The sequence below is a fragment of the Achromobacter anxifer genome, assembly GCF_903652925.1.
Taxonomy (GTDB): domain Bacteria; phylum Pseudomonadota; class Gammaproteobacteria; order Burkholderiales; family Burkholderiaceae_B; genus Achromobacter; species Achromobacter anxifer.
On the sequence record NZ_CAHLAR010000002.1, the window covers coordinates 556,921 to 612,802 of the forward strand.

The window sequence follows — 55,882 nt, forward strand, 5'->3', positions numbered from 1 at the left end:
ACGCATGACGCGATCGTGCGCGAGGGCATGCTGCAAGGCTATGGCGGGCTGATCCGTTATCCCTACGGCCGCGAGGGTGGCCTGATGAAGCTGGTGGCGCGGGTGACCGAAGGCCGTGACGGCCAGGCGCCGTTCGACGGCGCGATCTACCTGATCGATCCGGTCGATCCATCTTCGATTTTCCCGGAAGCGCTGGCGCTTAAGCGCCAGTGCATCACGCATGGCCGCCCGTTCATTTCGACGCTGGCGGGCGCCATCGAATGGATGGAGGTCGAACGCATCCATGCCGGGCTGGCGCCGGACGTTTCGGCATCGCGCCACTTCAATTTCGAAGGCCAGACCGTGGCCCTGATCGCGCACGATGCACTCAAGGACGAGATGGTGGCGTTCGCCAGCGAGCATTTCGACGTGCTGTCGCGGTTCGCGCGGCGCGTGGCCACCGGCACCACCGGAGGCCGGCTGAACGAGCTGGCCTGGTCGCGCGGCTGGCCCAAGGACACGCCCTGGGTGCACCGCTATCTGAGCGGGCCGCTGGGCGGCGATGCGCAGATCGCTGAGCTGGTGCTGGAGCACCAATGCCAGCGCGTGATCTTCTTCGAAGACCCGCATGTGGCCCGCCAGCACGAGGCCGACATCCAGCTGCTGGAGCGCGCCGTGCGCGTGGTGACCGAATCGGCTACCTGCGCCACCTCGCCGACGGTGGCGCGGCGTTGGGCGCAGGCGGTGGAAAAGCGCGTTATCTGAGTCTGTCCCGGGCGGGCGCGCCGTCAGGCCGGGAGTCCGTGATGATGCGGCTGACCCGGTCGGCCACGGCCGACGCCGCCATCGACAGCGGCAGGACATCAGAGCGGCACAGGAAGACCGGCCGCGCCAGGCGCGGCTTGACGATGCGGTGCAGGACGACTTCGCCGCGCGCAGCCTCCTGGTGCACCGCCGCGTAGGACAGGATGGTGTGCGCGATGCCGGCCTGCGCCAGCTCGATCAGCTGCGGGATGGCGTTGGCCTCGGCAATGACGCGAAACTCGGCGCGTTCGCGCTGCTGGTACTGGTCCAGCAAGCGGCGCAGGCTGTGCTGATTGCCGGGCAGCACCAGGGGCAATCCGCTCAGGGCTTGCAGGTCCATGACCGGCAGCGCGTGTAGCGCGGCCGGGACCGGTTTCCTGCCCGGCCTAGCTGGCGGCGGCGAGACGACCACAAGTTCTTCATCCATCAGGTGCTGGAAGCGCAGATCGACCGAGGCGTCGTCGCTGAAAGTCAGCCCCAGGTCGGCATGACCTGAACTGACGAAGCCCGGTATATAGCCCGTGCTGGACTCGATGATCTTGAGGTAGACGTCCGGCCAATGCTCCAGCGAGAAGCGCAGCAGCGGCACGGTCAGCAGCTTGGCCATGGACATGGACATCGCCAGCGAGACAGTGCCCCGGGGCGCGCTGATGTCCTCGCGCACGTCGGCGCGCGCGGCGTCGATGCGGCCGAGGATCTCGCGCGCATGCGCCAGCATGCGCGAGCCTGCCGCCGTCGGCGTGACGCCGCGGGCGCTGCGATGCAACAGCACCACGCCCAGGTCTTCCTCCAGATTGCGTATCAGCAGGCTCAGCGCGGGCTGGGCCACGTGCAGCGCGGCGGCGGCGCGGCTGATCGAGCCGGTGGAAACCACGGCGACAAAGCACTGCATCGCGCGGATGGACATCGACATGCAAAGGCCTCCTGCAGGCAGGGCCATCACATATTTATTATGGCCCGCATATTTAAACGGTATTTCTAATATATCAAGACGGTTCGCATAATGGGCGCCATCCCTCGAAGAACATTACGGAGACATCATGGTGTTCCACAAAATCCTTGCCGCCTGCGTGGCCGCGGCAGCCTTTGGCAGCCCGGCGCTGGCCGACACCTGGCCCTCCAAGCCCATCACGCTGGTCGTGCCGTTCTCGGCCGGCGGCCCCACGGATTTCATCGCACGCCTGGTGGCGGAACCCCTGGCGCGCGAACTGGGGCAGCAGGTCATCGTGCAGAACAAGCCGGGCGCCAGCGGCAACGTCGGCTACCAGAGCGTGCTGAACGGCCCGGCGGACGGCTATACGCTGATGCACAACACGGTGGCCATGCAGGCCATCAATCCGCTGATGTACCCCAGCGCGAAGATGCATCCGCTGCAGGACTATGTGCCGATCGGCACGACCGGCGCGATGCCCAATCTGCTGGTGGTCAATCCCGAGCGCACTCCCGTCAAGACGCTGGCTGAACTGGTCGAGCGCGGTCGCGGCATGAAGAACGGGCTGAGCTATGCAACCTTCGGGCCGGGCAGTTCGCCGCACGTCTATGGCGCCTCGTTGCAGAAGCTGGCGGGCTTTCAGGCGGTGGGCGTGGCCTACAAGGGCAGCGCCAATGCCGTGACCGACGTGATCGGCGGGCAGGTCGACTTCCTGTTCGACAGCATGTCGACCAGTCTTGGGCAGGTCCAGTCGGGCAGGCTGAAGGCCTTGGCCATCACCTCCGCCCAGCGTTCGCCAATGCTGCCTGACGTGCCCACGCTGAAGGAAGCCGGCTATCCCAGCCTGGATCTCAAATTCTGGTTCTCCCTGCAGGCGCCCGCCGGCACGCCGCCGGAAACGGTGCAGAAGCTGCGCGAGGCCGTGGCGCGCGTGGTCGCCAGCGATGCCTACCGCAAGGCGATGCAGGAGCGCGGCGCGGAGGCCTTCCAGGTTGCTCCCGCGGAATTGGACGGGTTCTTCAAGCGGGAAACCGCCCAATGGACCGAAGCCGCGCAAACCATCGGCCTGAAGAGCGAGCAGTAATCATGTCCACGCAAGCACGCATGACGCCGTTGAAGAACATCACGGTCCTGGATCTGAGCAAGGTGCTGGCCGGGCCGTTGTGCGGCCAGTATCTGGGCGAGCTCGGCGCCCGGGTGATCAAGGTCGAACCCGTGGGCAAGGGCGACGACACGCGTGCCTGGCTGCCGCAGGACGTTGGCCAGTCCGCGACGTTTCTTGCCGTCAACCACAACAAGCGCAGCCTGGCCGTGGACCTGAAGACGCCGGCTGGCCGGGCCGTGGTGCACCGGCTGGCCGAACAGGCGGACGTGGTGCTGCAGGGCTTTGGAGGCAAGACCGCTGCGCGCCTGGGTGTGGACTACGAGACGCTCAGCCGTCTCAATCCCCGCCTGGTGTATTGCGAAATCTCGGGCTATGGCCGCGAGGGGCCGATGGGCGAGGAGCCGGGCTACGACGTCATGCTGCAGGCCTTTAGCGGCATGATCAGCACCATGGGCGAGCCCGGCGGAAATTTCGCGCGGGCCAGCTTTTCGCCGGTGGACCTGGGCACGGGTTCCTTCGCGTTGAGCGGCATCCTGGCCGCGTTGCTGGAACGCAGCCAGACGGGCAAGGGGCAGTACCTGGATGTGTCCCTGCTGGACACGTCGCTCGGCCTGATGTCGTACATGGCGCAGAACTACTGGCGCACCGGCCAGATCCCGCGCCGCATGGGCACGGGCCATCCGGCCATGTGCCCTTACCAGGCATTCCGGGCGGCCGATGGCGACATCATGCTGGGCGTGGGCAACGATGCGCAATGGCAGCGCTTCTGCGCGGTGGCGGGGCTGGAGGAGCACGTGGATGCGCCCCGGTTCGCGACCAACGCCGACCGGGTCCGCAACTTTACCGAGACGGTCGCGCTGGTCCAGGCGCGCATGGAGACGCGCAGCGTGGCGCAATGGCTGGAAGCGCTCAAGCCCGCGGGCATCGCGTGTTCAGCCATCCATACCCTGGACCAGGCGCTGGCGCATCCGCAGGTTGCCGCGCGCGAATTGATCGTCAAAAGCCGGCACAAGGTGCTGGGCGAAGTCCACAACGTCGGCCTGCCGATACGCTTTGGACGGCAGCCGCGCCAGGCCTCGCTGCCCGCGCCCGTGTTGGGCGAGCACACCCGCGAGATCCTGGCCGAGCTGGGCTACGCGCAAGCCGAAGTCGACACACTGCTGGCGTCGGGCAGCGTGCAGGCCCATTCCTGAACATGAGAGGCTACCGATGACATTCCTGCGTTACGAGGTCCGCGACCAGATTGCGGAAATCCATCTATGCCATGCGCCCGTCAATGCGCTGGACGAGGCCATGCTGGACGCGCTGATCGCCGCGCTGGAACGCGCCAATGCCGATTCCAACGTGCGCGCCGTGCTGCTGGCCAGCGATTTGCCTGGACGGTTCTGCGCCGGGCTGGATATGAAAAAGCTGCTGGGCAGCACGCCGGCGCGCATCCACGCGCTGTTGTCCAAGCTGTACATCAAGCTCTACGACACGCAGTTCAATCTGATCAAGCCGTCGATCTCGGTGGTGTCTGGCGCGGTCCGCGGCGGCGGCATGACGGTGGCCATTTCCAGCGACATGGTGGTGGCGGCGGATACCGCCACCTTCGGCTATCCGGAAATCGATGTCGGCGTCCTGCCCGCCATCCACTATGTGCATTTGCCGGGCATCGTGGGCAAGCACCGGGCGTTCGATCTGTTGTTCACCGGACGCACCTTCGATGCGCAAGAGGCGCACGGGCTGGGGCTGGTGGCGCGCGTCGCGCCTGAAGCGGAATTGCTGGAGCAGGCGCGCACGCTGGCGCGGTCGCTGGCGGGCAAGCCGCCGCAAGTCCTGGCGATGGGCCGGCGCGCCTTCGTCTACAGCAATGACAACGAGTATCGGCGCAGGGTGGCGACGGCGGTCGAGGTGTTCTGCAACGCGGCCGCCACGCCCGAGGCCCGCGAGGGCTTGAGCGCCTTCGTGCAGAAGCGCGCGCCGCAGTGGGGCGGGCGGCGCGACGAGCGCCAGGACTAGCGTCGCAGTTCCTGGCCTTATTTGCCCTGGAACCGCGGCGCCCGCTTTTCGCGGAATGCCCGCACGCCTTCGGCGAAATCCTCGCGGGAGGCCGTGTCCAGGAAGCGCGCCGTTTCCTCGGCCAGCTGGGTTTCCAGCGTGGCGTGTTCGGCTGAACGCAACAGGTCCTTGGCGCCGGCAATGCCGTGCGGTGCGTGGCGGGCGATGTCCTGCGCATAGGCTTGCGCCGCGTGCGCGAGTTCTCCGGATCCGGCGGTGCGCGTGACGATGCCCCAGGCCAGCGCGTCCGCGGCGCTGAAGGCGTCGTGGCGCAGCAGCAGGTCCAGCGCCCGCCTGGCGCCCAGCACGCGTGTCAGTCCGTGGGTCATGCCGGCGTCGGGTGTCGCTCCCAGCTTGAGATAGGCCGTCATGAAGCGGGTCTCGGCATCGGCGATGGCCAGGTCGCAGGCCAGCACCAGCGACAGGCCCGCGCCGGCGGCGATGCCGTGGACCTGCGCGAGCCAGACCTTGTCCATGCGCGCGATGCGCGCAATGAAGTCGTTCAACGGCGTGAACAGATCTTGAAGCGTGGCGCGCACCTGGGCCGGCTCGCCCGTGAACATGCTGATGTCGCCGCCCGCGCAGAAAGCCTTGCCGGTCGCGCGCAACAGCACGGCGCGGATTTCATCGCGCGTTTCCAACCATTGCGCGGCGCTCTGCAGGTCGCGCGCCATCGCCACGTCGATGGCGTTGAGGGCGTCGGGGCGGTTCAGGGTGACGGTGGCGATGGCGCCGGAGGTTTCCAGGAACAGCGTCTGGAACACCGGAAGTCCTTGGGTCATGGCGAGTCTCCGTTATCGGGTAAATACCAGCTGTCGATCCAAAAACCGCGATGCTATGGTCTGAACCGAGCGCTTGCTTGGTTTCCTTTTAAGCACGCTTAGCGTAACGCATAGAACGATTTTCCGGCGCTGTACTGGCGTAGGTAAAGACAGGTTCGTTGCATCTCCTGCCTCGCGGGTTCGCCAGACCGACGTCGATAAAAACTTCGCATGTAAAAGCGAGGAGACAAATGGTGGATCAGTCCGACAGCCCTCCCTTGCTGGAGGTGGATGGGGTCACGCTGGCGTTCGGCGGGGTCAAGGCGCTTACCGGAGTGGGCTTTCGCGTGCAGCCCGGCTCCATCACTACGGTCATCGGCCCCAACGGCGCCGGCAAGACCTCGCTGTTCAATACCATTTCAGGCTTCTATCGCCCGGCGTCCGGACAGATCCGGTTCCAGGGCCGCGACATCACGCGCGTAGCCGCGCCCGAACGCGCCAGGCTGGGCCTGGCGCGCAGCTTCCAGAACATCGCCTTGTTCCGCGGCATGACCGTGCTGGACAACATCAAGCTGGGCCGCCACGCGCATCTGCGCACTAATGTGCTGGACGCGCTGCTGTACCTGGGACGGGCGCGGCGTGAAGAGATGGCGCTGCGCGCCGACATCGAGGAACGCATCATCGATTTCCTGGAGATTGACCATATCCGCCACGCGCCCGTGGCGGCGCTCTCCTACGGCCTGCAGAAGCGGGTGGAGCTGGCACGCGCGCTGGCCATGCAGCCCAAGGTGCTGATGCTGGACGAACCGGTGGCCGGCATGAACCGCGAAGAGACCGACGATATGGCGCGCTTCATCCTGGATGCGCGCGCCGAATGGGGCGTGACGGTGCTGATGGTGGAGCACGACATGGGCATGGTCATGGACCTGTCGGACCACGTGGTGGTGCTGAACTTCGGCCAGGTGATCGCCGACGGCACGCCGGCCCAGGTGCAGGCGGACCCGCAGGTCATCCGGGCCTATCTGGGCGCGGGCGACGTCGGCGACCTGCGCCGCCGCCTGCGGGAGGCGGCCTGATGGACGTTCTGTTCTTCCTGGAAGTCACGCTGGCCGGGCTGGGCAGCGGCGGGCTCTACGCGCTGGCGGCGCTGGCCTTCGTCATCGTCTACAAGGCGACCCGCGTGGTGAACATCGCCATCGGCGAATTCCTGATGCTGGGCGCCTATGTGTTCTACGCCTTCGCCACGGGCATGGAATGGCCGATCTGGCTGGCCATCGTGGGGGCGGTGGTGGTGTCGGGCGCGCTGGGCGCGCTGGTCGAGCGGTTGACCATCCGGCCCATGCTGGGGGAGGCTCCGATCTCGGTCTTCATGATCACGGTGGGGCTGGCGTCGATCCTGGTGGGCGTGGTGGAGCTGATCTGGACCGCCGACCAGCGGCGCCTGCCGGAGTTCATGCCGCGCGCGCCGGTGATGATCGGCGAAGCGTTCGTCGCGCCCAAGGTGTTCTATGGCTTCTGGGTGGCGGTGGTGCTGGCGTTGCTGGTGCTGGTGGTGTTCCGCTACTGGCGCGGCGGCGTGGCGCTGCGGGCCACGGCCTCGGACCAGGGCGCGGCCTATGCCATGGGCATCAACGTGCCGCGCGTGTTCTCGCTGGCCTGGGTGGCGGCGGGGGCACTGGCCGCGGTGTCGGGCGTGATCGTGGGGGCGATCGGCGGCATTTCCTCGTCGATGGGCGTGTTCGGCTTGTCGGTGCTGGTGGTGGTGATCGTGGGCGGGCTGGACAGCGTGGCGGGCGCCCTGGTGGGCGGCGTGTTCATCGGCCTGCTGGAAGCCTGGGCCGGCGCCTACATGGGCGGCGAATACAAACTGCTGGCCACCTTCATCGTGCTGGTGGTGGTGCTGATGGTCAGGCCATACGGCCTGTTCGGCACCCGTGAAATCGAGAGGCTCTGACCGATGCGCATCGCGACTGCCAAGCAGACCTATCTTGCGGACGAAGCGCTGTTCGACACCCGCACGCAGAAGGCGTGGCTGGCCCTGCTGGCCGCGTCCCTGGTCATGTTCCCTTTCGTGGCCGACGCTTACTGGCTGTACCTGGCCTGCCTGGTCGCCATCAACGTCGCCAGCGCCACGGGGCTGAACATCCTCACGGGCTACACCGGCCTGGTCAGCCTGGGACAGGCCGCCTTCATGGGCCTGGGGGCTTACACGGTGGCGGTGCTGGAGCAGCGGCTGGGCACGCCCGTCCTGCTGAACCTGGTGGCTGGCGGCCTGGTGGCGATGGCGGGCGGCCTGCTGGTTGGCATACCTTCCTTGCGGGTGAAGGGCCTGTACCTGGCCATCGCCACCATCGCAGCGTCCTTCATTGCGCATTTCATCTTCGCCAATTGGCAATTCACGGGCGGCACGACCGGCCTGCAGGTGCCGCCGGCGCGGGTGCTGGGCGTGGACCTGGACACCTCCTTCAAGATCTATTGGCTGATCGTGCCCGTGACGGCGCTGATGGTGCTGGGGGCGGCCAACCTGTTCCGCACGCGCATCGGGCGCGCCTTCATCGCCATCCGCGACCGCGACATTTCGGCCGAGGTGCTGGGCATACGCCTGCTGCGCTACAAGCTGCTGTCGTTCGGCCTGTCCTCGTTCTATGCGGGCGTGGCGGGCGGCATGTGGGCCTACTTCTTCCGGGTGGTCACGCCCGAGAGCTTCCCGCTGATCATGTCGATCTTCTTCCTGGCCGCCATCATCGTCGGCGGCATGGGCACGATCCTGGGTTCCATCCTGGGCGCCATCTTCATGACCATGGTGCCGGAACTGCTCAAGCTGATCGTAGGCTGGCTGCCCGTGGGCGGCGACGCGCTGCGTCTGATCTCGCCGGTGCGCACCATTGTTTTCGGCCTGCTGATCGTGGGCTTTCTGATCTTCGAGCCGCACGGGCTCGCGGAAATCTGGCGCCGCGTGCGCCGTTACTTCCATCTCTGGCCCTTCCGCACCTAGCCATGGCGGCGGCCACCCATAAGACCCTCAGGAGACTAACCATGAAGCGCATCCGGATCGGCAGCGGTTTATCGAGGTTGTTGGCCCCCCTGGGCCTGGCGGCGGCGTTGGCGGCGGCGCCCGCGGCCCAGGCGGCGGAGGACCTGGTGCTGGGCGGCTCCATCCCCTTGAGCGGGGTGTTCGCCTTCGCGGGGCAGGGCATCCACGCCGGCATCACCGACTACGTGAAGATCATCAATGACCAGGGCGGCGTGAAGGGACGCAAGCTGCGCTACGTGCCCGAGGACACGGCCTACAAGGTCGACGCCTCGGTGGCGGCCTTCAAGAAGATCACCAGCCAGAACAAGGTGAACTTCTATTACGGTGATTCGACCGGTTTTTCCAAGACGATCAACGCCGAGCTGAACCGCACGGGCGACATCCTGATGACCGGCGCGTCCTTCGCCACCGAGCTCAACGATCCCGCCAAATATCCGGCGCAGTTCATGCTGGGCCCCGACTACACGGAGATGTTCGGCATCCTGCTGCGCTACATCGCCAAGGAACAGCCCGGCGCCAAGGTGGCTTTCGTGTATTCGGACACCGAGTTCGGCCGCGATCCCATCGCCAGCTCGCGCGCGGTGGCCGAGAAACTGGGCCTGAAAGTCGCGACCGAGATCATGACGCCGCCGGGCAGCGTGGACGTGTCGACCGAGGTCATCAAGCTGCGCCGCGCCGATCCCGACTACACCATCTTCCACGGCTACGTGCTGGCGCCGATTCCCGAGTTCGTGGGGCAGGGCAAGCGCATGGGCCTGAAGACGCGCTACATGGGCACGTTCTGGACCATGGACAACTCCACCGTGATGCAGATGGGCGAGGATGCCGAAGGCTTCATGGGCGTGATGCCTTACCGCTATTACTACGACACCGCGGCTGACGCGCCGATGCTGAAGAAGATCCGCGAGATGCGCCCGCAGTACCAGAGCACCGGCTACATGCAGGGCTTCCTGGCCGCCATGCTGTTCACCGAAGTCGCCAAGCGCACGCTGGACGCCGGCAAGGAGCTGACCAGCGCCAACATGAAGGCGGCGCTGGACGGCATCAAGGACTTCGACACCGGCGGCCTGATCGGCGTGCCGATCTCCATCAAGGGCAACTCCATCCCGGTGGGCCGGATCTATCGCGCCGACGTGAAGCAGAAGCAGATGGTGCCGGCATCCGACTGGATCGTCCTGAAGTGAGGCAGCCGTGAATCCCGGACATGACGCGCAGGCCGCAACGCCGGCCCCGGCGGTGCTCGATATCAACAATATCGAAGTCGTCTACAACAAGGCGGTGCAGGTGCTGCGCGGCTTGTCCCTGTCGGTGCCCGCCGGCAGCATCGTGGCGCTGTTGGGCAGCAACGGCGCCGGCAAATCCACCACCCTGAAGGCCGTGTCCGGCCTGCTGGACCTGGAGGATGGCGCGCTGGTGCGCGGGCAGATCGTCTTCAACGGCGGCGACACCGCGGGCGCCCGGCCGCAGAACCTGGTACGCGCGGGTCTGGCCCACGTGATGGAAGGGCGGCGGGTGTTCGAGGACCTGACGGTGGAGGAAAACCTGGTGGCCGCGACCTACGCGCTGACCGGCCGGACCGGGGCGAAGGCGGACTTCGACCTGGTCTATGGCTATTTCCCGCGCCTGTTCGAGCGCCGCCGCGGCCTGGCGGGCTACCTGTCTGGCGGCGAACAGCAGATGCTGGCCATCGGACGCGCGCTGATCGCCCAGCCCAGGCTGATGCTGCTGGACGAGCCTTCGCTGGGCCTGTCGCCGATGCTGGTGGAGAACATCTTTTCCATCATCGCGCGCATCAACCATGAACAAGGGGTGTCGATGCTGCTGGTGGAGCAGAACGCCTCGGTGGCGCTGGCGGTGGCGCACTACGGCTACATCATGGAGACCGGCAAGGTAGTGATCGACGGCAGCGCCGAGAAGCTGGCGGCCGATCCGGACGTGCGCGAGTTTTACCTGGGCGTGGGCGGCGCGGGCGAGGCCCGCGGCTTTCGCGACATCAAGCACTACAAGCGCCGCAAGCGCTGGCTGTCATGATGGACAAGCACATGGATATCTCCGGCGCATCCGCGCAGGCGTGGCCAGCCTTGACGCTGCCGCAGATGCTGCGCGAACAGGCCCGGCGCCAGCCCGCGGCCATCGCCATCCGGCAAAAGGATTTCGGCATCTGGAAGCCCATGAGCTGGGCGGAATACTGGAGCCGGGCCTGCCGCGTCGGCCTGGGCCTGCGCGCACTGGGGCTGAGCGCCGGCGGCCGCGTCGCCATCGTGTCCGAGAACCGCGTGGAATGGCTGCTGACCCAGATGGGCGCGGGCGCGGTCGGCGGCGTGGCGGTGGGCGTGTATTCCACCAGCCCGGCCGAGGAAATGGGCTACGTGCTGGAACACGCGGACGTGGAACTGGTGGTGTGCGAGGACCAGGAGCAGACCGACAAAGTGCTGCAGGTGGCCGGCAGGCTGCCGCTCTTGCGCCGCATCGTCATGATGGAGACCAAGGGCCTGCGCTCCTATGCGCCGGCCGAACGCGATCGCATCGTGAGCTATGCCGAGGTCGAGGCCGAGGGCGCGCGGCGCGAGGCGGCCGAGCTTGCGGGGCTGAACGCGGCGCTGGACGGCCAGCGGCTGGAAGACACGGGCCTCATGATCTACACGTCCGGTTCCACCGGCAAGCCCAAGGGCGCGATGCTCAGCTACGGCAATATGCGCGGCGTGGCGCCGGGGATCGCCGATCGCCTGTCTATGGACAGCAATAGCGTGCACCTGTCGTACCTGCCGCTGTGCCATGTGGCCGAGCAGATGCTGTCCACCTTCGTGCCCATCTACCTGGGCGCGCAGGTCAACTTCGGCGAATCGATACGCACGGTGCAGGAAGACCTGCGCGAGGTCGCGCCGACGATATTCCTGGGCGTGCCGCGCATCTGGGAAAAGCTGCACGCCGCCATTTCGATCAAGATGCAGGAAGCGGGGCGTCTGCAGCAATGGCTGTACCGGCGCGCGCTGGCGGCCCGCGCGCCGTTCCTGGAGAAAGCGCCCGCGCAGTACACGCTGCGCGAACGCTGGACGAGCTGGCTGTGGTACTGGCTGGTGCTGCGCGCCCTGCAGAACTTCATCGGCCTGCGGCGCGTGCGGGTGGCGATGACCGGGGCGGCGCCGATTTCGCCCGACGTGGTGCGCTACTTCCGCACCTTGGGCGTGCCGCTGATCGAGGTCTACGGGCTGACGGAGTCGGCGGGCATGATCTTCGGCCAGCATCCGGACCGGGTGAAGGTGGGCACGGTGGGCGAGCCCATCCTGGGGGTGGAATGGCGCATGGGAGAGGCCGGCGAGCTGCTGGTGCGCGGCGACATGGTGTTCCAGGGCTACTACAAGAACCAGGAAGCCACCGCTACCACGGTGCGCGACGGCTGGCTGTACACCGGCGACGTGGTGGCGGAAGAGGCGGGGCGGGTGCGCATCGTGGACCGCTTGAAGGACATCATGATCACGGCGGGCGGCAAGAACCTGACGCCCTCGGAGATCGAAAACGCCGTCAAGGGCAGCCCTTATGTGAAGGAATGCATCGTGATCGCGGACGGCCGGAAGTACGTGTCCGCGCTGATCCAGCTGGAATTCGACACGGTGGGCAAGTGGGCCGAGTCGCGCCGCATCGCGTTCACGCATTTCCGGTCGCTGGCCGAATGCGCGCAGGTGCGCGAACTGGTCCAGCAGGAAGTCGCGCGCGCCAACGCCGGCCTGGCGCCGGTGGCGCAGATCAAGCGCTTCCACTTGCTGACCAAGGAACTGGATCATGACGATGGCGAAGTGACGGCGACCATGAAGGTCAGGCGCGCCAGCATCTACCGCAGCTACGCGGACGAAATCGAAGCGCTCTACGTTGAGGAGACGACGGCATGAACGAAGCCGTGATCGTGGAGGCCGTGCGCACGCCTTTCGGGCGGCGCGGCGGATGGTGGGCGGACACGCGGCCGGACACGCTGCTGGCGCACACGGTGCAGGGTCTGCTGGGGCGCGCGGGCCTGCCGGGCGCAAAGGTCGAGGACCTGATCGCGGGCTGCGTCAGCCAGGCGGGCGAGCAGGGCGCCAACATCGGTCGGCTGGCCGCCATGCTGGCCGGCCTGCCCGAGAGCGTGCCGGGCGTGGCCCTTAACCGGATGTGCGGCTCCAGCCAGCAGGCGGTGCATTTCGGCGCGCAGGCCATCGCCGCGGGCGACATGCGCTACGTGGTGGCGGGCGGGGTCGAAAGCATGAGCCGGGTGCCGATGTTCCTGGACGTGACGCTGGGGCAGAGAGAGTTCCGCGGCTTCGAGGGCTTGAACCCTGCACTGCTGGAACGCTATCCATTGATCCACCAGATCGAAAGCGCGGAGCGGATTGCCGAGAGGTGGCAGTTGTCGCAGGCCGAGATGGACGAATGGGCCAGGGAAAGCCATGCGCGGGCCTGGCGCGCGGCGCAGGCCGGACTGCACGCCGAGCTGCTGCCGGGACCGCGCGCAGATGCCGGACGCGACGAGGGCATACGCGAGACGACGGATCCCGCCCGCATGGCGGCCATGGCGCCGGCAATGCGGCCGCCGGGGCAGGGCGGCGTCACCGCCGCCAACGCCAGCCAGTTGGCGGACGGCGCGTCGGCGGTGCTGCTGGCGGACCGCGACACGGCCCTGGCCGATGGCTTGCGGCCGCGCGCGCGCTTCCTGGCGCGGGTGGTGGTGGGGTCGGATCCGGTGTTGCAGTTGACCGGAGTGATTCCGGCGGCCCGGCAGGCATTGGCGCGCGCCGGGCTGAAGCTGGAAGACCTGGACTGGATCGAAATCAACGAGGCCTTCGCCAGCGTGGTGCTGGCCTGGCAGCGCGAGCTGGGCGCGGACCTGGCGCGGGTCAATCCCTGGGGCGGCGCGATCGCCCACGGCCATCCGCTGGGGGCGACGGGCGCGGGACTGATGGCCAAGATGCTCGCGGGCCTGGAGGCGACCGAAGGCCAGCTGGGCATGCAGCTGATGTGCATCGGCCATGGCATGGCCACGGCGACCATCATCCAGAGGCGGTGATCGCTCATGGAGAAAATCCGGGAAGCCGCGGAAGGACGCGACGAGGGGACGGAATCCGAACGCCGGCGGGAGGTGATCCTGACGGCGGGCCAGCTCTTCTGCAAGCACGGGTACGAACGCACCACCGTGCGCGAGCTGGCGCGGGCCGTGGGCTTGCAGTCCGGCAGTCTGTTCCACCATTTCCGCAGCAAGGAAGAGATCCTGGTGGCGGTGATGAACAATGGCATCCAGGAAGTGATCGACGACGGCGAACGCGCGCTGGCGCGCTACCAGGCGCCGGCGGACCGGCTGGCGGCGCTGTTTCGCGTGCACATGTGGAGCATGCTGCACGGCGCGGGCGGCGATGCCATGAATGCGCTGGTGTACGAGTGGCGCAGCCTGTCCGCGCCCAGCCAGGCGGTGGTCAAGTCGCTGAGCGACCGCTACGAGGCGATGTGGCAGGACGCGGTGGCGGCGGCGGTGGCGGCGGGGCTGCTGCAGGGCGACGCGCGCGTCATCAAGCGCTGCGTGCTGGGCGCGATGAACCTGACGGTGCAGTGGTACAAGCCGGGCGGCCGCTTGCGGCCTGCGGAGTTCATCGACGCGATGTTGCAGGCGTCGCTGCCGTCCTTGCCGGCGGGCGCGGGCAGATGGCCCGAATAGGGCCTGCACGGCCGCCGATGGGAACGAACGAGCCGGGCGTCAGCCCCGGCGCTTGAAGAACGCGCCCACGGCACAGATGACGCCCAGCGCCAGCAGGGAACCGGCCACGGGCAGCAGGAAGTCCACCTGGCCGTGATAGCCGCCGCCCGTGACGCCGCCGGCGACCCCGCCCGCCCACAGCAGGAAGGTCATCACGGAGGCAGCCACCGCGATCGCGGTGGCGATGCACAGCGCGATGAAAACCGGCCGGCGCTGCCGCGCCGCCGGATAGGAGGATGCGGGCTGGGCGTTGCGGGGCTGTTTGATCCAATAGATCAGCCCCGCCACGACCAGCAGCAGCATCATGATCTTGAACATCATGATGCGGACCGCCGTTTAGTCTTCACGGCGCAGGTGCGGGAACAGGATGACGTCGCGGATGCTGGGGCTGTCGGTCAGCAGCATGACCAGGCGGTCGATGCCGATGCCGCAGCCGCCCGTCGGAGGCATGCCGTATTCCAGGGCGCGGATGTAGTCCGCGTCGTAATACATGGCTTCCTCGTCGCCCGCGTCCTTGGCCTCGACCTGCGAACGGAAGCGCTCGGCCTGGTCTTCGGGATCGTTCAGCTCCGAGAAGCCGTTGGCGATTTCGCGGCCGGTCATGAAGAGCTCGAAGCGCTCGGTGATGCCCTCGCGGGTATCGGAGGCGCGCGCCAGCGGCGAGACTTCCACCGGGTAGTCGATGATGTAGGTGGGGTTCCAGAGCTTGGCTTCGGCGGTCTCTTCGAACAGCGCCAGTTGCAGCGCGCCCAGGCCGGCGCGCGACAGCACCGGGCCGTCGGCGTCGGCGCCCAGCTTCTTGAGCTCGGCGCGCACGAAGGCCGGATCGTCGAGCTGCGCCTGGGTGTAGCCGGGCGCGTACTTGAGGATGGCTTCGCAGATGGTCAGGCGGTCGAACGGCTTGCCCAGGTCCAGCTCGCGTTCCTGGTAGGTCAGAACGGCGCTGCCGGTGGCCGAGATGGCGGCCTGGCGGATCAGTTCTTCCGTGAAGTCCATGAGCCAGCGGTAATCCGCGAAGGCCGCATAGAACTCCATCATGGTGAATTCAGGGTTGTGGCGCGGGCTGACGCCCTCGTTGCGGAAGTTGCGGTTGACTTCGAAGACGCGCTCGAAGCCACCCACGATCAGGCGCTTGAGGTAGAGCTCGGGCGCGATGCGCAGGAACATTTCCATGTCCAGCGCGTTGTGGTGCGTGACGAAGGGCTTGGCCGCCGCGCCGCCCGGGATCGGGTGCAGCATGGGGGTTTCCACTTCGAGGAAGCCCGCGTTCAGCATGAACTGGCGGATGCTGCCCACAGCCTTGCTGCGCGCCTCGAACGTGCGGCGCGTGGCGTCCGTCATGATGAGGTCGACGTAGCGCTGGCGGTAGCGCAGTTCCTGGTCGGCCACGCCGTGGAACTTGTCGGGCAGCGGGCGCAGCGACTTGGACAGCAGGCGGGCGTTGGCAGCGTGCACCGACAGCTCGCCCTTGTTGGTCTTGAAGACCGACCCTTCGATCGCGATGATGTCGCCGATGTCCCATTGCTTGAAGGCGGCGTAGCTGTCTTCGCCCAGGGTGCCGCGGTCCAGGTAGATCTGGATGCGGCCGGTGCTGTCCTGCAGCGTGGCGAAGCTGGCCTTGCCCATGACGCGCTTGAGCATCATGCGGCCGGCGACCTTGACGTTGACGGGGTTGGCGGCGAGGGCTTCCTGCTCCTGGCCGTCGTACTTGTCATGCAGGGCCGCGGCGCGGGCGTCGGGGACGAAGTCGTTGGGGTACGCGACCCCGGTTTCGCGCAGTTTGGCCAGCTTGGCGCGCCGTTCGGCGATCAAGCGGTTTTCGTCCTGGGCGGGCGCCGGAGTGGTCGAGTGGTCGGTCATGGTCGGGAGATCAGTCGTAATTGCGGATGTCGTCGATTTCGGTCGTGCCGAAATCTTCGCGATCCAGGTAGGCGAGGATGCGGGAGGCCACGTTGGCGGGCGAGGACAGCTTGCCGGTCGCGTGGAACTCCTGGAACTTGGCCAGCGCCGGGAAGCTTTCCGGATCGCTGGAACGGATGGCGACCTGCATGTCGGTGTCGACGATGCCGGGGGCCAGCGCGACGATGCGCGCGCCGTCGGCGCCTTGCTCCGCCTTGACCACGCGCGAGTACATGTCGAGCGCGGCCTTGGTGGCGCAGTAGACGCCCCAGCCGGCGTTCGGGTTGCGGCCCGCGCCGGAGGAGATGTTGAGCACGCGGCGGTCGGCCTTGAGGTCTTCGACCGCGGCCAGGAAGCGCGCGGTGAGCAGCATGACGGCGCTGACGTTCAGGTTGAAGGCGGCGGTGATGGCCGCGCCGTCGACCAGGGCGTCGGTGCCGGCGATGGGGTGCACCGTGCCGGCGTTGTTGATCAGCAGATAGCGGCTGGCATCGCGCGGCAGCGACGCGCAGATGCGCTGCGCCGCCGTCTCAACGGCGTTCAGGTCCGACAGGTCCACGGACAGCTGTTCCAGCTGCGCGTCCTGCGAACGCGCATAGGCGGCCAGTTCGGGATCTTCACGGCGCGCCAGCGTGATCAGGCGCGTGCCCGGTTTGGCCAGGCCGCGCGCCATGGCGGCGCCGATGCCGCGCGATGCGCCGGTGAGAATTGCGATGGTGTCGGACATTCGTGAACCTCTGGATGCGTTGAGGGGAGTATCGCGAAACTTAGATGCCTTGCTTCAGGCTGGCCTGGATGAAGGGATCCAGGTCGCCATCCAGCACTTTCTGCGTGTTGGAAATTTCAACGTTGGTGCGCAGGTCCTTGATGCGGCTCTGGTCCAGCACGTAGGAGCGGATCTGGTGGCCCCAGCCCACGTCGGTCTTGGAGTCTTCCAGCTTCTGCTGCTCGGCCATGCGGTTGCGCATTTCCAGTTCGTAGAGCTTGGATTTCAGCATCTGCATCGCTTCGGCGCGGTTGCGGTGCTGCGAACGGTCGTTCTGGCACTGCACCACGATGCCGGTGGGCATGTGGGTCAGGCGCACGGCCGAGTCGGTCTTGTTGATGTGTTGGCCGCCCGCGCCGGAAGCGCGGTAGGTGTCCACGCGCAGGTCGGCCGGGTTCACTTCGACTTCGAAGGACTCGTCGACTTCCGGGTAGACGAAGACGCTGGCGAACGAGGTGTGGCGGCCGCCCGAGGAGTCGAACGGGCTCTTGCGGACCAGGCGGTGCACGCCGGTTTCCGTGCGCAGGTAGCCGAAGGCGTACTCGCCTTCGATCTTGATGGTCGCGGACTTCAGGCCGGCCACGTCGCCTTCGGATTCTTCCAGCACTTCGGCCTTAAAGCCCTTGCGCTCGGCGTACTTCAGGTACTGGCGCAGCAGCATGGAGGCCCAGTCCTGCGCTTCCGTGCCGCCGGCGCCGGCCTGGATGTCCAGGAAGCAGTTCAGCGGGTCGGCCGGATTGGAGAACATGCGGCGGAATTCCAGCGCTTCCAGCTTTTCCTGGAAGGCGTTGGCATCCCCTTCCAGGGATTCGAGGGTGGCATCGTCGTCGTCGGAGGCGGCCATCTCGAACAGTTCGTTCGAGTCCGCCAGGCCCGTGCCCAGGGCGGTGAGCGTTTCCACCACGTCTTCCAGGGCTTTCTTTTCACGGCCCAGGTCCTGGGCGTGCTTGGGGTCGTTCCAGACCGCCGGGTCTTCGAGCTCGGCGTTTACGACTTGCAGGCGTTCAGCTTTGGCATCGTAGTCAAAGATACCTCCGTAGAGCCTGTTCGCGCTCCGCGTAATCGGCGAGGCGGGCTGCGAGCTGGTTCTGACGTTCGGCTTCCATGATGATCCTGTCCTGATGACTTTTGTGCGAAACCAAGCATTTTACCGTGCTTGGGCCAAGTGCGCGGCCGCATCGCAGGAAGGGGGACGGATCGGGACGCAGACGTCCCCCCCGGCGCGGACCCGGGCCGTTCAGTTTTTCGTCAAGCGAGGGGTTCTAGGCTGGGGGTAGCGGGCCAACCGTCCCTGATCGGGACGGCCGTACCGCTACGGTACCGGCGCAGCCGGCCTATCCCGACAGAGGAATGGAGACATAGATGGAAAATGCGATGGCCCCCGGGGTTTCGCCGGCGATCCCGGCGTCTGAGGAAGACCGGATCTACCGCAAGGTAGGGTGGCGCCTGGTGCCGCTGCTGGTGGTTTGCTACGTCGTGGCCTACCTGGACCGCGTGAACGTGGGTTTTGCCAAGCTGCAGATGCTGCAGGAGCTGCAGTTCAGCGAAACCGTGTACGGGCTGGGCGCGGGCATCTTCTTCATCGGCTACTTCATCTTCGAGATTCCCAGCAACATCATCCTGCACAAGGTAGGGGCGCGGATCTGGATCGCGCGCATCATGATCACGTGGGGGATCATTTCCGCCTGCATGATGTTCGTGACCAGCGTGCACATGTTCTACATCCTGCGCTTCCTGCTGGGTGCGGCCGAGGCCGGGTTCTTCCCCGGCATCATCCTGTACCTGACCTATTGGTATCCGGCGGCGCGGCGCGGCCGCATCACCACCTTCTTCATGACAGCGGTGCCCATGTCCGGGCTGATCGGCGGCCCGATCTCCGGCTGGATCATGAGCACCTTCCACGGCGACCACGGCCTGTCGGGCTGGCAATGGCTGTTCCTGCTGGAGGGCATTCCTTCCGTGCTGATCGGCGTGCTGGTGCTGATCTACCTGGATGACCGCATCAACAAGGCCAAATGGCTGACCGCTGCCGAAAAAGCCGTGCTGATCCGCAACATCGCGGCCGAGGAACAGCAGAAGGAAGACCCGCCGATCCGCGCCGCGCTGGCCAAGCCGCGCGTCTGGGCCATGTCGCTGATCTACTTCTCGTTCGTGATGGGGTTGTACGGCGTGGGCTTCTGGATGCCGACCCTGATCAAGGGCACGGGAGTGCAGAGCCCGCTGGCCATCGGCCTGCTGACGGCGGTGCCCAACCTGTTCGCCGTGATCGGCATGATCCTGATCTCGCGCAACTCGGACCGCCACCGCGAGCGCCGCTGGCACGTGGCGCTGCCCGCGCTGTTCGGCGCGCTGGGCCTGTTGTTTTCGGCTATCTGGAGCGGCAACACGGTGCTGGCCATTGCGGCGCTGACGGTGGCGAACATCGGCATCTGCACGGTGCTGCCGCTGTTCTGGAGCCTGCCCACCGCCTTGCTCGGCGGCACGGCCGCGGCGGCCGGCATCGCGCTCATCAACTCGGTGGGCAACCTGGCCGGTTTCGTCAGCCCCTACCTGGTGGGGTGGCTGAAAGATGTGACTGGCACCACCAATACCGGGTTGTACATGTTGTCGGGCTGCCTGGTGGTGGGGGCGCTGGTGGCTTTGGCGCAACCCGCGAAACTGGTGAACAAGTAGGCTGAGCGCTGCGCGGGCGGACAAGGAAAGAAACCCTGGTCCGCATCGTGCGAAATCCGTCAAGCAATGCCCCGGCTCCCTTCCAGGCGCCGGGGCATTGTCCTTCCAGGCACCTCAGCCCGCGTGCTCGATGACGAGCTGCACCGACACCATCCCGTTCCACACGTTCTGCTCCAGGCGGTAAGCCGCCTGGATGTGTTCGGGCAGCGACTGGTCGTGGCCGAACCAGATGGCGTCGAAGCGCTGGTGGCCGCGTTCCAATGACAGCTTGAGGTGTTTTTCACCGACCAGGCGCTGGTTGCGGACCACGAATTCGTCCAGGAACAGCGGGGCGGCGAAGCCGGCGCCCCAGACCTGCTGCTGCAGCATGCCGGCCACGTCGGCGTTGGCATAGCCTGATTCCAGCGAACCGTCGGTCTCGATCACCGGCTCGAAGGTATCGCGGCCCGTCAGTTCGCGCACGGCGGCGTCGAAGGCGGGCGCGAAGGCGGCGAAATCCTCGCGACCCAGGGTCAGGCCGGCCGCCATGGCGTGGCCGCCGAACTTGCGGATCAGGTTGGGATGGCGCTTGGACACCAGGTCCAGCGCGTCGCGCAGATGCACGTCGGGGATCGAACGGCCCGAACCGCGGATTTCGTCGTCGCCCGCAGGCGCGAAGGCCAGCGTCGGACGCCAGAATTTTTCCTTCAGGCGCGAGGCCACCAGCCCGACCACGCCCTGGTGCCAGCTCGGATCGAACACGCAGACCGTGGCGCCGCCGGCCGCATTCGGTTCTTCCATGGCGGCCAGCGCCTGCTCGCGCATCTCGGCTTCGATCGTGCGGCGTTCTCGGTTGATGTTGTCGAGCTCGCGCGCCATTTCCAGCGCCTGCGCCTCGTCGTCGGTGGTCAGGCAGGCGATGCCCAGGCTCATGTCGGCCAGGCGGCCCGCGGCGTTGATGCGTGGGCCGAGCGCGAAGCCCAGGTCGAAACCGTTTGCCGCGCGCGGCTCGCGGCCGGCCACGGCGAACAGCGCGCGCAGCCCGGGCTGCAGGCGTCCGGCGCGCATGCGCTGCAGGCCCTGGGTCACCAGCAAGCGGTTGTTCGCGTCCAGCTTGACCACGTCGGCCACGGTGCCCAGCGCCACCAGGTCGGACAGCGCGTCCAGGCGCGGGCCGCCGTCGGCCGCGTAGACGCCGCGACGCCGGAGCTCGGCGCGCAGCGCCAGCATCATGTAGAAAATGACACCCACGCCCGCCAGGTTCTTGGACGGAAAACCGCAGCCGGGCTGGTTGGGGTTGACGATGGCCAGGGCGGCGGGCAGCGTGTCGCCCGGCAGGTGGTGGTCGGTGATCACCACGCCGATGCCGGCCTCGTTGGCCGCGGCCACGCCGTCGACGCTGGCGATGCCGTTGTCCACCGTGATGATGATGTCGGGCTTGCCGGCGCGATGTCGTACCGCCAGGTCGACCACGGCGGGCGACAGGCCGTAGCCGGTCTCGAAGCGGTTGGGCACCAGGAAGTCCACGTCGGCGCCCATGGCGGACAGGGCGCGCAGGCCGACCGCGCAGGCGGTGGCGCCGTCGCAGTCGTAGTCGGCCACGATCAGCAGCTTTTTGCCAGCTTGGATGGCGTCGGCCAGCACGCCCGCGGCATGGGCCGAATGCGTCAGGCCGGCGGGCGGCAGCAGGGACGGCCAGGCCAGCCGGGTCTGGTCGGGGTGGGTGACGCCGCGGGCCGCCCACAGGCGGGCCAGCAGGGGATGGATGCCCGAGGCTTCCAGGACGCGGCAGGCCTCCAGGTCGGGGGTGCGGACGGTTAAGCGGGGTGAGACCACCAGGCGCTCCAGTTTTTCTTGGGTGCGGGCAGCAAGCCGAGCAGGCCCCCGCGCGGTTTCAGGGTAAGGGCGACCTTGCGGTCCGAGCCCAGCAGCAGCAGTTCGGCGGGCGCCGCCGGCAAGCCGTGCTTGCCGGCCAGCGGGCGCAGATGCTGCGAGTCCAATGCGGCCAGTTCATCCAGCCAGGTAGCCCAGTCGCCCGCCCGTTCGGGGGCGTCCAGGCTGGTCAGCACCTGCGCCGGCGTCGGCCGGGCCGGCGTCCAGGGCATGCCTCCGCCATACAGCCACAAGGCGTTGACCGGGGGCAGGCCGCGGGCGGCACGGGCGTCGTTGACGGGATGCTCGTGCCAGGCCATCTGTATTTCATTGAGCAGCCGGCGCCACGGCCGCGCTTCCGCGTCCTGGCGCCACCAGTCGTTCAGCCGCTGTCCGGCCACGGCCAGCGGACTGGCGGTCTGCGGACGCAGGCCATCAGGCAGGCGCAGGCGCCAGCGTTCGGGCGACAGCGCTTCGACCGCGAAGCCGGTGCCCTCGAACAGGGGGCGGGCGGTGTCCAGCAGCGCGGCCGTTTCCTCGGCGCGCAGGTCCATCATGCCGGGATCCAGCAGGGTGGCCTGGTCGGTGCCCAGGGCCAGATGAACCAGCTCGGCCAACCAGACGGGGCCGCTTTCGCCCGCTTGCGCGCCGGCCAATAGCGGCCCCACCCCGGCGCCGGGCGGTAGGCCGGGTTCGGGGACGTAGCCCGCGCGCTCCAGTTGCCAGGATTCGAAGGCCGTGCAGCCGTGGGCGCGCAGGTCGTAGGCCTGGGGGCGGGCGGCGCCGGCCTGCAACCAACCATGCAGCGTGGGCGCGCGTTCAGGCAACAGCTTGGCCAGTTCGGCGGCGACGGGAAGGGCGGGCAGGGCGCCCGGAATGACGATCAGCATGGGCGCGATTGTAGTCCGGGCCAGCCAGGGGAACTAAGCGGCGTCCGCGGCTGCCATAGCTTGAAACGCCTGGTCTCCGACACGCACATCCGCGGCGCGGAATCCAGGCGGTTAATGCCATAATGCGCACGTGCTGAAAATACCCTACGAACTATGGATAGGCGCCCGCTACGCCGGGCTGGCCCGAATCCGCCAGCGACGCGGCCGCCGCGATCGCTTCATTTCCTTCATCGCCGCCAGTTCCATGGCGGGCATTGCGCTGGGCGTCGCCGCCCTGATCGTGGTGCTGTCCGTGATGAACGGCTTCCAGAAGGAAGTGCGCGACCGCATGCTGTCGGTGCTGCCGCACATCGAACTCTATATTCCGGGGGCTGCGCCCGAGCGGGTGCTGGAGAGATGGCAGGAGTTCGCTTCCGCCGCCGAGAAGAATCCCGAGGTCAAGGCCGGCGCTCCGTTCGTGGCGGCGCAGGGCATGCTGGTGCGCGGGCAGGCCCTGCGCGGCGTGCAGGTGCGCGGCATCGATCCGCAGACCGAAGGCAATGTGTCGGACCTGCCGCGCCAGATGGTGTCGGGCAAGCTCACCGACCTGAAGCCCGGCGGTTTCGGCGTGGTGCTGGGCAATGAGCTGGCCGACGGCATGGGCGTGAAGCTCGGCGACACGCTGCTGATGATGGCGCCGCAAGGCTCGATCAGCCCGGCGGGGTTCACGCCGCGCATGCGCCAGTTCACCGTGGTGGGCGTGTTCTCGTCCGGCCACTATGAATACGACTCCTCGCTGGCCTTCGTCGACGACGAGGACGCCGCCCGCGTGTTCCGCGACAGCGGTACCGCCGGCGTGCGCCTGCGCGTGGCCGACATGCAACGCGCCCCGGAAGTGGCGGCCGAGCTGCAGAAGGTGCTGCCGCCCTACATGATGGCCAGCGACTGGTCGCGCAACAACCGCACCTGGTTCGCGGCCGTGAAGACCGAAAAGCGCATGATGTTCCTGATCCTGGCGCTGATCGTGGCCGTGGCCGCGTTCAACCTGCTGTCGTCCCTGGTCATGGCCGTGAAGGACAAGCAGTCAGACATCGCCATCCTGCGCACGCTGGGCGCCGGGCCGCGCGAAATCGCCCGCATCTTCCTGGTGCAGGGCGCGCTGATCGGCGTCATCGGCACGCTGCTGGGCGTGGCGGGCGGTATCCTCATCGCCTACAACGTCGACGTGATCGTGCCTTTCATCGAGCGCCTGCTGGGCGTGCATTTCCTGCCGCGCGAGGTCTATTTCATCAGCGCCTTGCCGTCGGATCCGCAGGTGGGCGACATCGTCACCATCGGCCTGACCTCCCTGGTGCTGTCGTTGCTGGCGACCCTGTATCCCAGCTGGCGCGCCTCGCGCCTGCAACCCGCCCAGGTGCTGCGCCATGACTGACAATCTGACTCCCGCGCTGCAGGCCGAAAACATCGTCAAGGTCTACGACGAAGGCCCCGCGCGCATCGAGGTGCTGAGCAACGTCAGCCTGTCGGTGGCGCGCGGCGAAATGGTCGCCATCGTCGGCGCCTCGGGTTCCGGCAAGAGCACGTTGTTGCATATCCTGGGCCTGCTGGACGTGCCCACCAGCGGCTCCGTGTCGGTGGACGGCCAACTCGCCGTCGGCCTTTCCGAGAGCCGCAAGAGCGCGGTGCGCAACCGCTGCCTGGGCTTCGTCTACCAGTTCCACCACCTGCTGCCGGAGTTCTCGGCGCTGGACAACGTGGCGATGCCGCTGATCGTGCGCCGCGAGAACCGCGACAAGGCGCGCGAGGCCGCGCATGAGGTCCTGAGCCTGGTCGGCCTGGCTGCCCGCGAAGGGCATTTCCCGGGCCAGCTGTCCGGCGGCGAACGGCAGCGCGTGGCGCTGGCGCGCGCGCTGGTCACGCGCCCCGTCTGCGTGCTGGCCGACGAGCCCACCGGCAACCTGGACCGCCACACCGCGCACAATATGTTCGAGCTGCTGACGCGGGTGAACCAGGAATCCGGCACGGCGTTCGCCATCGTCACGCACGACCCGGAACTGGCCGCGCGCGCCGACCGCCAATTGCTGATGGAAAACGGCCGCCTGGTTTCGGGATAGGCCGGCGCGGGTGGATAATCCGGGCAAGGAGGTCGCGCCCATGCTGATCGATACCCACTGCCATCTGGATGCCGCCGAGTTCGACGCCGACCGCGAGCAAGTGGCCGACGACGCCTGCGAGGCGGGCGTCCAGTCCATCGTGATCCCGGCCGTCGAGCGGGCCAACTTTTCCGTGGTGCGCGAACTGGCCGCCAGGACCGCCGGCGGCGCCTATGCGCTGGGCATCCATCCCCTGTACGTGCAACGGGCCGCCGACGCCGACCTGGACGCGCTGCGCGCGGCCGTCAAGGAATCCCTGGGCGATCCCCGCTTCGTCGCCATCGGCGAGATCGGCCTGGACTTCTTCGTGCCCGAGATCGCCAGCGGCGAACCCCGGGAACGCCAGGAACGCTTCTATGCCGCGCAGCTGGCGCTGGCGGCCGAGTTCCACCTGCCGGTGCTGCTGCACGTGCGCCGCTCGCAGGACATTCTCTTGAAGTACCTGCGCCGCCACCCGCGCATCGGCGGCATCGCGCATGCCTTCAACGGCAGCGCGCAGCAGGCGCAGGCCTTCATCGAGCAGGGCTTCGCGCTGGGCCTGGGCGGCGCCATGACCTACGAGCGCGCCCTGCAGATACGGCGCCACGCGGTGGACGTGGACCTGTCGCACCTGGTGCTGGAGACCGACGCGCCGGACATACCGACGGCATGGCTGCATGAACCGCAGCGCCGCAACGCGCCGGCCGAGCTGGCGCGCATCGCCGCCACGCTGGCGGAACTGCGCGGCATCACGCCCGCGCAGGTGGCGCATGCCACGGCGGCCAACGCCATGCGCGTCCTGCCGCGTCTGCCGGCCGCCATCCTGGCCGATTCCGACTGAGCCATCCCGGCCTGAGCCGCTTCGGCTGACGCGCCCCGTCCGAATAGCCTTCAGGCCGGCAGGCGCGGCAGTTCCAGTCGCACGCCCAGCCCTTGCGGCGACAGGTTGCGGGCCGACATCCTGCCCTTGTGCGCGGCCACCGCGGCCTGCGCGATCGACAGGCCCAGGCCGGCGCCGCTGCCGGGCTTGCGCGCGCCGGAGGCGGTGCGATAGAAGGGCTCGAACAAGGATTCCAGTTCTTCCGCGGCCACGCCCGGCCCGCGGTCTTCGATTTCCAGCCTGGCCTCGCGCTGGTTGGATTGCAGGTGCACGCGGATGGCGCTGTGCGCGGGCGCGAAACGCAGGGCGTTGCGCAGCACGTTCTCGATGGCGCTGGCCAGGCTGCAGCGGTCGCCAACCAGGGGCACCGGCGCCTGCTGCCGCCACTCGATGCTTATTTGCCGGCCGCTGGCCTCGTAGCGCGCATCTTCGACCACGTCGGACACGATCTCGGCCAGGTCCAGGGTCTCGGTGGGCACGGGCAGGGCGCCCAGGCGGGCAAGCCTCAGGGTATTGCCGATCAGCGCGTCCAGGCGCTCGCATTCAAGTTCGATGCGGTCCAGCTGCAGGTCCTGGCGTTCGTCCTTGCGCCGCGCCAGTTCGGCCGCCAGTCGCAGCCGCGCCAATGGCGAGCGCAATTCGTGCGCGATGTTGTGCAGCAGCTGTTCGCGCGTGTCGACCAGGGCCTTCAGGCGGTCGGCCATGGCGTCGAAGTCGCGCGCCAACAGGCCCAGCTCGTCCTTGCGCCGCGCCAGCCTGGCGGGCGTGTGCGCGTCCAGGCGGCCGGCGGACAACGCGTGCGTGGTCTGGCGCAATTGGGCCAAGGGCGCGGTCACGTGGCGGCTCAGGGCCCAGCAGAACGGCGCGGTCACGGCCAGCGCGAACAGCATCAGCGCCAGCGCGACGGGCGACAGGGCCAGCAATTCCCAATGCGACGAGTCGAAGGGCAGGAACAGCATCAGCAGGACCGATCCGTCGGGCAGCAGCAGCTTCTGCGGCTCCCACCAGGAGACGCGCTCGCCCGTCGGATCGGCCGGCAGGTAGTCGGCCTTGGGCGAGCGGTCGGGCCCGGCGCGGTAGTCGACCAACCAGTCCTGCATGCGCGCGGGCAGGCTGCGGCCCAGGATGTCGGTGTCCTGGGCGTCCATGATGTAGATGTTCAGGGCCGAGTAGCGCCGGTCCATGGCCTGGACCCAGCGTTCCAGGCCGTCCGCGCCCTCGCTGCGTGCGATCTGCGCGGCGTCGCGCGTGAGGCTGGCGGGATTCAGGCCGTCCAGGGAATTAACGCGGTACCAGGCGACCGCGGCCGTCAGCAGCATGCCGCACACCAGGATGACGGCCATCGCGCCCCAGAAGGTCAGGAAGGCGCGCCAGAACAGCGAGCGGGCGGGCAGCCAGGCCATCAGTCCGCGCCCGCCAGCACGTAGCCCAGGCCGCGCAGATTGCGGATGGACAGCGCTTCCTCGCCGCCGTCCGGGCGCAGCTTCTTGCGCAAGGCGCTGATGTGGGTGTCGATACTGCGGTCGTAGCGGTCCGGCTTGCGGCCCAGCGCGTACAGGCCGATCTGGTCTCGTCCGACCACCTGGCCGGGCGTGCGCATGAGGATCTCCAGGATGCGCTGCTCGGCGCCCGTCAGCGCGATTTCGCTATCGCCCACGCGCAAGAGTCCGCTGGCCGTGTCCAGCGACACCGCGCCCAGCGCCAGGCCCGGCCGGGCGGTTTCCGGCGTTTCGTCGAAGCGCCGCAGCACCGCCGTGATGCGGGCCTTGAGCTCGCGCGGACTGAAGGGTTTGGCCAGATAGTCGTCGGCGCCGAATTCCAGGCCCAGCACGCGGTCGGTTTCGCCGCCGTGGGCGGTGAACATGATGACGGGCCGGCGCGAGCGCTGGCGGTATTGCTTGAGCAAGTCCAGGCCATTGCCGTCGGGCAGCATCAGGTCCAGCAGCACCAGGTCGTAGTCGTCCCGCGCGAGCAGGGCGGTCCCGTGCGCGCCGCTGTGGGCCAGCGTGAGCTGGCACTGACCGGATTCCAGATATTCGCGCAGCATCTGCGCGAGCTCGACGTCGTCATCGATCAGCAGGATGCGGCGAGTCGCCGGAGCGTGGGAAAAAAGCATGCGTGTCGTCGGTTCTGCATCCGGGAGTTTGGCTTATGGCCGCGGGCCGGAGTGTCAAGAAGTTCAAAGAAGATAAAAGTTGCGGAAAGCGTGTTGCTGGCTCCCGGCAGCTCCAATTCTAATATGAGAATGGTTTTCATTAATAAGTACGGGGCAGGACGGACGCCGCACGCGGGGTGCGGCGCAGGCCTGGGACGGGAGAGATTGGAATCATGAGCAGCAAAGAAACGGCCGGCGCGCGGCGCATTCCGGGTTCGCGCACGCAGCTGGCGGCAGCCTTGTGCGCCGCGGGTTTCGGCATGGCGCAACCGGCCTGGGCGCAGAGCGCCGATACGGCCAGGACGCTGGACACGGTGGTGGTGACCGCCTCGGGCTTCGAGCAGGAGATCCAGGACGCGCCGGCGTCGATCAGCGTCATCACCCGCGAGGACCTGGACAAGAAGTTCTACCGCGACGTCAACGACGCGCTGGTGGAGGTGCCGGGCGTCATCGTCACCGGCGGCGGCGACCGCCAGGACATCAGCCTGCGCGGCATGGGTCCCAAATACACGCTGATCCTGATCGACGGCAAGCGCCAGAATTCGCGTGAAACCCGCACCAATTCGGATTCGACCGGCGTCGAGGGCGGCTGGACCCCGCCGCTTTCCGCCATCGAACGCATCGAGGTGGTGCGCGGGCCGATGTCTTCCCTGTACGGTTCGGACGCCATGGGCGGGGTGATCAACATCATCACGCGCAAGGTGCCCGCGGAGTGGGGTGGCGAGATCCGGCTGGACACGACGATCCAGGAAAGCAGCAAATCGGGCGATATCTACCAGGGCAACTTCTATCTCGCCGGGCCGATCAAGACCGACCTGCTGGGCCTGCAGATCTATGGCCAGGCGACGCAGCGCGACGAGGACAACATCTTCGACGGCTACCGCAAGCGCAACTCGGACAGCGTCACGGCCAAGCTGGCGCTGACGCCCAACCGCGACCACGACATCGTGCTGGAAGCGACCACCATGCGCCAGAAGCTGCAGGAAACCCTGGGCAAGACGGTGGAGCCCCTGCCGCCCGGCGCCAGTTGCCCGCGCACCGGCTGCCCGGCGTCGTCGCAGACGGATTACCGCAGCAACAAGTGGGCCCTGTCGCATACCGGCCGCTGGGGCTGGGGCGTGTCGGACAGCTACGTGCAGCAGGAAGAGTTCGACAACCGCTCGCGCCAGATGAAGATCAAGAACCTGGACCTGCAGACCAGCTGGACGCTGCCCCTGGGCTCGCACATGCTGACCCTGGGGGGCAGCTATCTGAACCAGCGCCTGAACGACCAGACCGGCAACCAGCTGGCCAACGGCCCCAACAAGGTGGAGCGTTACCAGTGGGCCCTGTTCGCCGAGGACGAATGGCGCCTGACCGAAAGCTTCGCCGTCACCGGCGGCCTGCGCATGGACGAGGACGAGAACTTCGGCACGCATTTCAGTCCGCGCCTGTATGGCGTCTGGCACATGGCCGACCGCTGGACCCTGAAGGGCGGCGTGTCGACGGGCTTCCGCGCGCCCGACCTGCGCCAGACGGTGGCCGGCTGGGGCCAGGTCAGCCGCGGCGGCAATATGTACGGCAACCCGGATCTCACGCCCGAGAAGTCGGTGACCGAGGAAATCGGCATCTTGTACGACGACGGCGAAGGTTTCAACGCCGGGCTGACGGTTTTCAACAATGACTTCAAGGACAAGATCACCCGCGTGGCTTGCCCCTTGACCCAGTGCACCGACGGCCCGAACCAGTTCGGTTCGAACCCGACCACCTACATGAACGTGGACAAGGCCAATTCGCGCGGCGTGGAAGCCAGCCTGAAGCTGCCGCTGTCGCGCGACTGGTCGCTGACCAGCAGCTACACGTACACCAAGTCGGAGCAGAAATCCGGCCAGTACAAGGGCCAGCCGCTGAACCAGCTGCCCAAGCACCTGTTCACCACCACGGTGAACTGGCAGGCCTCGGACGCGCTGCAGGCATGGGCACGCGTGAACTACCGCGGCAAGGAAAGCCAGCCCATCACCGGCCCGTCGTCCTCGACGGTGGTGGCGCCTTCCTACACATTCATGGACCTGGGCGGTTCGTACCAGGTGAACAAGACCGTGGCGGTGTACGCGGGCATCTACAACCTGTTCGACAAGCAGGTTGCGTACGACGACTACGGCTATGTCGAGGACGGCCGCCGCTATTGGCTGGGCGTGGGCGTCAAGTTCTGAGAATGGAAGGGCGCCTGGCGCCCGCAACATGAAGAGGTAGGCATGAAGAAGCAAATGCAAACGGGCCGTGGCCGCCGCTGGTTCGCCCAGGCCGCAACCGCCCTGGCACTGGGCGCCGCGACGGCCGTGTGCGCCGCGCAGGCGACGCTGCCGGTCAAGCACGCGCGCGGCGAGACCGCCGTGCCCGTCAACCCGGCGAAGACGGTGGTGATGGACCTGGCCGTGCTGGATACGTTGCAGGCGCTGGGCGTGGAGGCGGCAGGCGTGCCCACCGTCGCCAAGTGGCCGCCGCAGCTGAGCCAGTACGCCGACCAGCGCTATCTGAAGGTGGGCACGATGTTCGAGCCCAACTACGAAGTGATCCACGCCGCCGCGCCGCAGCTCATCTTCGTGGCGGGCCGCTCCGCGCCCAAGTACGACGAGCTGTCCAAGCTGGCGCCCACCGTGGACCTGACGGTGAACGCCAAGGACCTGGTGGGCAGCGTCACGCGCAACACCGAAACGCTGGCCGCCATCTACGGCAAGCAGGACGTCGCCAAGACCAGGCTGGACGCCTTGCGCGCGTCCATCGCGGACCTGAACGGCAAGGCGGCCACGGCCGGCACCGCGCTGATCGTGCTGACCACTGGCGGCAAGATGAGCGCCTACGGCCCGGGTTCGCGCTTTGGCGTGATCCACGACGCGTTCGGCATCAAGCCGGCGACGACGGGGCTGAGCGTCTCGAACCACGGCCAGGCGATCTCGTTCGAGTTCATCGCGCAGACCGATCCAGACTGGCTGTTCGTGATCGACCGCGACGCCGCCATCGGCCGCGAAGGCGTCTCGGCCCAGCGCATGCTGGACAACGAGCTGGTGCGTCCGACCAAGGCCTGGAAGAACCAGCGCGTGGTCTACCTGAACGGCTTCAACTGGTATCTGCTGGGCAGCGCGGGCCTGACCGCCATGCAGCAGAACGTCGACGAGATCGCGGCCGCGCTGGCGGCGGCCAGGAAGTAAAGCCTGATGCTTGAGCGGCGGGAGTATCGCGGGTGAGCGGGAGGCAGTCGATAGGCGGTTGGGGCGGGCTGGCGGCGGCGATGGGCCTGCTGCTGGCCTTGTGCGCGGCCAGCGTCAGCCTGGGCGCGGGCCAGCTCAACCTGGCCGCGCTATGGAGCGGCAGCGATGAGGCGGAGCGCGCCTGGAGGCTGCTGATGGTCAGCCGGATACCGCGCACGCTGGCGCTGCTGCTGGCCGGCATGTCGCTGGCGGTGGCGGGGCTCATCATGCAGATGCTGGTGCGCAACCGCTATGTGGAACCCACCACGGCCGGCACCGTGGAGTCCGCCACCCTGGGCATACTGGTCGTCACGCTGCTGGCGCCGGACACGCCCGTGATCGGCAAGATGCTGACGGCCACAGGCTTCGCGCTGGCGGGCACCTTGCTGTTCCTGGCGCTGCTCAAGCGCGTGCCGCTGCGCACGCCTTTCATCGTGCCGCTGATCGGCCTGATCCTGGGCGGGGTGATCCACGCCGCCACTACCTTCGTCGCCTATCGCTATGACCTGCTGCAGTCGCTGCACGCCTGGACCACCGGCGATTTCTCCGGCGTGCTGCGGGGGCGCTACGAGCTGCTGTGGATAGGGTTCGGCCTGGCCTGCGCGGCCTATGCCGCGGCCGACCGCTACACCGTGGCGGGCATGGGCCGCGAATTCGCCGCCAACCTGGGCCTGAACCATGCGCGCCTGACGCTGGCCGGGCTGCTGATCGTGTCGGCGATTTCCGCCGTGGTGGTGGTGACGGCGGGCGGCATTCCCTTCCTGGGCCTGATCGTGCCGAACGCGGTCAGCCTGGTGCTGGGCGACAACATGCGCCGCTCCATCCCCTGGGTGGCGGTGCTGGGCGGGGTGTTCGTGCTGGCCTGCGACGTCATCGGCCGGCTGGTGATCCACCCTTACGAGATTCCCATCGGCACGGTGGTCGGCGTGCTGGGCAGCATCCTGTTCCTGTGGCTGTTACGCACGCGGAGGAACCGGCTTGGCTGAACTCGCAATCTCCGCCCCGGCGCCGGTCCGCGCGCCGCAAGCCTGGCGCCTGTGGCTGCTGGGCGCCCTGGCGCTGGCCTGTGCCGTGGCCTTCATGACGCTGGGCGCCAACGGCCAGTGGTCCTTCGTGATCCCGTTCCGCGGCGCCAAGCTGGCGGCGATGCTGCTGGTGGCCTACGCCGTGGCGGTGTCGTCCGTGCTGTTCCAGACCATCACGCACAACCGCATCCTGACGCCGGCCATCATGGGCTTCGACGCCCTGTACCTGCTGATCCAGGCGGTGGTGGTGTTCGGTTTCGGCCAGGCGGCCACGGCCGCCAGCCATCCGGTGGCGGCGTTCCTGCTGGAGGTCGGCGCCATGACGGCGTTCGCCTGCCTGCTGTTCCGCTGGCTGTTTTCGGACGCGGTGCGCAGCCTGCACCTGATGATGCTGGTCGGCATCATCTTCGGACTGCTGTTCCGCAGCCTGTCCAACTTCGTGGTGCGGCTGATCGACCCCAATGAATTCCTGGTGTTGCAGGACCGCATGTTCGCCAGCTTCAATTCCGTGCGCGTGGGCCTGCTGCCGATCGCGCTGGCCGCGGTATGCGTCGCGTCCCTGCTGGTGTGGCGCATGCGGCGCCGCTACGACGTGCTGGCGCTGGGCCGCGACATCGCCGTGAACCTGGGCGTGGACTACCGCCGCACGCTGATGCTGACGCTGGCGGCCGTCGCGGTGCTGGTGTCAGTGTCGACGGCCCTGGTGGGCCCCGTGACCTTCTTCGGCCTGCTGGTCAGCAACCTGGCCTACCACGCCATGGGGTCGGACCGGCATCGCCATACCGTGCCCGCCGCCGTCCTGCTGAGCGTGATCTTCCTGGTGGGCGGCCAGACGCTGCTGGAGCGCGTGCTCGGCCTGAATACCACGGTCAGCGTGGTGATCGAATTCCTGGGCGGGCTGATGTTCCTCGTCCTGATCCTGCGCAAGGGGCGCCGATGATAGAGATCCAGCAAGTCAGCAAGCATTATGGCGACAGCGTGGTCGTCGACGATGTCACCCTGTCCTTGCCCGCCGGCGGTGTGACGGCCATCATCGGCCCCAACGGCGCGGGCAAGTCCACGCTGCTGTCCATGGTCAGCCGGCTCCTGCCCCTGTCCGCGGGCCGCGTGCTGGTCGAAGGCCTGGACGTGAACAAGGCCGACAGCCACGAGCTGGCGCGCCGCCTGGCCATCCTGCGCCAGGACAATCACCTGCCGCTGCGGCTGACGGTCAGGGACCTGGTCGCGTTCGGCCGCTATCCGCACACCGGGGGCCGCTTGACGCTGGACGACAAGGCGCACATCGACCGGGCCATCGCCTACCTGAACCTGGAGGCCCTGGCCGACCGCCACTTGGACGAGATGTCGGGCGGCCAGCGCCAGCGCGCCTTCGTGGCGATGGTGCTGTGCCAGGACACGCGCTACGTGCTGCTGGACGAGCCCCTGAACAGCCTGGACATGAAGCACGCCGTCGCCATGATGGGCACCTTGCGCCGCGCGGCGGACGAGCTGGGCAAGACGGTGGTGCTGGTGCTGCACGACATCAATTTCGCCTCCACCTATGCGGACCGCATCGTGGCCTTGCGCGCCGGGCGCATCGCGCGCCAGGGGACTCCGGCCGAACTGATCCGGCCGGAGGTCCTGAGCGAGCTGTACGAGCTGCCGATCGAGGTGCACGAGATCGGCGGCCGGCGCATCTGCCTCTACTACCGCCAGGCCGCGGCTAGCGGCTGAGGTCCACCGAGTAGCGCGACAGCTGGGTCACCGGGTCCGGCGTGGCGTCGTGCACGGCGACGTTGTCCACGCCATGCGCCGCCGCCATGGCCAGCGTGCCGGGCACCGAAGAGAACACCACCGGACCCGCCAGGGCGCCCGTCTTGGCGAAGCGCCAGCTGCGGTCCAGGCCGTAGGTCGCCAGGTCCAGGTCGGGGTGCTTCTTGATGTAGCTGATCAGCACGTCGCGGCTGGCATCCGGCGCTTGCAGCACGATGTCGCCCTTGCCGCCGGCCAAGCCGGGGAAGTCGCCGCCGCCGCTGGCGCGGTAGTTGTTGGTGACCACCAGGAATTGCGCGGCCGGATCCAGCGGCGCGCCCTGATACGTCAGCTTCGTGATGCGCGAGCCCTTGGGCTTGGTCACGTCGATTTCGTACCGCAGGGTGTTGCCGGCGGCATAGAGCACGTCGAAGTTGAAGGTCGGGAAGCTGGTGTCGATCAGGTCCTGCGGCGCAACCTGGCCCGGGACGATCTGGCGGAACTGCTCGGCGGTCTTCTCCAGCCACTGGCGCACGATGTCGCCGCTGACCCGGACCACCTGCAGGGTGTTGGGGTACAGGTAGAGATCGGCGGCATTGTTGATGGCGATGTTGCCCTGCTTCACGTAAGTGAAGTCGCCAGGGCCGTTGCGCCCGCCCTTGAACGGCGCGGCGGCCGACAGGATGGGCAGGCCGCCATAGGCGGGCTTGTTCTTGGCGATGTAGTCCGACAGATAATCGATCTGCGCCATGTTCACGATCTGCAGCGCCGACACGTCGCCCGCCAGCGCGTAGTAGGTGGCCATGTCGAACCGGCTTTGGCCGATCGGCGTCTTGACGTAGGCGATGGTGGCGGCGTGTTCGGCCTGCACCAGCTGCTGCGCGGCGGCGTCGGGCTCGACGTAGGTGGCGGGCGTGGCGCCGTTCTGCGCCGTCAGGCGGGTGGAGATGCGCTGCACGCGCGTGGCGTCCTTCTGCACCTTCCAGCCCTTGTCGTACGCCAGCTTGAGCGTGATCTGGCCCAGGTTGTTGCCCCACTGGCCGGCCTGCACCGCGGGCACGCCGTTGATCAGGCCCTTCTCCAGGTCGATGCCGGGCTGGCCCGCGAATTGCGACTTGGCGTTGGTGTCGGGAAACAGCAGGTGCTGGTGGCCGGTGATCAGCGCGTCGATGCCGGGCACCTGGCTCAGATAGCCCGCGCCGTTCTCCATGGACGGGCTGTAGGCCGTGAGCATGTCGATGCCGCCGTGCGCCAGCGCCACCACCAGGTCGGCGCCCGCCGCCCGCATGTCGGGCACGTAGCGCTGCGCCGATTCCTTCCAGCCCGCGACTTCCACATGGCCTTCCAGATTGGCCTTGTCCCATTGCAGGATGGGCGGGGGCGCAAAGCCGATCACGCCTACCTTCAGCGCGACGTCGATCTGCTTGCCGGCGGGGTCCGTGGCCTTGAAGGTCTTGTTCAGCACGACCCAGGGCTTGAAGACGGGCTGCTTGCTCGCGGCCGAAATGACGTTGGCGGAAACGAAGGGGAAGCCCGGCGCCGCACAGTCCTTGGCGCCGGCCGGGTTGGTCTGGGCCGTGCCCTTGCCGATGCCGGCCAGTCCCAGGTCGGTATTCGTGACCTGCGACAGGAAGGGCAGGCCGTAGTTGAACTCGTGGTTGCCCAAGGTGGCCGCGTCATAGGCCAGCAGCTTCATCTGCTTGTAGATCGCCAGCATGTCGCTGCATTGCAGCGGCGACACCAGCGCCTGGTAGTCGGACAGGGCCGTGCCCTGGATGGTGTCGCCGTTGTCGAACAGCAAGGTGTTGGCGTTCTGCTTGCGCGCATTGGCGATCAGCGTGGCCGTGCGGTCCACGCCGTAGCTCTTGTCCTCGGCCAGCTTGTAGTAGTCGTAGCCCAGCACGTTGGCGTGCAGGTCGGTGGTGCCCAGGATCGCCACGTCCAGCGTGGAGCCTGCGGGCACGCCGACCTGCGGCGGGGTATCGGGCGTGTCGTCGTCATTGTCGCCTCCGCAAGCGGCCAGGCTTGCCAGCAACGCGGCGCTGGCGGACAGCGCAAAGAGCTTTCCAAGATTCGGCTTCACTGTCTTTCCTCCGGGTTTGAAGGAAAGGAATTCTGGGCAAGCCGTATGACCCGGCCGTGACATGGGGCTGGCTCATTGCCGGACCGGGCGCGCGCGTGGCGCCGGCGCTAGCGCAGCGGCGATTCGCGGGCGAGGCTGTTGGTTTCCAGGGCCGCCAGCGCATCCAGGAAGCGCCACGCGAACGAACCGGGGCCTTCGGCCGCAGTACCGGCGCGCCGGCCCGCGATGGCGAAGCACGACAGCGCCGCGACCGCCGCCGAATACGCGTCGTCCCGCGACACCGCCGCGAAGGCGCCGACCAGGGCGGTCAGCGCGCAGCCCGTGGCCGTGACGCGCGGCATCCAGGGCGAGCCGCCCTCGATGCGGACGGATCTGTTGCCGTCCGTGACGTAGTCGGTTTCGCCCGTGACGGCCACCACCGTGTTGCGGGCGGCGGCGATCGCGTGCGCGGATTGTTCCGCCTGCGCCACCGCGTCGCGCGCGTCCACGCCCTTGCTCGCGCTTTGTCCGCCGGCCAGCGCGACGATCTCCGAGGCATTGCCGCGGATGATGGCGGGCCGCAGGTCCAGCAGGCGCCGCACCGCGTCGCGGCGGAAGGCGGTGGCATGGTGCGCCACCGGATCCAGCACCCAGGGTATGCCGGCCTGGTTGGCCGACGCGGCCGTCAGCAGCATGCTGTCCAGCCAGGGCGAGGACAGCGTGCCGATGTTGATCACGACGGCGCCGCAGACGCGCGCGAATTCGGGCGCTTCTTCCTGGGCATGCACCATGGCGGGCGAAGCGCCCATGGCCAGCAGCACGTTGGCGGCGGTGTTCATGGACACGAAATTGGTCAGGCACTGCACCAGCGGCGCGTCGCGGCGCAGGGCGGCGAGCAGGTCGCGCGAGATGAGCGCCTGGGCGGAGGTATCGGATAGGGATTGCGGCATGCCGTCAGGTCCTGTCTGGGGATCCAGGCGGCGGGGAGGGGGAGCAGCGGCGCAACGGAATGTCGCAAGCCAGCGGTACGGCACCCTCCCTACGCCAGCATTGCCTGGATCAGGTTCAACGGGTTGCCGCGCTGCAGGGGCCTTGGGCCCGCGCTAGCGGCGTCTCGGCCTCTTGTCGAAGCGCCCCGGGTGGATATGGCTATGTTCTGGGCGGGTGCCGCGCTTGTCAAGCGCTGGCGTCGGACAGCATGGGCTGCGCGGGCAGGGCGCCGCGCAGCGATTGCAGCAGCACGCGCTTGTTCTCGCGGCTGCGGTAGGCGTGCTCGCGCATCAGGTTTTCGGCGCGCGCGGCCTCGCGGCGCGTGATGGCGCGCAGCAGGTCTTCGTGATCCGATTGCGCGCGCAGCACGAACGGCGTTTCCAGCAGCGACGGGGTGGACGGCAGGGTCAGCGCGGCCGGGCCGGCCAGCGGCGTCTTGTTGTTGTGTTCCAGCGCCGACAGCAGCGCCCGGTTGCCGGCGGCCTCGCACAGGATCTCGTGGAAACGCCGGTTGATCTGCCCCCAGGCGCGCGCGTCCACGGTCGTGTTGGGATCGCGGCGCGCGGGCGCCAGCAGGGCGCGTCCTTCCTCCACCGCCTGCGACAGCTGGTCCAGCACCTCCTGCGAGGCGCCGCGTTCGGCCAGCAGGCGCGCGGCCATGCCTTCGAGCACGCCGCGCACGTCGACCGCGTCGCCGATTTCGTCCACGGTGAAGGCGCGCACCCGGAAACCGCGCGAAGGCAGACGTTCCAGCAGCCCTTCCTTTTCGAGCTCGGTCAGGGCGATGCGCAGCGGCGTGCGGGACACGCCAAGCCGCGCCGAGAACTGCAGTTCCACCACGCGTTCGCCCGGCTGCAAGGCGCCCGAAAGCACCATGTCCCGGAGTTCCGAAATGACTTTGTCGATTTGTGCGGCCATGGCGAGGTGTGGGCGTGTCCTGGTCTGGAAGGGTTTTCAGTGTACCGTCAAAATTGCATGCAATGGGTCATAAAAAATCCAATCTGACCTTGCGATTTATCAAAATTGCATGCAATAATTCGGAAAAACAGCGGTTCAAGCACGGATAAGGCAAGAAATGCATGCAAAGAGATTCATCAATGCATGCCAATTGCCTAAGCAAGGACAGGAGACAACATGAAGCTCATCAGCTTCGATCAATCGGGCCGCAGCGCCTGGGGCGTGTTGCGCGGCACCGAGGTCGTGGTGCTGACGCAGGTCTGGCCGGATACGGTCGCGGCGCTGGAGGCGGGCGTGGAACAGATTGCGCGCGCCGCCGAAGCGCAAGACCAGCCCCGCGTGCCCCTGGCCGGGCTGCGGCTGCTGCCGCCGGTGGTGGCGCCGCGCAAGATCCTCTGCGTCGGTTTGAACTATGGCCGCCATGTGGCCGAAGCCGGGCGCGAGCTGCCCGCGCATCCCTCGCTGTTCGCGCGCTTCATCGATAGCTTCGTGGGCCACGGCGAGCCGATGTGGAAGCCGCAAGCGTCCGACCGCTACGACTACGAAGCCGAACTGGCCGTGGTCATCGGCCGGGGCGGCCGCCACATCGCCGCCGAAAACGCCCTGGAGCACGTGGCAGGCTACACCTGCATGGCCGAGAACTCCGTGCGCGATTTCCAGAAGCACAACGCGCAGGTCACGCCGGGCAAGAACTTCGAGCGCAGCGGCGCGCTCGGCCCCTGGCTGGTCACCGCCGACGAGATCGGCGATCCGGCGCGCCTGGAAGTCATTTCCCGTCTCAACGGCGAGCTCATGCAGCACGGCCAGGTGTCCGACCTGATCTTCCCCATTCCCGAGCTGATCGCCTATATCAGCAGCTTCACCCGCCTGTCACCGGGCGACGTGATCGCCACCGGCACGCCCGAGGGCGTGGGTTCCAGCCGCAAGCCGCCGCGCTTCATGCGCGCGGGCGACACGCTGGAAGTCGAGATCCCCGGCGTCGGGACGCTGGTCAACACGGTGGCGGACGAGCCCGCCGCCAACGAACAAGGAGACGCGCATGAGTGATGCGCTGCGGTACCTGACGGAACGGGACGTGGTCTCGGTGCTGGACATTCCCCGGGCGATCGAAGCCCTGCAGGCCATGCTGGTCGCGCAAGGCCGCGAGCAGGCGCGCAATCTGCCCAAGGCCCTGGCGACCTGGGGCGATGGCAGCTCGATGCATGCATTGGGTTCGGTGCAGACCGGCGCGGGCGGCTACGCGGGCTTCAAGACCTGGGTCCATACCAAGAGCGGCGGCGGTTCGCTGTTCAGCCTGTTCGACGCGGAGTCGGGTTTCCTGCGCGCCGTGATCGAGGCGCGCGCGCTGGGCATGCTGCGCACCGCCGCGATCAGCGGGGTCGCCACGCGCGCGCTGGCGCCGGCCGACGCCGCCTGTGCTGCACTGATCGGCACCGGGCCGCAGGCGGTCACCCAGCTGGCGGCGCTGGCCGCGGTGCGCGAGCTGCGCCGCGTGCGCGTCTACAGCCCGACGCCGGAGAGGCGCCGCGCCTTCGTGGCCAGCGTGCAGGGCAAGTACGGCTTCGACGTCGAGGAAGCGTCCAGCCTGGAACAGGCGCTGGCCGGCGCGGAGATCGTCACCCTGATCACGCGCGCCGTCGAACCTTTCGTGGACGCGGCCATGCTGGCCGACTGCAGGCACCTGAACGCCGTGGGCGCGATCCTGCCGGCCAAGGCCGAGTTCGCCCAGGACGTGTTCGAACGCGCGGACCGCGTAGTGGTGGACGACCTGGAAAACGCCCGCCGCGGTTCGCGCGAACTGCGCGAACGTTTTGGCGCCGACGGCGCGCCGTGGCAGGGCGTGAGCGTGCTGAGCGACCTGCTCGCCGCGCAAGAGGGCCGTCCGCAAGGCGCGCGCTTGACGATCTTCAAGGGCATGGGCATGGGCCTGTCGGACCTGGCGATGGCGCGCGTGGTGTACGAGCACGCCCGCGAGCACGGCTTGGGCGTGGCGCTGCCGCCCCAGACCCGCGAGAACCTGCTGCTGGCGCAGCCCTGAACCGAATTCGCATAACCGCAAGGCCGGCGCGAGGCGCCGGCGGCAAGAGGAGACATACATGTTCGTCGACGTCAGCGGAGCCAGTCCGCGGGAACAAAACAAATGGCCGTCCATCGTCATCCCCAAAGAGGATATCGATCTTGAGATTGCGCGCCTGATCGATGCGCCCCGGCCGGACAATGGCCGCCGCGCCTCGCTCATCGTGCACCCCGAAGCCACCGCGCCGGGCCTGGGCCTGGCGCCGGGAACGGACGTCACCATCAACGTGGTCAACCCCGGCGAAAGCACGTTCAACCTGCGCAAGAACTCCAACATGCTGGAGATCTGTATCAGCGGCGAGGGCGTGGCCACGGTGGCCGGCCGCGATATCCGCGTGGGGCACTGGGACGTGTGGAACACCCCCGCCATGCAGGTGCATTCCTATCGCAACGAGGGCAAGACGCCGTGGGTGCGTCTGTCGTACTCCAACGCGCCGCTGCTGGAAAAGCTGGAAATCCACTACGTCGAGGAATTCGAGGGCAGCGTGCCGCCGGCCGACGCCAACACCAAGCCGGTGCCACCGCGCGCGCCGGACGCGGCCCGCTCGCGCGACCTGGCGCTGCGCGAGCAGATCACGCCCGAGGGCGCCTGGCTGCTGGGCTATGAGTGGCTGATCGACATCGACGTGCTGGAATCCAAGGCCCTGCACTGGCCCTGGTCGGCGGTCTCGCGCCAGTTGCCCAGCGTCGAGGACATGGCGCGCGGCTACAACGGCCGCCGCCTGTTCGTGCTGTACAACCCGGCGACCGAACGCCGCATCGGCACCACGCACAGCTTCTTCGCCACCATTTCCTCGTCGCCGCCCGACAACCACCACGTGCCACACCGCCACAGTTCGTCGGCCATCAACTATTACCTGCGCGGCAACGGCTACAGCAAGGTCAACGGCACGCGGCTGGACTGGAAGGCGGGCGACCTGATCCTGTCGGCGCCGGGCTGGGCCATGCACTCGCATCACTCCGGCACGGAAACCACTTCCGCGCTGACGGTGCAGGACCACCCGCTGCAGATCGCCATGGAGTCGCTGATCTGGCAGGAGCGCATGCAGGAACCCATCCTGGCGCTGGGCAGCCAGAGCGGCTTCGAAAGCAACCGCGCGCAACTGGCCGCCGCGACCCGCTAGGGCGCGACCTCCTAGAACCGATACCTGGATCCGCAATGACCATGACCGAGCTTTCCGACACCCCGGCGCTGCGCGCGCGCCTGCGGGATTTCTACGACGACTACGCCTACTGCCTGGACGAAGACCGGCTGGAGGACTGGCCGGCCTTCTTTACCGAGGACTGCCATTACCGGGTGCTGTCCCGCGAAAACCACGATGCGGGCCTGCCCCTGGGCCTGATCTATTGCATGAACAAGAACATGGTGCGCGACCGCGTCACCGCCCTGCGCGAAACCACCATGTTCGAGCCGCGCTCGCTGCGCCACTTCATCAGCGGCGTGCGCGTCCTGGAAGTGCAGGGCGACCACATCGTGGCGCAGGCCAACTTCGCGGTGATGGAATCGCTGTCCGACCGGGAGCCCACGCTGAACATGGTGGGCCGCTACCTGGACGTGGTGCGCGTGACGCCCGAGGGGCTGGCCTTCAGCCGCCGCGACTGCGTGTACGACAACTACCGCGTGCGCACCTCGCTCATCGTCCCCATCTGAATCCGCCCCGAGGATACCCAACATGACCTGTACCCACTCCACCGCGCCGGAGGCTCCGGCGGCGGCCCCCATCCATATCGAGCGCCGCTGGCCGAAGGAAGGCTATACGCGCATCCCCAACTGGGTCTACACCGATCCCGCCATCTTCCAGAAGGAGATGGACGTGTTCTTCGGCGGCAAGACCTGGAACTACGTGGGCCTGGAATGCGAGGTGCCCGAAGCCGGCTGCTACAAACGCAACTGGATCGGCAACCGCCCCGTGGTCATGGTCCGCAACGCCGAAGGCGATATCAACGTGCTGGAAAACCGCTGCGCGCACCGCGGCGCGCAGATCTGCTGGCAGAACACCGGCAAGGTGGATGACTTCACCTGCCCCTACCACCAGTGGAACTATGACCTGAACGGCAATCTGCAGGGCGTGCCGTTTCGGCGCGGCGCCATGGGCCGCGGCGGCATGCCGCGCGACTTCGATCCCAAGCAGAACGGCATCCGCAAGCTGCGCAGCGTCAACCGGGGCGGCTCGATCTGGGCCACCTTCGCCGAGGACGCGCCCAGCTTCGAGGACTATTGCGGCCCGGAAGTGCTGGCCGAAATCGACCACATGCTGCCGGGCAAGCCGCTCAAGCTGCTGGGCTACAGCCGCCAGCTGATTCCCAGCAACTGGAAGATGTACCTGGAGAACCTGAAGGATCCGTACCACGCCACGCTGCTGCACACCTTCTACATCACCTTCGGCCTGTGGCGCGCGGATTCCAAGTCCGAGTGCATACCCACGGGCGGCGGCGCGCACAGCGTGATGGTGTCGCACAACGAGGGCAAGAAGAAGACCGAAGCGACCACGGAAATGAGCCGCTTCCGCGACGACCTGGAACTGCTGGACCTGGAAACGGTGACCCCGCGCGCCGAATTCAACCGCGGCCGCGTCGGCGGCGCCTGGGTGTTCCCGGCCGCGCAGTTCGGCATCCAGGCCAACTCGCTCAAGACCCGCCACGTGATCCCGCGCAGCCCGACCGAGCACGAGCTGGTGTTCACCTACTACGGCTACGAGGACGATGACGAGGAGATGACCCGTTTGCGCCTGAAGCACGCCAACCTGCTGGGGCCGGCCGGTTTCGTGTCGATGGACGACAGCGAAATGCTGAACCAGGTGCAGATCGGCGTCACCGGCTATCCGGAAGCGCGCGGCATCATCGAGATGGGCGGCCGCGACACCGAGCCCGCCGACTACATGGTGACCGAAGTGCTGATCCGGTCCTTCTACGACTACTACCGCCAGGCGATGGGGCTGTGAGCATGGATACCTGGAAACCCGTGGCGATGGTGTCGGACATTTCGGCCGACACCGGCACCCTGCGCGTGGTGCATGAGGGCGAGGGCGTCTGCCTCTACAACCTGGAAGGCGATATTTGCGCCACGCAGGACCGCTGCCCGCACGGCAACGCCAGCCTGGCCGACGGCTATCTGGAAGACGGCACCATCGAGTGTCCGCTGCATCAGGGCGTCTTCGACATCCGTACCGGCAAGCCGCAATGCCCGCCGGTCACGACGGACCTGCGCCGCTACGAGGTGCGGGTGGAAGCCGGCACCGTCTACCTGAAGGCGGACGCCGCATGAGCTCGGGCGCCATCGTGGTGGTCGGCGCGGGCCAGGCGGGCGGATGGGCCGCGACGACCCTGCGCGAGCGCGGCCATGAAGGCCGCATCGTGCTGCTGGGTGAAGAGCCGCACGCGCCCTACGAGCGTCCGCCCCTGAGCAAGGCGGTGCTGGGCGGGCAGGCCGTGCCCGAAAGCACCGAGCTGTTCTCAGCCGAGCGGCTGGCCGCCCTGCGCATCGAATTCCTGCCCGCGGTGACGGCGACCCGCCTGCGGGTGGCCGATAAACAGGTGGAGACCTCGGACGGCGCCGCCATTGCCTATGACAAGCTGATTCTGTGCATGGGAGGCAGGCCGGTAGTGCCCGCGCTGCCGGGCGTGGACGGCCCGGGCGTGCACGTGCTGCGCACCCGCGGCGACGCCTTGCGCCTGCGCGCCAGCCTGGGACCGGGCAAGCGCCTGGTGGTGGTCGGCGGCGGCTGGATAGGGCTGGAGGTGGCCGCCACGGCGCGCCAGTCGGGCAGCGCCGTGACCGTGCTGGAACAGGGGTCGCGGCTGTGCGCCCGCAGCGTGCAGCCGGGCGTCTCGGCGCATCTGGCCGCGCTGCATGCGGCGCATGGCGTGGACCTGCGGCTCAATGCCGGCTTGCGGGCGGTGCTGACGCAGGCGGACGGCCGTCCGGTGGCCGAGCTGGCCGACGGCACGCGCCTGGGTGCGGACGCCATCGTGCTGGGCGTGGGCCTGCGGGCCAATGACGAACTGGCGCGCGAAGCCGGCATAGCCTGCGAACGCGGCGTGCTGGTGGACGAGTATTGCAGGACCTCGGCGCCGGACGTGTACGCGGCGGGCGATGTCGCCGTGCTGGCGGCCGCCGACGGCCACGCGCGGATGGAATCCTGGCAAAACGCGCAAGACCAGGGCATGGCGGCCGCGCTGTCGGCCTTGGATCAGGGCCAGCCCTATGCGCCGACCGGCGCGGTCTGGTCGGAACAGTACGACGCCATGGTGCAGATCGTCGGCTTCCCGGGCCTGGCATGCAGCGAAGTGCTGCGGCCGCAGGCTGGCGATCGGGCCTTGCTGTCGGTGGCTTTGGACGCCGGCGGCCGCGCGGTGGCCGGCGTGTCGGTGGACGCGGCGCGGGATTTCCGCCAGCTGCGCAAATGGATCGCGCAGCGCGCGGCCCTGGACCCGGCGTTGCTCAAGCGGTCCGACGTACCGCTGGCCAGCGCCCAGATCGGATGAGGACTCCCATGGAAACCCCCGTTATGCAAATGCAGGCCAAGGCGGCTTGCGAAGCCGTGGTGCTGGAATTCTTCCATGCCCTGGACACGCGGCGCCACGAAGCCGCCGCCGCGCTCATGGCCGAGGACGGCGTCTGGCAACGCCAGGGCCGCAGGCTGGCCGGCCGCCAGGAGATCCTGGAGGCCCTGAACGCCCGCGCGCCCGAGCGCAGCACTTGCCACGTCATCACCAACTTGCGGCTGATCGAACTGAGCGGCGCGCGCGCCACGGTCGGCTACTTCCTGACCGCTTACGACAGCGTGCCGCAGGAGCAAGGCGGCGCGCCGCGCCTGGTCGCGATCCGCGAGTGCCAGGACGTGCTGGTGGCCGCGGACGGCGGCTGGCTGCTGGCCGACAAGAGCAGCCGCCGCCATCTGCCGCCTGAATGACTGGACTGAATTACTGGCCTGAATTACTGCCCTGTATGAAGGCCTGAACGCCGCGGAGATTCCGCCCACCACGACCGATTCAACCACGCGCGCCCGGACCATTCCAAAAGCAGCGGGCGCGTACCTAAAATCCCACAGGAGACAAACAATGAAACCCTCAAGAATCTTGCATTGCATGCTGGCGGCCGCCTGTGCGGCCGTCGTGTCGGGCGCCCAGGCGCAGCAGGCCGACTGGCCCAGCCATCCGATCACGCTGGTGGTGCCGTTCGCCGCTGGCGGCGGCGGCGACACGCTGGCGCGCCTGGTGGCGGAACCGCTGTCGCGCGAACTCGGCCAATCCATCATCGTCGAGAACCGTCCGGGCGCGGGCGGCAACATCGGCACCTCGATCGCCGCGCGCGCCAAGCCCGACGGCTACACGCTGTCCTATGGCACCAACGGCACCCAGGCCACCAACCACTGGCTGTACAAGTCGCCCGGCTACGCGCCGTCCGACTTCGAGCCGATCTCGCGCTTCACCGTCATCGCTGCGGCGCTGGTGGTCAATGCCTCGGACGAGCGCTTCAAGACGCTGGCGCAGTTGCTGGCCTACGCCAAGTCCAACCCGGGCGAACTGACCTGCGGTTCCGCCGGCAACGGCACGTCTTCGCACCTGGCCTGTGAACTGCTGAACCAGATGGCAGGCACCAAGGTCATGCACATCCCCTACAAGGGCGGCGGCGCGGCCATGACCGACCTGCTGGGCGGACGCATTTCCTTCATGATCGACGTGATGCCCAACGTGTCGGGTCAGATCGCGGCGGGCAAGTTGCGGGCGCTGGGCGTCACGACGCCGGACCGCGTGGCCTCCAACCCGGACATCCCCACGATCAGCGAAGCCGGCCTCAAGGGCTATGAGTTCTTCGCCTGGGACGGCCTGTATGCGCCCAAGGGCACGCCCGTCGCGGTGCTGGACAAGCTCAACGCGGCTGTGAACCGCGCGCTGCAACAGCCCGAGGTGCGCAAGATGCTGGAGTCGCGCGGCGCCATTCCCTCGCCTACGTCGCGCCAGGCGCTGGCGGAGTTCGGCGCGGAGGAATACGCGCGGCTGGGCAAGGTGGTGAAGGTGGCGGGCGCGTCGATCGATTGAGACGCGGTTGCCAGACACGAAAGCCGGCGGCGCGAGCCGCCGGTTTTTTCTTGCGCGTAACCCATCACCCCGCCGCCACGGCCTACCAAGCCATGCGCAACCTCCCCAGCGCCGGCAATCCTCCCACCGTCGCCAACAGCCCTCCCGAAGGCGGCAACGCCTCGCCATCCGCCACGCGTCCATCCGGATCGAGAAAATCGCTCAGCACGTCATCGCGCAGGCGGATGAAGCGCGGGTCGCTGCGGTTGCGGGGATGCGGCAGATCGACGTCGACGATGCGGCGGATGCGGCCCGGGCGCGGCTGCATCACCACCACGCGGTCTCCCAGGAACACGGCTTCCTCCACGTCGTGGGTGACCAGCACCATGGTGATCTTTTCCTGCTGCCAGATGCGTTGCAGCTCGTTCTGCAGCCGCGACCGGGTCAGCGCGTCCAGGGCGCCCAGGGGCTCGTCCAGCAGCAGCACGCGCGGACGGTTGACCAGTCCGCGCGCGATCGCCACGCGCTGCGCCATGCCGCCCGAGATCTGGTGCGGATACGACTTCTCGAAGCCTTGCAGCCCGACCAGCGCGATGTGCTCGGCCACCAGCTCCCGCTTTTCCGCCTTGGACAGCGGGGCGTTGCGCAGCGCGGCGCCGATATTGCGCTCCACGCTCAGCCAGGGAAACAGCCTGTGGTCCTGGAACACGATGCCGCGGTCCAGGCCGGCGCCGCGCACCGGTTTGCCGTCCAGCAGGATCTGGCCGGCGTAGTCGTCGTCCAGCCCCAGGATCAGCCGCAGCAGCGTGGACTTGCCGCAGCCGCTGGCGCCCACGATGCTGACGAACTGCCCAGCGGGCACGTCGAGATGGATGTCCTGCAGGACTTGCAGCGCCTGCGCGCCGTCGCCGGGGCCGTCGTAGCGCTTGGCCACGCCGCGGATGTTCAATTCCTTGCCGAAGATGCTCGTCATTCCATTCCTTTCCTGTCAGGCGGCGCCATAGCGGTGCCGCGCCAGCCTGCGCTCCAGCGCGCGGGCCAATGCGTTCATGGACCATCCCACCAGGCCGATCACGAACATGCCGAAGATCACCAGATCCATCTGGAAGTGTTCGCTGCCTTCGATCAGGGTGTTGCCGATGCCGTGGCCGGCCACCAGCAGGTACTCCGCGCCTATGGTCGCCAGCCAGGAGTAGATCAGCGCCAGGTAGATCCCCGTGAAGATCGACGGCGCCGCGGAAGGCAGCACCACGTGCAGCAAGGTCTGCCAACGGGAATAGCCGTACACGCGAGCCACCTCCAGCAGGGCGGCGGGCGTATTGCGTATGCCGTCGCAGGTGTTGACGACCACGGGCACCAGCGCCGCCAGCGACAGGAAGGTGACCTTGGCGACATCGCCCAGCCCGAACCACACCGAGATGAGCGGAATCCAGGCGAACAGCGAGATCTGCTTGAAGGTGTTGAAGCTGGGTCCGACGATGCGGTTGAAGAGCGGCAGCAACCCCAGCAGCGCGCCCAGCACCAGGCCCAGCGCGCTGCCGATGGCGAAGCCGGTGAACTCGCGCGCCAGGCTCGCGCTCAGCGCGCGCCACAGCCGGCCGGAGGAGATCTGGCTGGCGGCCGTGTCCAGCACCTTGCCCGGCGACACCAGCAGCGGCGTCGACACCCAGTCCAGCCGCGCCAAGGCCCACCAGGCCAGGATGGCCGCGGCCGGCAGTACCAGGCCGCGCCAGCGGGCGCGCAGCCAGGCCCTGGCGCGGCGGGCGGCAGGGCCGCTGTTGATTGATAGCGTCGTCATGCGCGGACTCCGGTCGATGCCGCGCCCAACCGGGTCGCGGCCTGGTCGCCGGCGGCGCGGGTTTCGGCCAGGTCCAGCAGCTTGTCGATGGCATAGCCGATGGCGCCCACCACGATCACCGCCGCCATAACCAGGTCGAGCTGGAACAGCTGCCGGCCGTAGACGATCAGGTAGCCGAGCCCCTCGCTGGATGCGACCAGCTCCACCACGACCAGCGACAGCCAGGCCTTGGTGAAGCCCAGCCGCAGGCCGGTGAAGAGCGTGGGCAAGGCTTGCGGCAGCACCACCTCCAGCACCTGCTGGCGGCGCGAGTAGCCGTAGACGCGGGCCACCTCCAGCAGGCTGGCCGGCGTCTGGCGGAATCCCTGCAAGGTGTTCAAGGTCACGGGCACGAGCGCGGCCTTGGCGATCAGGATGTACTTCAGCGGCTCGCCTATGCCCACCAGCAGCAGCACGAAAGGCAGCCAGGCCAACACCGGGATCTGCACCAGCGCGTTGAAGGTGGGCAGGATGTAGGCTTCCAGCGGACGCCACAGCCCCATGGCGGCGCCCAGCGCCAGGCCCAGCACGCTGCCGGCCGCGAAGCCCACCAGCACGCGCAGCATGCTGGCTTGCACGTTCAGCCACAGATCACCGCTGCTGTAGAGATCCTGCAAGGTCAGCCAGACGAAATGGGGCGAGGGCAGCACCTGCGCAGAGATCCAGCCTTGCAACGCGCCCAGCTGCCAGAGCGCGAGCAGAGCCAGGGGCAGCAGCCAGGGCAGCAGGCGGCCGCCCGCGCCGCGCAGCAGGTCTAGCGGCGCATGGCGCGCGCCGCGTCGCGCGGCCGGAAGCGGCGCGCTCAGAGTGTTCCCGGACATGATCTCTCCTTATCGCGCCGCGGCGGCCGCCTGGCGGTCGCCCGCCGCGGGCTGGCCTTGCGCATTGAAAGCGGTCCAGCGCGTGGAAAGATTGGCCTTCTGCAACCCGGCGTTCAGATAGCGCGGCTCGAACCAGCCGTCCACGCTCACGGGGCGGCGGATCAGCTTCAGCTTGAGCGCATCGTCCGCCACGGCCTGGTAGCGGGCCGCCAGGAACTCGTCCAGCAGCGGCGAGTTGCGCACCGCCAGCACTTCGCCGTCGAACTCCGCCTGCCAGGACGCATAAGGCGTGCCGCTGCGCGCCCAGAGCTTGAACAGCGCATCGCGGTTCTGTTCGTCGGACGACCACTGCGCGGCGCGGACGAACACGTCGACGACGCGTTGGACGGCTTCGGGGTTCTCCTTTTCGAAGTCCTCGCGCACCAGCAGCGAGGCCTGGCGGGTAAACGACGGATCCTGGCCCTTGGTGGAATAGATGATGCGCGCCAGGCCCTGGTCGCGCAGCTTGAAGTACTCGTAGCCGCCGAATGCCGCGTCCACGCCGTTGGAGACCAGCGCCGCCTGCGCGCTGCCGGTATCCAGGTTGACGCCCTTGATGTCGCGCTCGGTCAGATGGCGCGAGGCCAGCACGTTGATGGCGACCAGATGGCCGTTGGTGCCGCGGAAGATCGAGACCTTGCGGTCCTTCAGGTCGTCCAGCGATTGCAGCGCGGAGTCCTTGGGCGTGGACACGTACAGGTTGTTGCGCACGCCGCTGCCCAGCAGGATGCGGGTCTTCAGGCCGTTGGAGCGGCCCACCACCGAGGGCAGGTCGCCCTGGTAGGCGAAGTCGATCTGCTTGTTGGAGAGCGCTTCGTTGACCGCCGGGCCGGCGCCCTTGAAGAACAGCCATTGCACCTGGGTGCCGGTGCCTTGGAAGGCTTCTTCCAGCCAGTTGTTGGCGCGCGCCACGCCGCCCGGCGAACCGCCCCAGGTGATGGGATCGCCGCCGCCGGCGGTCGCGACGCCGATGCGGACCACGTCGGGCGCGGCCAGGGAGGCGATGCTGACGGCGCACAAGGCAGCGCCCAGCATCAGGCGTGAAATCAGGCTGCGGGGGGAGAGCAGGGTGCGCATGGTCGTTCCGTATCTTGTGATGTATGAGAGACAGGCCCGGACTGGCAGGCGCCGGCCGCGGGCAGTGCTGAACACCCGCCGGCGCGTGCCGGCGGGCGGTCTTGCGGGGTTGGGTCGGGATCAGGCCGCGCGCTTCTGCGCGTGCGCCTGCAGCTTCTGCTCGATGCGCGTGCCCTTGAAGAACTCGGGGTGCGCCTGGGTGTAGAAGCGGTAGGGGTTGTCGAACACCAGGGCCTTGAAATCCGCGGCGGTGATGACGCCGTCTTCCACCAGGTCCCAGCTTTCGGCCAGCGGCTCGGTCAGGTCGGGCACGTCCCAATGGCCCACGTCCGAGGACCAGATCGCATTGAGCTTGGTGTTCAGCGGGTTGGCGCGGTCGTTGAAGGCGGCGCCTATGGTGCGGTCGTCGGCCTCGGAACCGAAGTAAAAACTGTCGACCCAGCGCTTGCGGATGTCCTCCACGCTTTCGATGCCGGCCGCGGCGAAATCGTCGAGTTCGTCGCCCTGAGGGTCGCGGCTGTGATGCAGCGCGGACAGGCCCAGGCTGTCGCGCAGCAGGGTATCGCGGTTGATCTCGCGGCCGTTCAGCAGTTCCGCGCCATAGCGCTCGAACAGGTCCGCCAGCAGTTCCACGTCCGCGTTGGCCGGGTTGTATTGCTGCACGGCGTTGCGGTTGCGTTTCTCCCAGCGGTCCACCAGATGCGTGTACACATGCGCGCCCCAGTCCGCGCCGCCCTCCAGCAAGGCCACGCGCAGATTCGGAAAGCGCCGCGTGACGCCGCCGAAGAACAGCGCCTTGGCGAAGGCCTGGGAACCGTCGGCGAAATGGCCGATATGGTTGAACATGTAGTTGCTGATGGAATGGCGGCCGGTCCAGCCCTGGCTGCCGTAGTGGGTGGCCAGCGGCACGCCCAGTTCCACCGCCTTGGCCCAGAACGGGTCGTAGTCGTACTCGCTGTCCAGTCCGAAGAAGTCCACGTACGAGGCATGCCGCGCAATTTCCGGATACTCGGCCGGCGGGTACTTTTCGGCGATGGCCTTGATCGGCCGGCGCACGCCGCCCGGGATGTTTGCCACCTTCAGTCCCAGCGTCTTGACCGCGAATTCGAGTTCCTCGATGGCTTCCTGCGGCGTGTTCAGCGGAATGCCCGCCACCGGCGTCAGGCGGTCGCTGTACTTGCGGTATTGGTCCGCGTGGAAATGGTTGATCGCGCGGTGCAGCGGCTGGCGGTATTCGTTGCCCGCGCCCAGCGGCGCCAGCACGTCGTTGGGGAACAGGATGGAGTAGTCCGAGCCTTGTTCTTCCAGGCGCTCGTACAGCAGTTCCGGCAGCGTGACCGTGGCGAGGTCCAGGGTATTGCGGGTGACGCGCGCCCACCAGGGCGAACGCAAGGTGCGGTTGCGCTGCCTTTCCTCGGGCGTCTGCTGGTACCAGTCCTTGCCCTGGGACTTGGTGGCGAAGCGCGAGCCTTGCGTCTTGCGCAGCACGTCCACGAGCTTGGAGCCGCCGTAGTGCTGGATGTAGTCCTCCAGGATCGGGGCGTAGTCGTTGACGTGTACGTCGGTATCTATCACTGGATAGTCCAGCTTCGCCTTGATCGCGGCGGAGCGGGAAGCCTGGGTGCGGTGCAGCCGGTCGTTCATGCGGGTCTCCTGGAGTGGAACGGGCGCCGTCTTGCGGATTGGGCAAGAACGGCGCGGACGGTTCACAGTACGGGAGAGGGTCGCCGGACCAAACGACCGATTCGCAATTTCTATCTGAGTGATGTGCTTATGGGGTATATGGCGGCAGGCATCAGTTTTTGCCTTGCTTCGCGAAGTCCGCGCGTTCCAGGATGAAGCTGGTCGCCACGCCGAACACCACACCCCAGAAGGGTGCGCCTATGCCCAGCAGAGGCAGGCCGCCCAGGGTCACCAGGAAGGCGACCAGGGCGCCCAGCGTGAAGTGCTGGCGGAACGCGGTATGGAACGCGCCCTGCAGGATGCGCAGCAGCGCCAGCCCCGCCAGCGTCGCCACGAAGGCGGCGGGCGTGGCCAGCAGCGCCTGCGTGACCAGCGGCGAGAACAGGCCGAACACGATCACCATCACGCCCAGGAAGATCGCGGCGATCCAGTGCCGCGAGGCGTTTGCGCCGGAGGCGATGATGGCGTTCGACGGTCCGGCCAGGCAGGTCGAGACGCAGCCCAGGCACGCCGTCAGCGCCGAAAACACGCCGCAGGCATTGGTGATGGCGTTGACCGGCGGCCGGTGCAGCGAATTCCTCAGCACCGCGATGCCCTGGGCGTTCTGCACCGCGATCACCGTGACCGCGAGCGGCAGGACCAGCTCGAAGGTGGCGCCCCACGAGAACACGGGCGCGTAGAACTGCGGGCTGGCCAGCGAGGTCGCGAGCGTCACGTGTTCAAGGACCGGAGCCCGGCCCATGAACACCAGCACGCAGACGCCCGCGATCAGCGCGCCGATGATGGGCGACAGCCGTTTCTGTATGGCGGGGAACATCGACACGGCGAAGAAGGTGACGGTCATCGCGCCCGCCAGCCAGGGATCCGAGGCGAAGGATTTGATCCAGTCCAGCGCGAAGCTGAGGAACACGCCGGCAACCATGCCCATGACGATGGGCATCGGAATGCGGTCCATGATGGCGCCGACCCAGCCGGTCAGCCCCAGGACCAGCATCAGCGCGGCGGTCAGCAGATAGGCGCCGATCACTTCGGCGAAGGGCAGGTGCTGCAGGGCGCTGGCGACGAGCACGGCTCCGGGGATGGTCCACAGAAAGGCCAGCGGCTGCCGGTAGATGGCGGACATCACGATGGTGAGAATGCCGTTGAGCACGAAGGCCGCAAATATCCACGAGGCCAGGGTCGCCTGGCTGAGTCCTCCCTTCACGCCCGCGCTCAGGATGATGGCGACCGGGGCCGACGCGGAGAACAGGAACGCGACAAAGGCGTTCGTCAGCTCATCCGCCGGGAACGAGGACGAGGCGGTGGGAATCGTGTCCTGTTCAGCCATGGACTTGTCCATGGCGGATCGTGTTGCGACTGCTGATGAAGAGGAGAAATGAGTCGAGCGTCATTGCGGATCCACTTTGCGTAGCGTGCAGTTGGGCCATGTCGTTCTCAGCGCCTCGCCGAGCACCGAAACAATACAGGAAATGTCCTGCTCCGCGGTTTCGTGCAGGGCTTCGGCGACGATCAGCGCGCGCGACGTGCCCGGGCGGATCGCGGACCAGCCGCTCTGGCGGTTGGTCCAGCGGCGCGCATGCGCGCGGCCGGACTCATCGGCGAAGATGACTTCGCCGGCCTCAGGGTGCTCGGTCGTGCCGGCGAACGTCTCGTAGACCTCGTCGCCGCGAGCGAAGCGCACGGCCAGCGGACCGGCGATCCGGTCGGCGTCGAACACGGCGATGGGTATGGCGTGCGCCAGGGAAGCGGCGTTGCAGAGGTCGATCAGCGGATGCAGCGCGGTCAGCGCGCCTTCCTTGCGATAGCGCCGCAGCAGCGCTTCGGACGCGCAGCGGTACTGGGTCGGCTTGAGGCCCATTGCGGCGAAGGCGCGTCGCCAGGCTTGGATCTCGGGAAATTCGGCTTCGCTGCCGCCTGCCAGGCGTTGGTCGGCAAGGGCCGCGAACCCGGAGATTGCAGGGTTGGCATTCGCCGTCGCGTCGATGTTCTCGATCTGGAATGCCGCGGATCGCAGCTGGGGAAAGCGGGTGCGCAGATCTTGGGCGTAGCGGAAGGGGATAGGCATGTCTGTGGCTCGGTGGGTTCTCGAAGCACTATGCGCGCTGCGGCCAGGCCAGGTCTTGAATGAAATTGCGGACCGGCCGGACGGTGGAGGCTGGCGTCATTGAGCCGCACAATTTGCTCTTGAATATATACGGTCGTATGTATATTATTCTGCAAATACCCAATGACCCAGTGAGAGCCGAGATGGAAACAGTCGATAAAAGAAAGGTGCGTGGCGACCGCGCCCGGGCAAACATCGTCCAGCATGCCACCCAGATCGCTTCGCTTGAAGGCCTGGAAGGCTTGACCTTTGGCCGGATCGCGGCCAGCGCGGGCGTGGCCCGGGGCAACATCCAGGTGCTGTTCGGGGACAGGACTGCCTTGCAGTTGGCCACAATCGAGAACGGCGTCGCGCTCTACACGGAAACCGTCGTGGTCCCGGCAATGGCGCTGTCGAGCCCCCTGGCCCGTCTTGCCGCGCTGGTCGAAGGGTGGTTTTCGTTCGTGGAGCAAAGAACGCTTCCTGGCGGTTGCCTGATCCACGCGTTGAGCAATGAATACCGCACGCGGCCGGGCGAGATCCGCGACCGGGTGGAGCATCACCGGCTCGAGGCGCGACGGCGCATCGTCGATCTGTTGCGTGAAGCGCGGCAAGCGGAAGAACTGCGAGCAGGTGTCGATGTCGAGGAACTCGCCTTTGAACTGACGTCGTTCCAGTCCTCGGCGAACGTGGCCGCGCTCATGGGCGAAACCGACCAGTTCGAACTGGCGCGGCGCGCGTCGCGGCAGCGGCTTGCTGCCGCCTCCAAGACCAACAAGTAAACACCGGCTGCCAAGCCTGACCAGGCGGGGCGCAGTCCGATTTTTCAATCAACGCCCGAGCGTCGGCGCGGACCGCGCCGCGGCGGAAAGGGTCTCGGCATGACCAGCACCATCCTGAAAACATCAATTCCGGCGGATCGGCATCAGGCCAGGAACCCATGGCTTTCCGTTGCCCTGCTTGCCTTCGGCGTGTTTGTGGTCGGAACCGGGGAGTTCGTCCTGGCTGGGCTGTTGCCGCTCCTCAGCGCCTCCCTGAATGTCTCGCCCGCCGTGGCCGGGCAGGTCATCACGATCTTCGCGCTGACCTGCGCCATCGCCGGTCCGGTGCTGACAACGTCCACCGCGGGATGGGACCGTAGAACGGTGCTGGTCCTTGCGGCGGCGATCTATCTTGCGGGCAGCGTCTGGACCGCGCTTGCGCCGTCCTACGCCCAGGTTCTGGGCGGCCAGATCGTGGCGGCGCTGGGCGTGGGCTGGTTCGTGCCGAACGCCACCGTCACGGCCGCCGCGATGGTCTCGCCCGCGCACCGGGGCCGGGCTATAGCCCTGGTCGTCAGCGGCTTCACCGCGGCGACCGCGCTGGGCGCGCCTTTGGGCACGGCTTTCGGCGGCATGTTCGGCTGGCGCTCGACCATGTGGCTGGCAACCGGGCTGGCCGCCCTCGGCGTAGCGGGCATCTTCGTCTTCATCCCGAAGCGGACCACGATTGCCGCGGCGGCGGGATTGCGCGAGCAATTGCGACTTCTGCTTGACCGCCGCATTGCCGCGGTTCTGGGCGTGACCTTGCTGGCGTTCACCGCGGTGTACATGCCGTACACCTACATGGGCATCATCTTCGAGCCGGCGACGCAGGGGAACAGCATTTACCTCGCGGCGCTCATGACGACGCTGGGCGTGGTCGGCACGTTCGGGAATCTGGGCGCCGGCATGCTGGCGGACCGGATCGGCGGGCCCAGGGTAGTGGCGGCCGCGTTGCTTTGGCTGATCGCCAGCTTGCTGGCGCTGCGGTTCACGACCGGGAATCTGGCTTACGCCTTCACAATGATCTCGTTGTACGGAATTGCCGCCTTCGCGATCACGACGCCACAGCAGCACAGGCTGATCGCGCTCAAGCCTGAAGCGGCCGGCATGCTGGTTTCGCTCAATCAGGCGATCCTGTACCTGGCCATCGCGTTGTCCGGTTCGATCGGAGGCCTTGGAATCGAGTGGGCGGGTGCGGAGAATCTCGGCTTCGTGGCGGCGGCGCTGGCCGTCGCGGCGCTGGTGCTGTCGCTATCGGCAAGCGCATTGTCGGAATCCGCAGCTGCGTTCAACCGAGGTGGCTGAAACCAGCCACACCGCCATCCTTGCGGCCGTCCTCCGGCCTACGCTGTTGCGTTTCCGGAGGTGGATATCACAGGCCGCATTTTCTGCATGGCATTCGTGGCGGGGGCCGGGCTGCTGCACCTGTTACCCCGGCTTCCCGGCGCTGGCGCCGCGTGGCTGTTGGCTGGTGCATGCGCGGCGTCGATGGCGGCTTGCATGCGCTTGCGGCATGCTGCCGCCAGGATCCTCGCGTCCATGGTTTTGGGCCTGTGCGCCGGGCTGCTCAACGCCTGCCTGCAGGCGCAATGGCGCCTGGACGACGCATTGTCGGAAGAACGCCAGGATGCCGTGTCGCGCCTGGTGTTGCGGGTAGCCGGTATGCCCGATGGCGATGCACACAGCCAGCGCTTCATCGCGGAACTGGACGGCCCCGCGCCGCCTGGCATTCCGTCGCGCCTCCAGGTCAGCTGGCAGGCGCCGCCCGGTCCGCATTCGCGCTTGCCTTTGCTGGTGCCGGGCCAGGTCTGGCGCATGGCGCTGCTGTTGCGGCGTCCGCATGGCTTGCTGA

The 55,882-nt window shown here is 67.6% G+C and carries 53 protein-coding genes and 1 riboswitch (2 of these 54 running past the window's edge); of the genes, 33 read left to right on the forward strand and 20 right to left on the reverse strand.

What is annotated here, in order from left to right; all coding sequences use genetic code 11:
• Positions 1-744: the 3' portion of a methylglyoxal synthase gene (locus tag HWY37_RS07985; protein ID WP_175205829.1), read on the forward strand. Its footprint begins 141 nt before the window's first position; only the last 744 of its 885 coding nucleotides appear in the window; the start codon falls outside the window, past its left edge; it ends in the stop codon at positions 742-744.
• Here HWY37_RS07985 and HWY37_RS07990 read toward each other — a convergent pair.
• A complete protein-coding gene (locus tag HWY37_RS07990) occupies positions 737-1,696 on the reverse strand; it encodes a LysR family transcriptional regulator (protein ID WP_176088299.1) in 960 nt (319 codons plus the stop codon). The two genes, HWY37_RS07985 and HWY37_RS07990, sit on opposite strands and share 8 nt — an antisense overlap.
• A gap of 127 nt (positions 1,697-1,823) precedes the next feature.
• Between HWY37_RS07990 and HWY37_RS07995 the strand changes: the two genes are divergently transcribed.
• Genes HWY37_RS07995 through HWY37_RS08005 form a run of 3 tightly spaced genes read left to right on the forward strand, consistent with a single transcriptional unit; the run spans position 1,824 to position 4,820 of the window.
• The gene (locus HWY37_RS07995; protein WP_175205831.1) at positions 1,824-2,798 is read left to right on the forward strand and encodes a Bug family tripartite tricarboxylate transporter substrate binding protein; all 975 of its coding nucleotides are present in this window, start codon (positions 1,824-1,826) and stop codon (positions 2,796-2,798) included.
• 2 nt (positions 2,799-2,800) lie between these two features.
• Positions 2,801-4,012, forward strand: coding sequence for a CaiB/BaiF CoA transferase family protein (locus tag HWY37_RS08000; protein WP_246302223.1), 1,212 nt, complete (start codon positions 2,801-2,803; stop codon positions 4,010-4,012).
• Positions 4,013-4,028: 16 nt separating this feature from the next.
• The gene (locus HWY37_RS08005; RefSeq protein WP_176088300.1) at positions 4,029-4,820 is read left to right on the forward strand and encodes an enoyl-CoA hydratase/isomerase family protein; all 792 of its coding nucleotides are present in this window, start codon (positions 4,029-4,031) and stop codon (positions 4,818-4,820) included.
• Between the two features lie 17 nt (positions 4,821-4,837).
• On the opposite strand, the gene HWY37_RS08010 is transcribed toward HWY37_RS08005, so the two are convergent.
• Positions 4,838-5,641, reverse strand: a complete 804-nt coding sequence (locus HWY37_RS08010; RefSeq protein ID WP_175205833.1) for an enoyl-CoA hydratase/isomerase family protein — start codon at positions 5,639-5,641, stop codon at positions 4,838-4,840.
• 230 nt (positions 5,642-5,871) lie between these two features.
• Here HWY37_RS08010 and HWY37_RS08015 point away from each other — a divergent pair, with 230 nt between their 5' ends.
• From HWY37_RS08015 to HWY37_RS08050, 8 genes are read left to right on the forward strand one after another with little or no spacing between them, the layout of a single operon-like run.
• The gene (locus HWY37_RS08015; RefSeq protein WP_176088301.1) at positions 5,872-6,696 is read left to right on the forward strand and encodes an ABC transporter ATP-binding protein; all 825 of its coding nucleotides are present in this window, start codon (positions 5,872-5,874) and stop codon (positions 6,694-6,696) included.
• On the forward strand, positions 6,696-7,574 hold the full coding sequence (locus HWY37_RS08020) for a branched-chain amino acid ABC transporter permease (protein WP_176088302.1): 879 nt from the start codon (positions 6,696-6,698) through the stop codon (positions 7,572-7,574). The genes HWY37_RS08015 and HWY37_RS08020 overlap by 1 nt, the downstream gene beginning before the upstream one ends.
• Before the next feature lie 3 nt (positions 7,575-7,577).
• Entirely contained in the window at positions 7,578-8,615 is a 1,038-nt protein-coding gene (locus tag HWY37_RS08025) for a branched-chain amino acid ABC transporter permease (protein ID WP_175205836.1), read from the forward strand.
• Positions 8,616-8,656: 41 nt separating this feature from the next.
• The gene (locus HWY37_RS08030; protein WP_176088303.1) at positions 8,657-9,838 is read left to right on the forward strand and encodes an ABC transporter substrate-binding protein; all 1,182 of its coding nucleotides are present in this window, start codon (positions 8,657-8,659) and stop codon (positions 9,836-9,838) included.
• Between the two features lie 52 nt (positions 9,839-9,890).
• Entirely contained in the window at positions 9,891-10,685 is a 795-nt protein-coding gene (locus tag HWY37_RS08035; RefSeq protein ID WP_176088496.1) for an ABC transporter ATP-binding protein, read from the forward strand.
• Complete coding sequence (locus tag HWY37_RS08040) at positions 10,682-12,541, forward strand: AMP-dependent synthetase/ligase (RefSeq protein ID WP_175205838.1); 1,860 nt, start codon at positions 10,682-10,684, stop codon at positions 12,539-12,541. Before HWY37_RS08035 ends, HWY37_RS08040 begins: the two co-directional genes overlap by 4 nt.
• Positions 12,538-13,692 carry a thiolase family protein gene (locus HWY37_RS08045; RefSeq protein ID WP_176088304.1) on the forward strand — a complete coding sequence of 385 codons (1,155 nt, stop codon included), beginning with the start codon at positions 12,538-12,540 and terminating at the stop codon, positions 13,690-13,692. The genes HWY37_RS08040 and HWY37_RS08045 overlap by 4 nt, the downstream gene beginning before the upstream one ends.
• A 6-nt stretch (positions 13,693-13,698) precedes the next feature.
• The gene (locus HWY37_RS08050; RefSeq protein ID WP_175205840.1) at positions 13,699-14,334 is read left to right on the forward strand and encodes a TetR/AcrR family transcriptional regulator; all 636 of its coding nucleotides are present in this window, start codon (positions 13,699-13,701) and stop codon (positions 14,332-14,334) included.
• Positions 14,335-14,373: 39 nt separating this feature from the next.
• Here HWY37_RS08050 and HWY37_RS08055 read toward each other — a convergent pair whose 3' ends face one another.
• The 4 genes from HWY37_RS08055 to prfB form a co-directional block, all read right to left on the reverse strand.
• The gene (locus tag HWY37_RS08055) at positions 14,374-14,694 is read right to left on the reverse strand and encodes a preprotein translocase subunit TatB (RefSeq protein WP_176088305.1); all 321 of its coding nucleotides are present in this window, start codon (positions 14,692-14,694) and stop codon (positions 14,374-14,376) included.
• 15 nt (positions 14,695-14,709) lie between these two features.
• Positions 14,710-16,233, reverse strand: a complete 1,524-nt coding sequence (lysS, locus tag HWY37_RS08060; protein WP_176088306.1) for a lysine--tRNA ligase — start codon at positions 16,231-16,233, stop codon at positions 14,710-14,712.
• 10 nt (positions 16,234-16,243) lie between these two features.
• A complete protein-coding gene (locus tag HWY37_RS08065) occupies positions 16,244-16,999 on the reverse strand; it encodes an SDR family oxidoreductase (RefSeq protein ID WP_175205843.1) in 756 nt (251 codons plus the stop codon).
• A 40-nt stretch (positions 17,000-17,039) separates the two neighbouring features.
• Positions 17,040-18,144, reverse strand: a protein-coding gene (gene prfB, locus HWY37_RS08070) for a peptide chain release factor 2 (protein ID WP_175205844.1) whose coding sequence is annotated in 2 segments (ribosomal slippage) — positions 17,040-18,062 and positions 18,064-18,144 — 1,104 coding nt in all. Because the reading frame shifts where the segments join, the coding sequence is not laid out codon by codon here.
• Between the two features lie 256 nt (positions 18,145-18,400).
• Here prfB and HWY37_RS08075 point away from each other — a divergent pair.
• On the forward strand, positions 18,401-19,711 hold the full coding sequence (locus HWY37_RS08075; RefSeq protein WP_175205845.1) for an MFS transporter: 1,311 nt from the start codon (positions 18,401-18,403) through the stop codon (positions 19,709-19,711).
• Positions 19,712-19,825: 114 nt separating this feature from the next.
• On the opposite strand, the gene recJ is transcribed toward HWY37_RS08075, so the two are convergent.
• Together recJ and HWY37_RS08085 are read right to left on the reverse strand one after the other, a co-directional pair.
• Positions 19,826-21,526: a single-stranded-DNA-specific exonuclease RecJ gene (gene recJ, locus HWY37_RS08080; protein WP_176088307.1), complete on the reverse strand. Its 1,701-nt coding sequence runs from the start codon at positions 21,524-21,526 to the stop codon at positions 19,826-19,828.
• Entirely contained in the window at positions 21,508-22,452 is a 945-nt protein-coding gene (locus HWY37_RS08085) for a hypothetical protein (protein WP_176088308.1), read from the reverse strand. Before HWY37_RS08085 ends, recJ begins: the two co-directional genes overlap by 19 nt.
• Positions 22,453-22,630: 178 nt before the next feature.
• On the opposite strand from HWY37_RS08085, the gene HWY37_RS08090 reads away from it, so the two are divergent.
• The 3 genes from HWY37_RS08090 to HWY37_RS08100 are packed head-to-tail and all read left to right on the forward strand — an operon-like array spanning position 22,631 to position 25,404.
• A complete protein-coding gene (locus HWY37_RS08090; protein WP_246302243.1) occupies positions 22,631-23,863 on the forward strand; it encodes a lipoprotein-releasing ABC transporter permease subunit in 1,233 nt (410 codons plus the stop codon).
• Positions 23,856-24,545 carry an ABC transporter ATP-binding protein gene (locus tag HWY37_RS08095; protein ID WP_175205849.1) on the forward strand — a complete coding sequence of 230 codons (690 nt, stop codon included), beginning with the start codon at positions 23,856-23,858 and terminating at the stop codon, positions 24,543-24,545. Before HWY37_RS08090 ends, HWY37_RS08095 begins: the two co-directional genes overlap by 8 nt.
• A 40-nt stretch (positions 24,546-24,585) precedes the next feature.
• The gene (locus HWY37_RS08100) at positions 24,586-25,404 is read left to right on the forward strand and encodes a TatD family hydrolase (protein WP_176088309.1); all 819 of its coding nucleotides are present in this window, start codon (positions 24,586-24,588) and stop codon (positions 25,402-25,404) included.
• A gap of 50 nt (positions 25,405-25,454) precedes the next feature.
• On the opposite strand, the gene HWY37_RS08105 is transcribed toward HWY37_RS08100, so the two are convergent.
• Both HWY37_RS08105 and HWY37_RS08110 read right to left on the reverse strand, forming a co-directional pair.
• On the reverse strand, positions 25,455-26,846 hold the full coding sequence (locus tag HWY37_RS08105; protein WP_175205851.1) for a sensor histidine kinase: 1,392 nt from the start codon (positions 26,844-26,846) through the stop codon (positions 25,455-25,457).
• Positions 26,846-27,559, reverse strand: a complete 714-nt coding sequence (locus HWY37_RS08110) for a response regulator transcription factor (protein ID WP_175205852.1) — start codon at positions 27,557-27,559, stop codon at positions 26,846-26,848. The genes HWY37_RS08105 and HWY37_RS08110 overlap by 1 nt, the downstream gene beginning before the upstream one ends.
• 212 nt (positions 27,560-27,771) lie before the next feature.
• Between HWY37_RS08110 and HWY37_RS08115 the strand changes: the two genes are divergently transcribed.
• The 5 genes from HWY37_RS08115 (at position 27,772) to HWY37_RS08135 (ending at position 33,563) form a co-directional block, all read left to right on the forward strand.
• Complete coding sequence (locus HWY37_RS08115) at positions 27,772-29,790, forward strand: ligand-gated channel protein (protein WP_176088310.1); 2,019 nt, start codon at positions 27,772-27,774, stop codon at positions 29,788-29,790.
• Between the two features lie 42 nt (positions 29,791-29,832).
• A complete protein-coding gene (locus HWY37_RS08120) occupies positions 29,833-30,786 on the forward strand; it encodes a siderophore ABC transporter substrate-binding protein (protein WP_176088311.1) in 954 nt (317 codons plus the stop codon).
• Between the two features lie 80 nt (positions 30,787-30,866).
• Positions 30,867-31,811, forward strand: coding sequence for an ABC transporter permease (locus HWY37_RS08125; protein ID WP_176088497.1), 945 nt, complete (start codon positions 30,867-30,869; stop codon positions 31,809-31,811).
• The gene (locus tag HWY37_RS08130; protein ID WP_176088312.1) at positions 31,804-32,790 is read left to right on the forward strand and encodes an iron chelate uptake ABC transporter family permease subunit; all 987 of its coding nucleotides are present in this window, start codon (positions 31,804-31,806) and stop codon (positions 32,788-32,790) included. Before HWY37_RS08125 ends, HWY37_RS08130 begins: the two co-directional genes overlap by 8 nt.
• Entirely contained in the window at positions 32,787-33,563 is a 777-nt protein-coding gene (locus HWY37_RS08135) for an iron ABC transporter ATP-binding protein (protein ID WP_176088313.1), read from the forward strand. Before HWY37_RS08130 ends, HWY37_RS08135 begins: the two co-directional genes overlap by 4 nt.
• Here HWY37_RS08135 and HWY37_RS08140 read toward each other — a convergent pair.
• The 3 genes from HWY37_RS08140 to HWY37_RS08150 all read right to left on the reverse strand — a co-directional run bounded on the left by HWY37_RS08140 (position 33,553) and on the right by HWY37_RS08150 (position 37,551).
• Entirely contained in the window at positions 33,553-35,664 is a 2,112-nt protein-coding gene (locus HWY37_RS08140; protein ID WP_176088314.1) for a 5'-nucleotidase C-terminal domain-containing protein, read from the reverse strand. The genes HWY37_RS08135 and HWY37_RS08140 overlap by 11 nt on opposite strands.
• Positions 35,665-35,771: 107 nt before the next feature.
• A complete protein-coding gene (gene thiM, locus HWY37_RS08145) occupies positions 35,772-36,593 on the reverse strand; it encodes a hydroxyethylthiazole kinase (RefSeq protein WP_175205859.1) in 822 nt (273 codons plus the stop codon).
• Between the two features lie 68 nt (positions 36,594-36,661).
• Positions 36,662-36,791, reverse strand: a riboswitch (TPP riboswitch).
• Positions 36,792-36,819: 28 nt separating this feature from the next.
• Complete coding sequence (locus tag HWY37_RS08150; protein ID WP_176088315.1) at positions 36,820-37,551, reverse strand: GntR family transcriptional regulator; 732 nt, start codon at positions 37,549-37,551, stop codon at positions 36,820-36,822.
• 216 nt (positions 37,552-37,767) lie between these two features.
• Between HWY37_RS08150 and HWY37_RS08155 the strand changes: the two genes are divergently transcribed.
• From HWY37_RS08155 to HWY37_RS08195, 9 genes are all read left to right on the forward strand, one after another.
• Complete coding sequence (locus HWY37_RS08155) at positions 37,768-38,637, forward strand: fumarylacetoacetate hydrolase family protein (protein WP_176088316.1); 870 nt, start codon at positions 37,768-37,770, stop codon at positions 38,635-38,637.
• A complete protein-coding gene (locus HWY37_RS08160; protein ID WP_176088317.1) occupies positions 38,630-39,628 on the forward strand; it encodes an ornithine cyclodeaminase family protein in 999 nt (332 codons plus the stop codon). Before HWY37_RS08155 ends, HWY37_RS08160 begins: the two co-directional genes overlap by 8 nt.
• A 58-nt stretch (positions 39,629-39,686) precedes the next feature.
• Positions 39,687-40,790 (forward strand): cupin domain-containing protein, encoded by a 1,104-nt coding sequence (locus tag HWY37_RS08165; protein WP_176088318.1) that lies wholly within the window; start codon positions 39,687-39,689, stop codon positions 40,788-40,790.
• A 35-nt stretch (positions 40,791-40,825) separates the two neighbouring features.
• Positions 40,826-41,317, forward strand: a complete 492-nt coding sequence (locus HWY37_RS08170; RefSeq protein WP_175205864.1) for an aromatic-ring-hydroxylating dioxygenase subunit beta — start codon at positions 40,826-40,828, stop codon at positions 41,315-41,317.
• Positions 41,318-41,339: 22 nt separating this feature from the next.
• Positions 41,340-42,608, forward strand: a complete 1,269-nt coding sequence (locus HWY37_RS08175; protein ID WP_176088319.1) for an aromatic ring-hydroxylating dioxygenase subunit alpha — start codon at positions 41,340-41,342, stop codon at positions 42,606-42,608.
• 2 nt (positions 42,609-42,610) lie between these two features.
• Positions 42,611-42,931, forward strand: a complete 321-nt coding sequence (locus HWY37_RS08180) for a non-heme iron oxygenase ferredoxin subunit (RefSeq protein WP_176088320.1) — start codon at positions 42,611-42,613, stop codon at positions 42,929-42,931.
• Positions 42,928-44,151, forward strand: coding sequence for an NAD(P)/FAD-dependent oxidoreductase (locus HWY37_RS08185; RefSeq protein WP_176088321.1), 1,224 nt, complete (start codon positions 42,928-42,930; stop codon positions 44,149-44,151). The genes HWY37_RS08180 and HWY37_RS08185 overlap by 4 nt, the downstream gene beginning before the upstream one ends.
• Positions 44,152-44,159: 8 nt before the next feature.
• A complete protein-coding gene (locus HWY37_RS08190; protein ID WP_175205868.1) occupies positions 44,160-44,579 on the forward strand; it encodes an SgcJ/EcaC family oxidoreductase in 420 nt (139 codons plus the stop codon).
• A gap of 148 nt (positions 44,580-44,727) precedes the next feature.
• On the forward strand, positions 44,728-45,708 hold the full coding sequence (locus tag HWY37_RS08195; protein ID WP_246302225.1) for a Bug family tripartite tricarboxylate transporter substrate binding protein: 981 nt from the start codon (positions 44,728-44,730) through the stop codon (positions 45,706-45,708).
• Between the two features lie 82 nt (positions 45,709-45,790).
• On the opposite strand, the gene HWY37_RS08200 is transcribed toward HWY37_RS08195, so the two are convergent.
• The 7 genes from HWY37_RS08200 to HWY37_RS08230 form a co-directional block, all read right to left on the reverse strand.
• On the reverse strand, positions 45,791-46,660 hold the full coding sequence (locus HWY37_RS08200; protein WP_176088322.1) for an ABC transporter ATP-binding protein: 870 nt from the start codon (positions 46,658-46,660) through the stop codon (positions 45,791-45,793).
• Positions 46,661-46,675: 15 nt separating this feature from the next.
• Positions 46,676-47,485, reverse strand: coding sequence for an ABC transporter permease (locus HWY37_RS08205; RefSeq protein ID WP_176088323.1), 810 nt, complete (start codon positions 47,483-47,485; stop codon positions 46,676-46,678).
• Positions 47,482-48,345, reverse strand: coding sequence for an ABC transporter permease (locus HWY37_RS08210; protein ID WP_176088324.1), 864 nt, complete (start codon positions 48,343-48,345; stop codon positions 47,482-47,484). The genes HWY37_RS08205 and HWY37_RS08210 overlap by 4 nt, the downstream gene beginning before the upstream one ends.
• A gap of 9 nt (positions 48,346-48,354) precedes the next feature.
• Positions 48,355-49,461, reverse strand: a complete 1,107-nt coding sequence (locus HWY37_RS08215) for an ABC transporter substrate-binding protein (RefSeq protein WP_176088325.1) — start codon at positions 49,459-49,461, stop codon at positions 48,355-48,357.
• A gap of 120 nt (positions 49,462-49,581) precedes the next feature.
• Positions 49,582-51,105: an amidohydrolase family protein gene (locus tag HWY37_RS08220; protein WP_176088326.1), complete on the reverse strand. Its 1,524-nt coding sequence runs from the start codon at positions 51,103-51,105 to the stop codon at positions 49,582-49,584.
• Between the two features lie 151 nt (positions 51,106-51,256).
• On the reverse strand, positions 51,257-52,471 hold the full coding sequence (locus tag HWY37_RS08225; RefSeq protein WP_176088327.1) for a benzoate/H(+) symporter BenE family transporter: 1,215 nt from the start codon (positions 52,469-52,471) through the stop codon (positions 51,257-51,259).
• A gap of 60 nt (positions 52,472-52,531) precedes the next feature.
• On the reverse strand, positions 52,532-53,203 hold the full coding sequence (locus HWY37_RS08230; RefSeq protein WP_246302244.1) for a B3/B4 domain-containing protein: 672 nt from the start codon (positions 53,201-53,203) through the stop codon (positions 52,532-52,534).
• 188 nt (positions 53,204-53,391) lie between these two features.
• On the opposite strand from HWY37_RS08230, the gene HWY37_RS08235 reads away from it, so the two are divergent.
• The 3 genes from HWY37_RS08235 to HWY37_RS08245 form a co-directional block, all read left to right on the forward strand.
• Positions 53,392-54,009 (forward strand): TetR/AcrR family transcriptional regulator, encoded by a 618-nt coding sequence (locus HWY37_RS08235; RefSeq protein WP_175205876.1) that lies wholly within the window; start codon positions 53,392-53,394, stop codon positions 54,007-54,009.
• Between the two features lie 99 nt (positions 54,010-54,108).
• Positions 54,109-55,335 carry an MFS transporter gene (locus tag HWY37_RS08240; RefSeq protein ID WP_175205877.1) on the forward strand — a complete coding sequence of 409 codons (1,227 nt, stop codon included), beginning with the start codon at positions 54,109-54,111 and terminating at the stop codon, positions 55,333-55,335.
• A gap of 87 nt (positions 55,336-55,422) precedes the next feature.
• Positions 55,423-55,882, forward strand: partial view of a DNA internalization-related competence protein ComEC/Rec2 gene (locus HWY37_RS08245; protein WP_176088328.1) — the 5' end (the start) only. 1,952 nt of this gene lie beyond the right edge of the window; only the first 460 of its 2,412 coding nucleotides appear in the window; the start codon lies at positions 55,423-55,425; the stop codon falls past the right edge of the window.

Bases quoted from the DNA above. Each gene is read 5' to 3' on its own strand.
- HWY37_RS08055 (WP_176088305.1), bottom strand. From the start codon at position 14,694: ATGATGTTCAAGATCATGATGCTGCTGCTGGTCGTGGCGGGGCTGATC.
- HWY37_RS08155 (WP_176088316.1), top strand. From the start codon at position 37,768: ATGAAGCTCATCAGCTTCGATCAATCGGGCCGCAGCGCCTGGGGCGTG.
- HWY37_RS08000 (WP_246302223.1), top strand. From the start codon at position 2,801: ATGTCCACGCAAGCACGCATGACGCCGTTGAAGAACATCACGGTCCTG.
- HWY37_RS08200 (WP_176088322.1), bottom strand. From the start codon at position 46,660: ATGACGAGCATCTTCGGCAAGGAATTGAACATCCGCGGCGTGGCCAAG.
- HWY37_RS08020 (WP_176088302.1), top strand. From the start codon at position 6,696: ATGGACGTTCTGTTCTTCCTGGAAGTCACGCTGGCCGGGCTGGGCAGC.
- HWY37_RS08160 (WP_176088317.1), top strand. From the start codon at position 38,630: ATGAGTGATGCGCTGCGGTACCTGACGGAACGGGACGTGGTCTCGGTG.
- HWY37_RS08135 (WP_176088313.1), top strand. From the start codon at position 32,787: ATGATAGAGATCCAGCAAGTCAGCAAGCATTATGGCGACAGCGTGGTC.
- HWY37_RS08210 (WP_176088324.1), bottom strand. From the start codon at position 48,345: ATGTCCGGGAACACTCTGAGCGCGCCGCTTCCGGCCGCGCGACGCGGC.
- HWY37_RS08030 (WP_176088303.1), top strand. From the start codon at position 8,657: ATGAAGCGCATCCGGATCGGCAGCGGTTTATCGAGGTTGTTGGCCCCC.
- HWY37_RS08075 (WP_175205845.1), top strand. From the start codon at position 18,401: ATGGAAAATGCGATGGCCCCCGGGGTTTCGCCGGCGATCCCGGCGTCT.
- HWY37_RS08085 (WP_176088308.1), bottom strand. From the start codon at position 22,452: ATGCTGATCGTCATTCCGGGCGCCCTGCCCGCCCTTCCCGTCGCCGCC.
- HWY37_RS08205 (WP_176088323.1), bottom strand. From the start codon at position 47,485: ATGACGACGCTATCAATCAACAGCGGCCCTGCCGCCCGCCGCGCCAGG.
- HWY37_RS08120 (WP_176088311.1), top strand. From the start codon at position 29,833: ATGAAGAAGCAAATGCAAACGGGCCGTGGCCGCCGCTGGTTCGCCCAG.
- HWY37_RS08040 (WP_175205838.1), top strand. From the start codon at position 10,682: ATGATGGACAAGCACATGGATATCTCCGGCGCATCCGCGCAGGCGTGG.
- HWY37_RS07990 (WP_176088299.1), bottom strand. From the start codon at position 1,696: ATGTCGATGTCCATCCGCGCGATGCAGTGCTTTGTCGCCGTGGTTTCC.
- HWY37_RS08125 (WP_176088497.1), top strand. From the start codon at position 30,867: ATGGGCCTGCTGCTGGCCTTGTGCGCGGCCAGCGTCAGCCTGGGCGCG.
- HWY37_RS08015 (WP_176088301.1), top strand. From the start codon at position 5,872: ATGGTGGATCAGTCCGACAGCCCTCCCTTGCTGGAGGTGGATGGGGTC.
- HWY37_RS08045 (WP_176088304.1), top strand. From the start codon at position 12,538: ATGAACGAAGCCGTGATCGTGGAGGCCGTGCGCACGCCTTTCGGGCGG.
- HWY37_RS08100 (WP_176088309.1), top strand. From the start codon at position 24,586: ATGCTGATCGATACCCACTGCCATCTGGATGCCGCCGAGTTCGACGCC.
- HWY37_RS08240 (WP_175205877.1), top strand. From the start codon at position 54,109: ATGACCAGCACCATCCTGAAAACATCAATTCCGGCGGATCGGCATCAG.
- HWY37_RS08215 (WP_176088325.1), bottom strand. From the start codon at position 49,461: ATGCGCACCCTGCTCTCCCCCCGCAGCCTGATTTCACGCCTGATGCTG.
- lysS (WP_176088306.1), bottom strand. From the start codon at position 16,233: ATGACCGACCACTCGACCACTCCGGCGCCCGCCCAGGACGAAAACCGC.
- HWY37_RS08225 (WP_176088327.1), bottom strand. From the start codon at position 52,471: ATGGCTGAACAGGACACGATTCCCACCGCCTCGTCCTCGTTCCCGGCG.
- HWY37_RS07995 (WP_175205831.1), top strand. From the start codon at position 1,824: ATGGTGTTCCACAAAATCCTTGCCGCCTGCGTGGCCGCGGCAGCCTTT.
- HWY37_RS08065 (WP_175205843.1), bottom strand. From the start codon at position 16,999: ATGTCCGACACCATCGCAATTCTCACCGGCGCATCGCGCGGCATCGGC.
- HWY37_RS08235 (WP_175205876.1), top strand. From the start codon at position 53,392: ATGGAAACAGTCGATAAAAGAAAGGTGCGTGGCGACCGCGCCCGGGCA.
- HWY37_RS08105 (WP_175205851.1), bottom strand. From the start codon at position 26,846: ATGGCCTGGCTGCCCGCCCGCTCGCTGTTCTGGCGCGCCTTCCTGACC.
- HWY37_RS08095 (WP_175205849.1), top strand. From the start codon at position 23,856: ATGACTGACAATCTGACTCCCGCGCTGCAGGCCGAAAACATCGTCAAG.
- HWY37_RS08150 (WP_176088315.1), bottom strand. From the start codon at position 37,551: ATGGCCGCACAAATCGACAAAGTCATTTCGGAACTCCGGGACATGGTG.
- HWY37_RS08005 (WP_176088300.1), top strand. From the start codon at position 4,029: ATGACATTCCTGCGTTACGAGGTCCGCGACCAGATTGCGGAAATCCAT.
- HWY37_RS08220 (WP_176088326.1), bottom strand. From the start codon at position 51,105: ATGAACGACCGGCTGCACCGCACCCAGGCTTCCCGCTCCGCCGCGATC.
- HWY37_RS08190 (WP_175205868.1), top strand. From the start codon at position 44,160: ATGGAAACCCCCGTTATGCAAATGCAGGCCAAGGCGGCTTGCGAAGCC.
- HWY37_RS08050 (WP_175205840.1), top strand. From the start codon at position 13,699: ATGGAGAAAATCCGGGAAGCCGCGGAAGGACGCGACGAGGGGACGGAA.
- HWY37_RS08110 (WP_175205852.1), bottom strand. From the start codon at position 27,559: ATGCTTTTTTCCCACGCTCCGGCGACTCGCCGCATCCTGCTGATCGAT.
- HWY37_RS08175 (WP_176088319.1), top strand. From the start codon at position 41,340: ATGACCTGTACCCACTCCACCGCGCCGGAGGCTCCGGCGGCGGCCCCC.
- HWY37_RS08195 (WP_246302225.1), top strand. From the start codon at position 44,728: ATGAAACCCTCAAGAATCTTGCATTGCATGCTGGCGGCCGCCTGTGCG.
- HWY37_RS08165 (WP_176088318.1), top strand. From the start codon at position 39,687: ATGTTCGTCGACGTCAGCGGAGCCAGTCCGCGGGAACAAAACAAATGG.
- HWY37_RS08185 (WP_176088321.1), top strand. From the start codon at position 42,928: ATGAGCTCGGGCGCCATCGTGGTGGTCGGCGCGGGCCAGGCGGGCGGA.
- HWY37_RS08010 (WP_175205833.1), bottom strand. From the start codon at position 5,641: ATGACCCAAGGACTTCCGGTGTTCCAGACGCTGTTCCTGGAAACCTCC.
- thiM (WP_175205859.1), bottom strand. From the start codon at position 36,593: ATGCCGCAATCCCTATCCGATACCTCCGCCCAGGCGCTCATCTCGCGC.
- HWY37_RS08115 (WP_176088310.1), top strand. From the start codon at position 27,772: ATGAGCAGCAAAGAAACGGCCGGCGCGCGGCGCATTCCGGGTTCGCGC.
- HWY37_RS08180 (WP_176088320.1), top strand. From the start codon at position 42,611: ATGGATACCTGGAAACCCGTGGCGATGGTGTCGGACATTTCGGCCGAC.
- HWY37_RS08170 (WP_175205864.1), top strand. From the start codon at position 40,826: ATGACCATGACCGAGCTTTCCGACACCCCGGCGCTGCGCGCGCGCCTG.
- HWY37_RS08025 (WP_175205836.1), top strand. From the start codon at position 7,578: ATGCGCATCGCGACTGCCAAGCAGACCTATCTTGCGGACGAAGCGCTG.